General features: G+C 73.8%; 54 protein-coding genes and 1 riboswitch (2 of these 55 cut by a window edge). Of the genes, 39 read left to right on the top strand and 15 right to left on the bottom strand.

Features of this window, described 5'->3' with window-relative positions; translation table 11 throughout:
- From ACN265_RS12505 to ACN265_RS12525, 5 genes are all read left to right on the top strand, one after another.
- Positions 1-1,302 carry the 3' end of a helix-turn-helix transcriptional regulator gene (locus ACN265_RS12505; protein ID WP_420115910.1) on the top strand. The gene continues 1,692 nt to the left of window position 1, outside the view, so 1,302 of the gene's 2,994 nt are visible here — the last part of the coding sequence; the start codon falls outside the window, past its left edge; it ends in the stop codon at positions 1,300-1,302.
- A gap of 116 nt (positions 1,303-1,418) precedes the next feature.
- Complete coding sequence (locus ACN265_RS12510) at positions 1,419-2,189, top strand: DUF5995 family protein (protein WP_363653681.1); 771 nt, start codon at positions 1,419-1,421, stop codon at positions 2,187-2,189.
- 74 nt (positions 2,190-2,263) lie between these two features.
- Positions 2,264-3,013, top strand: a complete 750-nt coding sequence (locus ACN265_RS12515; protein WP_421407588.1) for a phosphotransferase — start codon at positions 2,264-2,266, stop codon at positions 3,011-3,013.
- Between the two features lie 64 nt (positions 3,014-3,077).
- Positions 3,078-3,488: a hypothetical protein gene (locus ACN265_RS12520; RefSeq protein ID WP_421407590.1), complete on the top strand. Its 411-nt coding sequence runs from the start codon at positions 3,078-3,080 to the stop codon at positions 3,486-3,488.
- Positions 3,489-3,587: 99 nt separating this feature from the next.
- Complete coding sequence (locus tag ACN265_RS12525) at positions 3,588-5,696, top strand: amino acid transporter (protein ID WP_421407593.1); 2,109 nt, start codon at positions 3,588-3,590, stop codon at positions 5,694-5,696.
- A 273-nt stretch (positions 5,697-5,969) separates the two neighbouring features.
- On the opposite strand, the gene ACN265_RS12530 is transcribed toward ACN265_RS12525, so the two are convergent.
- From ACN265_RS12530 to ACN265_RS12545, 4 genes are all read right to left on the bottom strand, one after another.
- Positions 5,970-6,176: a hypothetical protein gene (locus ACN265_RS12530; protein WP_145919792.1), complete on the bottom strand. Its 207-nt coding sequence runs from the start codon at positions 6,174-6,176 to the stop codon at positions 5,970-5,972.
- Positions 6,177-6,370: 194 nt separating this feature from the next.
- Entirely contained in the window at positions 6,371-7,498 is a 1,128-nt protein-coding gene (locus tag ACN265_RS12535; RefSeq protein WP_421407595.1) for a hypothetical protein, read from the bottom strand.
- Positions 7,499-7,697: 199 nt separating this feature from the next.
- Positions 7,698-8,045, bottom strand: coding sequence for a TcmI family type II polyketide cyclase (locus ACN265_RS12540; protein WP_357930162.1), 348 nt, complete (start codon positions 8,043-8,045; stop codon positions 7,698-7,700).
- Positions 8,042-8,926 (bottom strand): AfsR/SARP family transcriptional regulator, encoded by an 885-nt coding sequence (locus tag ACN265_RS12545; protein ID WP_420115906.1) that lies wholly within the window; start codon positions 8,924-8,926, stop codon positions 8,042-8,044. The genes ACN265_RS12540 and ACN265_RS12545 overlap by 4 nt, the downstream gene beginning before the upstream one ends.
- A gap of 356 nt (positions 8,927-9,282) precedes the next feature.
- On the opposite strand from ACN265_RS12545, the gene ACN265_RS12550 reads away from it, so the two are divergent.
- From ACN265_RS12550 to ACN265_RS12630, 17 genes are all read left to right on the top strand, one after another.
- The gene (locus tag ACN265_RS12550; RefSeq protein ID WP_420115905.1) at positions 9,283-9,990 is read left to right on the top strand and encodes an SRPBCC family protein; all 708 of its coding nucleotides are present in this window, start codon (positions 9,283-9,285) and stop codon (positions 9,988-9,990) included.
- Complete coding sequence (locus tag ACN265_RS12555) at positions 9,983-10,387, top strand: cupin domain-containing protein (protein ID WP_204922925.1); 405 nt, start codon at positions 9,983-9,985, stop codon at positions 10,385-10,387. The genes ACN265_RS12550 and ACN265_RS12555 overlap by 8 nt, the downstream gene beginning before the upstream one ends.
- Positions 10,384-11,652 carry a beta-ketoacyl-[acyl-carrier-protein] synthase family protein gene (locus tag ACN265_RS12560; RefSeq protein WP_420115904.1) on the top strand — a complete coding sequence of 423 codons (1,269 nt, stop codon included), beginning with the start codon at positions 10,384-10,386 and terminating at the stop codon, positions 11,650-11,652. Before ACN265_RS12555 ends, ACN265_RS12560 begins: the two co-directional genes overlap by 4 nt.
- Positions 11,653-11,690: 38 nt before the next feature.
- Entirely contained in the window at positions 11,691-12,956 is a 1,266-nt protein-coding gene (locus ACN265_RS12565) for a beta-ketoacyl synthase N-terminal-like domain-containing protein (RefSeq protein WP_421411465.1), read from the top strand.
- A gap of 392 nt (positions 12,957-13,348) precedes the next feature.
- Positions 13,349-14,740 carry a class I adenylate-forming enzyme family protein gene (locus ACN265_RS12570; RefSeq protein WP_421411467.1) on the top strand — a complete coding sequence of 464 codons (1,392 nt, stop codon included), beginning with the start codon at positions 13,349-13,351 and terminating at the stop codon, positions 14,738-14,740.
- A 161-nt stretch (positions 14,741-14,901) separates the two neighbouring features.
- Entirely contained in the window at positions 14,902-15,168 is a 267-nt protein-coding gene (locus tag ACN265_RS12575; protein ID WP_204922922.1) for an acyl carrier protein, read from the top strand.
- The gene (locus ACN265_RS12580; protein WP_421407599.1) at positions 15,168-15,413 is read left to right on the top strand and encodes an acyl carrier protein; all 246 of its coding nucleotides are present in this window, start codon (positions 15,168-15,170) and stop codon (positions 15,411-15,413) included. Before ACN265_RS12575 ends, ACN265_RS12580 begins: the two co-directional genes overlap by 1 nt.
- Entirely contained in the window at positions 15,406-16,602 is a 1,197-nt protein-coding gene (locus tag ACN265_RS12585; RefSeq protein WP_421407602.1) for a beta-ketoacyl-[acyl-carrier-protein] synthase family protein, read from the top strand. The genes ACN265_RS12580 and ACN265_RS12585 overlap by 8 nt, the downstream gene beginning before the upstream one ends.
- Before the next feature lie 26 nt (positions 16,603-16,628).
- Positions 16,629-17,156: a beta-ketoacyl synthase chain length factor gene (locus tag ACN265_RS12590; RefSeq protein WP_420119212.1), complete on the top strand. Its 528-nt coding sequence runs from the start codon at positions 16,629-16,631 to the stop codon at positions 17,154-17,156.
- The gene (locus tag ACN265_RS12595; protein ID WP_421407605.1) at positions 17,153-18,769 is read left to right on the top strand and encodes a class I adenylate-forming enzyme family protein; all 1,617 of its coding nucleotides are present in this window, start codon (positions 17,153-17,155) and stop codon (positions 18,767-18,769) included. Before ACN265_RS12590 ends, ACN265_RS12595 begins: the two co-directional genes overlap by 4 nt.
- On the top strand, positions 18,766-20,025 hold the full coding sequence (locus ACN265_RS12600) for a beta-ketoacyl-[acyl-carrier-protein] synthase family protein (protein WP_421407607.1): 1,260 nt from the start codon (positions 18,766-18,768) through the stop codon (positions 20,023-20,025). The genes ACN265_RS12595 and ACN265_RS12600 overlap by 4 nt, the downstream gene beginning before the upstream one ends.
- Before the next feature lie 70 nt (positions 20,026-20,095).
- Positions 20,096-21,190 (top strand): 4-hydroxyphenylpyruvate dioxygenase, encoded by a 1,095-nt coding sequence (hppD, locus tag ACN265_RS12605; protein ID WP_421407609.1) that lies wholly within the window; start codon positions 20,096-20,098, stop codon positions 21,188-21,190.
- A gap of 11 nt (positions 21,191-21,201) precedes the next feature.
- Positions 21,202-22,125: a phytanoyl-CoA dioxygenase family protein gene (locus tag ACN265_RS12610; RefSeq protein ID WP_204922917.1), complete on the top strand. Its 924-nt coding sequence runs from the start codon at positions 21,202-21,204 to the stop codon at positions 22,123-22,125.
- 2 nt (positions 22,126-22,127) lie between these two features.
- Entirely contained in the window at positions 22,128-22,925 is a 798-nt protein-coding gene (locus ACN265_RS12615) for a DUF3050 domain-containing protein (RefSeq protein WP_088647713.1), read from the top strand.
- The gene (locus ACN265_RS12620; RefSeq protein WP_421407611.1) at positions 22,922-23,890 is read left to right on the top strand and encodes a thiamine pyrophosphate-dependent dehydrogenase E1 component subunit alpha; all 969 of its coding nucleotides are present in this window, start codon (positions 22,922-22,924) and stop codon (positions 23,888-23,890) included. The genes ACN265_RS12615 and ACN265_RS12620 overlap by 4 nt, the downstream gene beginning before the upstream one ends.
- Position 23,891: 1 nt before the next feature.
- The gene (locus ACN265_RS12625) at positions 23,892-24,866 is read left to right on the top strand and encodes an alpha-ketoacid dehydrogenase subunit beta (protein WP_420118817.1); all 975 of its coding nucleotides are present in this window, start codon (positions 23,892-23,894) and stop codon (positions 24,864-24,866) included.
- Positions 24,863-26,221: a hypothetical protein gene (locus ACN265_RS12630; RefSeq protein WP_421407613.1), complete on the top strand. Its 1,359-nt coding sequence runs from the start codon at positions 24,863-24,865 to the stop codon at positions 26,219-26,221. The genes ACN265_RS12625 and ACN265_RS12630 overlap by 4 nt, the downstream gene beginning before the upstream one ends.
- A gap of 291 nt (positions 26,222-26,512) precedes the next feature.
- On the opposite strand, the gene ACN265_RS12635 is transcribed toward ACN265_RS12630, so the two are convergent.
- Positions 26,513-27,196 carry an SGNH/GDSL hydrolase family protein gene (locus tag ACN265_RS12635; protein WP_204922912.1) on the bottom strand — a complete coding sequence of 228 codons (684 nt, stop codon included), beginning with the start codon at positions 27,194-27,196 and terminating at the stop codon, positions 26,513-26,515.
- Positions 27,197-27,407: 211 nt separating this feature from the next.
- Positions 27,408-28,763: a BTAD domain-containing putative transcriptional regulator gene (locus tag ACN265_RS12640; protein ID WP_421407616.1), complete on the bottom strand. Its 1,356-nt coding sequence runs from the start codon at positions 28,761-28,763 to the stop codon at positions 27,408-27,410.
- Positions 28,764-29,089: 326 nt separating this feature from the next.
- Here ACN265_RS12640 and ACN265_RS12645 point away from each other — a divergent pair, with 326 nt between their 5' ends.
- Positions 29,090-29,614 carry a hypothetical protein gene (locus tag ACN265_RS12645; protein WP_357930276.1) on the top strand — a complete coding sequence of 175 codons (525 nt, stop codon included), beginning with the start codon at positions 29,090-29,092 and terminating at the stop codon, positions 29,612-29,614.
- Between the two features lie 39 nt (positions 29,615-29,653).
- Here ACN265_RS12645 and ACN265_RS12650 read toward each other — a convergent pair whose 3' ends face one another.
- Together ACN265_RS12650 and ACN265_RS12655 are read right to left on the bottom strand one after the other, a co-directional pair.
- On the bottom strand, positions 29,654-30,862 hold the full coding sequence (locus tag ACN265_RS12650) for an MFS transporter (protein ID WP_421411469.1): 1,209 nt from the start codon (positions 30,860-30,862) through the stop codon (positions 29,654-29,656).
- Between the two features lie 245 nt (positions 30,863-31,107).
- Positions 31,108-32,661, bottom strand: coding sequence for a class I adenylate-forming enzyme family protein (locus tag ACN265_RS12655; protein WP_421407618.1), 1,554 nt, complete (start codon positions 32,659-32,661; stop codon positions 31,108-31,110).
- A 357-nt stretch (positions 32,662-33,018) separates the two neighbouring features.
- On the opposite strand from ACN265_RS12655, the gene ACN265_RS12660 reads away from it, so the two are divergent.
- From ACN265_RS12660 to ACN265_RS12685, 6 genes are all read left to right on the top strand, one after another.
- Complete coding sequence (locus tag ACN265_RS12660; protein ID WP_420116259.1) at positions 33,019-34,305, top strand: SGNH/GDSL hydrolase family protein; 1,287 nt, start codon at positions 33,019-33,021, stop codon at positions 34,303-34,305.
- Positions 34,306-34,367: 62 nt separating this feature from the next.
- A complete protein-coding gene (locus tag ACN265_RS12665; protein WP_204923543.1) occupies positions 34,368-35,588 on the top strand; it encodes a cytochrome P450 in 1,221 nt (406 codons plus the stop codon).
- Positions 35,589-35,599: 11 nt separating this feature from the next.
- Positions 35,600-36,583, top strand: coding sequence for an alpha/beta hydrolase (locus ACN265_RS12670; RefSeq protein ID WP_421407620.1), 984 nt, complete (start codon positions 35,600-35,602; stop codon positions 36,581-36,583).
- 134 nt (positions 36,584-36,717) lie between these two features.
- Positions 36,718-37,785, top strand: a complete 1,068-nt coding sequence (locus ACN265_RS12675; RefSeq protein WP_421411472.1) for an alpha-hydroxy acid oxidase — start codon at positions 36,718-36,720, stop codon at positions 37,783-37,785.
- A gap of 4 nt (positions 37,786-37,789) precedes the next feature.
- Positions 37,790-39,109 (top strand): PLP-dependent aminotransferase family protein, encoded by a 1,320-nt coding sequence (locus ACN265_RS12680; RefSeq protein ID WP_421407621.1) that lies wholly within the window; start codon positions 37,790-37,792, stop codon positions 39,107-39,109.
- Positions 39,110-39,220: 111 nt separating this feature from the next.
- Positions 39,221-39,472: a hypothetical protein gene (locus ACN265_RS12685; protein WP_088646644.1), complete on the top strand. Its 252-nt coding sequence runs from the start codon at positions 39,221-39,223 to the stop codon at positions 39,470-39,472.
- Between the two features lie 77 nt (positions 39,473-39,549).
- Here ACN265_RS12685 and ACN265_RS12690 read toward each other — a convergent pair whose 3' ends face one another.
- Positions 39,550-40,986, bottom strand: coding sequence for a glycine hydroxymethyltransferase (locus tag ACN265_RS12690; protein WP_420116653.1), 1,437 nt, complete (start codon positions 40,984-40,986; stop codon positions 39,550-39,552).
- 18 nt (positions 40,987-41,004) lie between these two features.
- Positions 41,005-41,094: riboswitch (ZMP/ZTP riboswitch) on the bottom strand.
- Positions 41,095-41,332: 238 nt separating this feature from the next.
- Between ACN265_RS12690 and ACN265_RS12695 the strand changes: the two genes are divergently transcribed.
- A complete protein-coding gene (locus tag ACN265_RS12695) occupies positions 41,333-42,202 on the top strand; it encodes a metallophosphoesterase family protein (protein ID WP_421407622.1) in 870 nt (289 codons plus the stop codon).
- A gap of 9 nt (positions 42,203-42,211) precedes the next feature.
- On the opposite strand, the gene ACN265_RS12700 is transcribed toward ACN265_RS12695, so the two are convergent.
- A complete protein-coding gene (locus ACN265_RS12700) occupies positions 42,212-43,027 on the bottom strand; it encodes an SDR family NAD(P)-dependent oxidoreductase (protein ID WP_421407623.1) in 816 nt (271 codons plus the stop codon).
- A gap of 109 nt (positions 43,028-43,136) precedes the next feature.
- On the opposite strand from ACN265_RS12700, the gene ACN265_RS12705 reads away from it, so the two are divergent.
- Positions 43,137-43,562, top strand: coding sequence for a winged helix-turn-helix transcriptional regulator (locus tag ACN265_RS12705; RefSeq protein WP_421407626.1), 426 nt, complete (start codon positions 43,137-43,139; stop codon positions 43,560-43,562).
- 102 nt (positions 43,563-43,664) lie between these two features.
- On the opposite strand, the gene ACN265_RS12710 is transcribed toward ACN265_RS12705, so the two are convergent.
- The 3 genes from ACN265_RS12710 to ACN265_RS12720 all read right to left on the bottom strand — a co-directional run bounded on the left by ACN265_RS12710 (position 43,665) and on the right by ACN265_RS12720 (position 45,839).
- A complete protein-coding gene (locus ACN265_RS12710) occupies positions 43,665-44,165 on the bottom strand; it encodes a hemerythrin domain-containing protein (protein ID WP_204922903.1) in 501 nt (166 codons plus the stop codon).
- Between the two features lie 89 nt (positions 44,166-44,254).
- Positions 44,255-45,124: an NAD(P)H-hydrate dehydratase gene (locus ACN265_RS12715; protein WP_421407629.1), complete on the bottom strand. Its 870-nt coding sequence runs from the start codon at positions 45,122-45,124 to the stop codon at positions 44,255-44,257.
- Positions 45,108-45,839, bottom strand: coding sequence for a histidine phosphatase family protein (locus ACN265_RS12720; RefSeq protein WP_421407631.1), 732 nt, complete (start codon positions 45,837-45,839; stop codon positions 45,108-45,110). Before ACN265_RS12720 ends, ACN265_RS12715 begins: the two co-directional genes overlap by 17 nt.
- Before the next feature lie 327 nt (positions 45,840-46,166).
- Here ACN265_RS12720 and ACN265_RS12725 point away from each other — a divergent pair, with 327 nt between their 5' ends.
- Positions 46,167-46,712: a hypothetical protein gene (locus tag ACN265_RS12725; protein ID WP_377685970.1), complete on the top strand. Its 546-nt coding sequence runs from the start codon at positions 46,167-46,169 to the stop codon at positions 46,710-46,712.
- A gap of 10 nt (positions 46,713-46,722) precedes the next feature.
- On the opposite strand, the gene ACN265_RS12730 is transcribed toward ACN265_RS12725, so the two are convergent.
- Positions 46,723-47,343 (bottom strand): L-threonylcarbamoyladenylate synthase, encoded by a 621-nt coding sequence (locus tag ACN265_RS12730; protein ID WP_204922899.1) that lies wholly within the window; start codon positions 47,341-47,343, stop codon positions 46,723-46,725.
- Between the two features lie 395 nt (positions 47,344-47,738).
- Here ACN265_RS12730 and ACN265_RS12735 point away from each other — a divergent pair, with 395 nt between their 5' ends.
- Together ACN265_RS12735 and ACN265_RS12740 are read left to right on the top strand one after the other, a co-directional pair.
- Complete coding sequence (locus ACN265_RS12735; RefSeq protein WP_204922898.1) at positions 47,739-47,975, top strand: winged helix-turn-helix domain-containing protein; 237 nt, start codon at positions 47,739-47,741, stop codon at positions 47,973-47,975.
- A gap of 68 nt (positions 47,976-48,043) precedes the next feature.
- Positions 48,044-49,015 (top strand): DNA polymerase domain-containing protein, encoded by a 972-nt coding sequence (locus tag ACN265_RS12740; RefSeq protein WP_421407635.1) that lies wholly within the window; start codon positions 48,044-48,046, stop codon positions 49,013-49,015.
- A gap of 21 nt (positions 49,016-49,036) precedes the next feature.
- Here ACN265_RS12740 and ACN265_RS12745 read toward each other — a convergent pair whose 3' ends face one another.
- Positions 49,037-49,543, bottom strand: a complete 507-nt coding sequence (locus ACN265_RS12745; protein WP_219462394.1) for an Lrp/AsnC family transcriptional regulator — start codon at positions 49,541-49,543, stop codon at positions 49,037-49,039.
- Positions 49,544-49,615: 72 nt separating this feature from the next.
- Here ACN265_RS12745 and pdhA point away from each other — a divergent pair, with 72 nt between their 5' ends.
- The 5 genes from pdhA to ACN265_RS12770 all read left to right on the top strand — a co-directional run.
- A complete protein-coding gene (gene pdhA, locus ACN265_RS12750; protein WP_421411474.1) occupies positions 49,616-50,815 on the top strand; it encodes a pyruvate dehydrogenase (acetyl-transferring) E1 component subunit alpha in 1,200 nt (399 codons plus the stop codon).
- Positions 50,815-51,831 (top strand): alpha-ketoacid dehydrogenase subunit beta, encoded by a 1,017-nt coding sequence (locus ACN265_RS12755; protein ID WP_088647627.1) that lies wholly within the window; start codon positions 50,815-50,817, stop codon positions 51,829-51,831. The genes pdhA and ACN265_RS12755 overlap by 1 nt, the downstream gene beginning before the upstream one ends.
- Positions 51,828-53,312 carry a dihydrolipoamide acetyltransferase family protein gene (locus ACN265_RS12760; protein WP_421407637.1) on the top strand — a complete coding sequence of 495 codons (1,485 nt, stop codon included), beginning with the start codon at positions 51,828-51,830 and terminating at the stop codon, positions 53,310-53,312. Before ACN265_RS12755 ends, ACN265_RS12760 begins: the two co-directional genes overlap by 4 nt.
- Positions 53,313-53,546: 234 nt before the next feature.
- Complete coding sequence (locus ACN265_RS12765) at positions 53,547-55,226, top strand: right-handed parallel beta-helix repeat-containing protein (RefSeq protein ID WP_421407640.1); 1,680 nt, start codon at positions 53,547-53,549, stop codon at positions 55,224-55,226.
- 175 nt (positions 55,227-55,401) lie between these two features.
- Positions 55,402-55,793, top strand: the start of a protein-coding gene (locus tag ACN265_RS12770; protein ID WP_421407642.1) for an Ig-like domain-containing protein. 886 nt of this gene lie beyond the right edge of the window; 392 of the gene's 1,278 nt are visible here — the first part of the coding sequence; its start codon is at positions 55,402-55,404; its stop codon lies off the right edge, out of view.

Raw genomic sequence — 55,793 nt, forward strand, 5'->3', positions numbered from 1 at the left:
GGGCTGGCCGTGGTGCGCCGGGCCCTGGAGACCGCCGAACGCTCCGGCGGCCCGGAGGACGTGGCCTGCGCGTACCTGCACCTGGCGGAGCTGCTGACCGGGCCGCTGAACATCCTGGAGGAGGGAGTGGTGGTGGCCCGCCGGGGTGCCGAGCGGGTCGCCGAGCTGGGCCTGGGCCGCACCTACGAGACCCGGTTGTTGGCGATCGCCACCAACGGGCTGTTCCGGGTCGGCCAGTGGGCCGAGGCGGAGAAGGTGGTCGCGGCGGCGCTGCGGCACCGCCCGTCCGGCGCCGACGCGGTCGAGTTGCTGCTGGCCCGCTGCCGGCTCTCCGTCGGGTACGGCGACGTCGAGGCCTCCGACCGGGACCTGGAGGCGGTGGCGACGATGCTCGCCGGCGGTGGCGCGCCCCGGCACGTCCTGCCGATGCTGATCCTGCGGGCCGGGCTGGCGATGTGGCAGGGCCGGCACGACGTGGCCCGGCAGGCCGTGCAGCGGGGCCTGACCGAGAGCCGTTCCGACGACGTGGTGCTGTTGGGCGCGCTGGCCTGGCACGGGTTGCGCGCGGAGGCGGAGGCGCACGCGAGCCGTACCGTGGCGGTCGACGAGACGGCGGTCCGCCGGCTGCGCGACGCGGTCGACCGGGTGGCGGCCAAGAGCGCGACGGCCGCCGGGCCGGTGCGGGTCAACGCCGACGGTTTCCTGGCGTTGTGCACGGCCGAGCTGAGCCGCCTCGACGGCCGGGGCGACCCGGAGGCCTGGGCCCGGTCGGCGGCCGAGTGGGACAAGCGGAACCACCCCTACCCGGCGGCCTACTCCCGGCTGCGTCAGGCCGAGGCGTTGCTGGCCCGGCGCAGCCGCAGCAGCACGGCGACCACCCTGCTGCGGCAGGCGCACGAGATGGCGTCGAGCCTGGGTGCGGTGCCGCTGACCAGCGAGATCCGGACGCTGGCCGGCCGGGCACGGGTGGAGTTGACCGGTCGGGCCCAGCCCGGGGCGGGGCGGGTCCCGGCGGCCCGCAGGGGCGGTTCCCCGTCGTCGGGCACGGGTCGCGGCCGCGTCGTCGCGGCGGGGGAGACCGCGGCCGCCCCGCCGGGGGCCGACGAGCTGGCCCTGCTGACCGCACGGGAACGGGAGGTGCTCGCCGCGGTGGCCGAGGGGCTGACCAACAAGGAGATCGGTCAGCGGCTGTTCATCAGCGAACGCACCATCGGCGTGCACGTGTCGCACATCTTCGACAAGCTCCAGGTGCGGACCAGGGTCCAGGCCAGCGCCATCCACCTGCGTAACCGGGGCGAGTGAGCGTACGTCCGGCGCGGGCGAATACGTCGTTCTACTGATCCCCGCCGTGGCCGGCGCTGACAGGCTGTGCATCGGAAACGACGGCGCGGCGCTGCCCCGACCACTGTGGAGGAGACATGACGGAACCGGTCTGGGGGCCCGTCCACGCGGACATCGTCGATCTCCTCGCCGACCACCCGGAGGACGTCCCGGCGGTGGTCGACCACCTCACCAAGCTCCAGGACCTGCTGGTGCGGCTGCCGCCGCTGGAGCAGAGCTGCCCGCTCGCCGACTTCAACCGGCTCTACCTGACCATCACCAGCCGGGTGCTGGAGGGGCTCTACGACGACTACTTCGCCGATCCGGTGTTCCTGTCCCGGCTGGACGTGGAGTTCGCCGCCCGCTACTTCGACGCGATGCGGTTGTGGACCGAGTCCAGCCCGACCACCCCGCGCGCCTGGTCGTGCCTGTTCAAGCGGATGCGTGGCCCGGACGCCCGGCCGTTGCCGTCGGCGGCGGCGGGGGTGAACGCGCACATCAACTTCGACCTGCCGTTCGCCCTGGTGACCACGTTCGACCACCTGGAGTCCGAGCCGGTGGACGGCACCGAACAGCACCGCGACTACCTCAAGATCAACGACATCTTCGCCGACAAGATCCCGACGCTGCGGCGGGGTTACCTGGAGCGGTGGCAACTGCTCCTGGACATGCTCAACGGCGACATCGACGACTGGTACCAGGGCGAACTGGTCGAATACACCAGGGACGTGGCCTGGCGCAACGCGCAGAAGATCTGGCGTTGCCGGCACGACCCGCAGGCCCGAGACTGCGAGCGCACCCGGCTGGACGACAATGCCGCGGCGCTCGGCCGGCTGCTGCTGTCACCGCTGGGGGCGTTCCTGCAGTAGCAGCCGGGACGGGGGGTCCCCGCGCCCCGGGAAACCGGGGCGCGGGGACGCGTCCGTTGCACCAGGATGACCGGATGAGTCCGATCGAGGAGCCGCTGCCCGGCAACGTCACCACCGGCGTGGTGCGGGTCGGTGACACCGTCCGCCGTCCGGTCGGCCCGTGGACCGACGCCGTCGACGCCCTGCTGACCCACCTGCACGCCGTCGGCTTCGACGGTGCGCCCCGGCCGCTGGGCCGCGACGGGCAGGGCCGGCAGGTGCTGGAGTACGTGCCGGGGGAACTGGGCCACCCCTCGGGCCTGTACCCGACCGCGGAGCTTGCCTCGATCGGCCGGCTGCTGGCCGACCTGCACCGCGCCACCGCGGACTTCGTGCCACCCGAGGCGGCCCACTGGCAGGTGCCGATCCGCCCCGACGGCACGGACCTGCTCTGCCACCACGACGCGGCGCCGTGGAACCTGGTCCGCTCCCCGCGCGGCTGGGTGCTGATCGACTGGGACGGCGCGGGCCCCGGCACCCGCCGCTGGGAGCTGGCGTACGCCGCGCAGGCCATGGCCGGGATGCGCCCCGACCGGCCGGTGCCCGACTCGGCCCGCCGGCTGCGTGCCCTGGTCGACGGGTACGACCTGCCGGCGGCACACCGTCCCGCGCTCGCCGCGACCCTCGGCCCCCGGGCGCGGGCGATGTACGACCTGCTGCGCGACGGCGCCCGGCGCGGCATCCAGCCCTGGGCCCGGATCCACGCCGAGGACGGCCCCTACTGGCGGGCCGTCGCCGAGCACCTGTCGGCCCACGTCGACGACTGGACCCGGGCGCTGGCGTGACCCCGCGAACGGCGTGTGCCCGGCCGGCGGGTGTCGGACGGCCCTCCCGGGGTACCCGTCGGTCATGCCCGCACACCGGTTCGCGTTCCGGTTCGACCCGGCCTTCCGGGTGCCGTTGGCGCTGCTCGGCATCCGACCGCAGACCTGCGCCGTGCTGCTCGACGACGCGGAACTGGTGATCCGGTTCGGCCGGTGGCGGCTGCGGACCGGCCGGGCGAACGTGGTCGACGCCCAGCGCGGCGGCCCGTACCGCTGGTGGCGGGCCGTCGGGCCGCACCTGTCCCTGGCCGACCGGGGGGTCACCTTCGGCACCGGCACCACGGCCGGGGTGTGCCTGCGGTTCGGTACGCCGGTGCCGGGGCTGGCCCCCGGCCGGTGGCTGCGCCACCCGGCGGCCACCGTGACGGTGACCGACCCGGACGCCCTGCTGGCGGCCCTGCACCGCACCCCGGCCGACCAGCACCGTTCCGGCTGACGCCCGGCCTGCGCTGACGCCCGGCTTCCCCTGTTCCGGCCGGCCGGACCGCCTCCAGCGCCTACCGTCGGGGACAGGGGACACGAGGGCGGTCGGCGGATGGCGGACGGGCGGGACGGGACCCGGGGACGGCGGACCCGGGAACGACGGGGGAGCGCGCCGCCACCGGGGCACGGGCGGGCGTTGCGTGAGGCCCGGGACGCCGGCCAGGGTGAGCGCACCCGCCCCGGGCCGGTGGGCCTGCCGGAGTGCGTGAACAGCCACGCCCGTCCGGCCCGGCCCGGTGGCGCGCTGCGCCGGTGGCTGTTCGCGTACCGGGTGCAGCCGGTCGGCCCGGAGAGCGAGGAGGGCAGCCAGCGCCGGCACCCCTGGTGGCAGGTGATGTGCCTGACCGGGGTCGACTACTTCTCGACCCTGTCCTACCTGCCGGGCATCGCGGCGCTGGCCGCCGGGGCGCTCTCCCCGCTGGCCACCCTGCTGATCGTGGCGCTGACCCTGCTCGGGATGCTGCCGATGTACCGGCGGGTCGCCCGGGAGAGCCCGCACGGGCAGGGCTCGGTGGCGATGCTGGAGCGGCTGCTGCCGTTCTGGCGGGGCAAGATCTTCGTCCTGGTGCTGCTCGGTTTCGTCGCCACCTCGTGGATCATCACGATCACCCTGTCCGCCGCCGACGCCACGGTGCACCTGCTGGAGAACCCGTACCTGCCGTCGTCGGCGCCGCACGGCGACGGGCTGGCGGTGCTGGTGACGGTGGCGCTGCTGCTCGTCCTCGGCGGGGTGTTCCTGCTCGGGTTCAGCGAGGCGGTGCTGGTGGCCGTACCCCTGGTGGTGGTCTTCCTCGGCCTCAACGCGGTGATCGTGGCCGACGGCCTGGCCGGGATCGCCGCCGACCCGGGCGTCGTGCGGAACTGGACGGCGGCCCTGACCGCCGGGGGGGCCGGGGTGGGCGACCTGCTCGGCCCGGCGGTGCTGGCCTTCCCGCTGCTGGTCCTGGGCCTGTCCGGCTTCGAGACCGGGGTGAGCATGATGCCCCTGGTACGCGGGGCGGGCGAGGACCGCGCGCAGCGGCTGGCCGCGCGGATCCGCAACACCCGCCGGCTGCTCACCGCCGCCGCGCTGATCATGTCGGTGTACCTGCTGACCACCACGTTCGTCACCACCGTGCTGATCCCGCCCCGGGAGTTCCAGCCGGGCGGGGCGGCGAACGGCCGGGCGTTGGCCTGGCTGGCCCACGCCCGGCTGGGGGAGGGGTTCGGCACGCTCTACGACATCAGCAGCGTGCTGATCCTCTGGTTCGCCGGGGCGTCGGCGATGGCTGGTCTGATCAACATCGTGCCGCGCTACCTGCCGTCGTACGGGATGGCGCCGGAGTGGGGCCGGGCGGTCCGGCCGGTGGTGCTGGTCTACACCCTGATCAGCATCGTCATCACCGTCGCCTTCCGGGCCGACGTCAACGCCCAGGCCGGCGCGTACGCCACCGGCATCCTGGCGATGATGGTCTCCGGCGCGGTGGCGGTGACCATCGCGACCGTCCGGGCCCGGCACCGGTTCGCCGCGTCCGGCTTCGCGGTGCTCACCGCCGTGCTGCTGTACGCGCTCGTCGAGAACGTCATCGAGAAGCCCGACGGGCTCGCCATCTCCGGCATGTTCATCGCCGGCATCGTGGCGGTGTCGCTGGTCTCCCGGATCACCCGGACCACCGAGCTGCGCACCGAACGGATCGAGTTCGACGAGCCGGCCCGACGGTTCGTCACCGAGTCGCTGGCCCACGACGGCCGGCTGCACCTGATCGCCAACAAGCGCGACACCGGCGCGCTCAAGGAGTACCGGGTCAAGGAACGGGCGCAGCGGAGCATGAACCCGGTGCCGGGCGCGTCCGACGTGCTCTTCCTGGAGATCGACGTGGTGGACCCGTCGGAGTTCAGCCAGGTGCTGTGGGTGCACGGGGTCGAGGTGGGCGGCTTCCGGGTGCTGCGGGCCAGCAGCCCGGCGGTGCCGAACGCGATCGCCGCCATCCTGTTGGCGCTGCGCGACGGCACGGGGGTCCGCCCGCACGCCCACTTCGAGTGGTCCGAGGGCAACCCCATCGCCCACCTGCTGCGCTACCTGATCCTCGGCCGGGGCGACACCCCACCGGTGGTCCGCGAGATCATCCGCAAGAGCGAACCCGACCCCTCCCGCCGCCCCGGCATCCACGTAGGCGCCTAACCCACCCCCACCCCCGCCCTCCCGCCTCGCCCCCCACCCGCCCTCCCGCGTGATCAAGAGGTTTGCGTCATCGGAGCGCGCATTTCTGACCACAACTTCTTGATCACCGCACGACGACCGTCGATGGGTGGGCGGGGAGGGCTGCGGGGTGGGTTCCTAGGATGGTTGGCGGGTGTGGGGTGGTGGTCGCGTCGCGGAACGAGGCAGGTGATCTGGAGCGGACATGACGCGGCCCGCGCCCCGAGGGGTGGGCGCGAGCCGGGGAGGTGCGGCTTACTTGGACGGCTCGGGGAGCTTGCAGTCGATCTTCGGGTTGGCACCGATGTAGTTGAGCGGCCCGGCCACGATGGTCACCAGGATGGTGCCGGCCTCGGCACAGTTGGTGTCGTCATTCCCGTAGTAGCCGCGCTGACCAGCGGCGATGGCGCCGATGACCAGCCAGATGACGACGATGACTCCGAGGATCGACGAACCGCGCATGGGGGTGCCTCCCGGCTTGTGTGATGTTCGAGGTGACGCCCATGTACCCAACGGCCGGGACCGGGTAAACGGTATTCCGGAACGGTCAGCGCGATGATGGCCAATTCACCGACGGCGGGCCGCCGCGTACCCCGGACGACAGGGGCCGGCAGCCACGCCTCGCACGTGTCCACCGGCCCCGTCGGTTCTGCGGGTCAGTCCTGGCTGTCGCCGCCGGTCGGCGTCGGCAGCACCCGCTCGGCCTCGGCGCCCGCACCGGCCAGCACCTGCGCCTGCTGCGGCCAGGTGGCCAGGCTCGCGGTGGCACGCAGCCCGGCGGCACGGATCGTCTCCCGCAGGCTCGCCTCGTCCAGGGCGGCGAGCTGCCGGTAGCTGCGGATGCCGGCGGCCTGGAGCGCGGCGGCCATCTTCGGGCCGACCCCCTGGATACGCCGGAAATCGTCCGCCGGCTCGTCCTGCGCCGCCGCGACCTCCGTGCCCGGGGCACCCGCCGAACCCGGAGCACCATCCGCGACCGGAGCACTGTCCACGACCGGGGCACCGTCCACGGCCGGAGCACCGGCCGAAACCGGGGTGCTGTCCGCGATCGCGGGGCTGTCGGCCTCGGGGGTGCGCTGTGCCGGGATCACCGGCCCGGCGGCGACCGGGGCGTCGTCCACGTCGGCCGTACGCGGGGCGGTGTCCTCGGGCGTGCCGGCCGGCTCCGGGTCCGTCGGGGTCGGTTCCGGCAGGTCGGCCGCCGCGCTGTCCGGGGTGTCCTCGGCGGTGGCCCGGGGCGCGGGGACCGGCGCGGCGGTCTCGTCGGTGACGCTGTTCGCGGGCGCGTCGTCCGAGGCGGTACGGCCGGCCAGGTCGACGGTGGTGGGCTCGTCCGCGAGGTCCGGCAGCGGGACGGTCCGGTCGGCGGCGACCGTGCTGGAGGTGCCGTTGACGGCGACCTCCTCGACGGCGGAAGCGCCGGACCCGGAGGCGACCGAGGACTCGGAGAGGGCGGGGGACTCGGCGGAGGATTCGACCGAGCCGGCAGGGGCGGCCGAGCCGGTGGTGGCCGGGGTGAGGTGGTCGGGGTCCGGCGCGACGTGCGGGGCGGGTTCGTCGACGACGGCGGCGGGTGCCGGGGAGTCGTCGACCGTGGCGGCCGGACGCGGGGCGTCGATCGTGGCGGCGGCCTTCTCCTCGGGGGTGAGCCCGACGACCGGGTCACCCTCCACGATGGGCGCGGCGGCGGTCGGCTTCTGCCGTCCCCACAGCGCCCAGCCTCCGGCCAGGCCCACCAGCAGGGCCAGGATCACGACGAGCCACTGCCCGACAGTCGACGGCACGGCTACCTCCCTATTGCGTATGTCGTTGAAGTCGCGAGGAAAACGCGAAAACCCGCCGCAGCTTTGCACACGCGAATGTCGGACGACAGGGAGGACCACACCTCGTTGCGCAGGTGGAATGCCCGGTGTCGGGCGGTATCGACGTCACGACAGGGTGTCGTCGTCGGACGTCGGTGACGGTCCGCGCCGCAGCGGCGGTTCAGCGCAGCGGCTCCGGGCTGGGTGCGTCGGAGACGTCCCAGCTGTAGAAACAGCCGGCAGGCGCGTCCCGGGGCGACCGCCAGGTGGGCAGGTACGCCGACGTGTGGGCCGACAACCGTTCGTTGGTCCGCTGGTACAGCGGGTGCTGGCGGGCGGTGACCAGGGTGTCGACGTCCACCTCGGTGGTCTCCATCAGGTGTACGCACAGGTCGTGCAGGCGGTACAGGGAGCGGTGGCGCAGCCCGGTGAGTCCGGGTAGTTCGGTCGCGTCGGATTCGGCGAAGATCTGGGCGACCCGCCCCTCCGCGCCGGGAATGATCCTGCTGACGATCACCAGACGGCTCATCGGACCCCTCTCGCCGGTGGCGCGCCCCGATCGGTCCAGGGCTCACGGTGGGTTAACCCTGGCGGTGGGGATGTCACCTCGTCGTCACGCCGTCCGGCCGGCTCGTGACGGCGGGCGGCGGGGGTGCGGCGGGTGGCCCGCCGGATCGGGGCGAGGGTCTCGTCGACCAGGGCGCACATCGCGGGGGAGGGTTCCAGGCGCAGTTCCCGCATGAGCAGGTCCCGGTAGACGTAGAAGGCGTGCACCGCCTCGAACGCGTTGCCCTCGGCGAGGTGGATGCGTACCACCAGGCGGTGCGGGGTCTCCCGCAGCGGTTCGGCGGCCATCGCCTCCAGGGCGGCCTGCAACGCCTCGCCGTGCCGGCCGGCGTCGAGGTGGTCGACAGCGAGTTGTTCGAGCATGTGCAGCCGGAGTTGGCGCAGCCGTTCCCGGTCCAGCAGCACCCAGTCGTCGTACCAGCCGGGGAGCAGGTCGCGGCTGCCGGCGGCGAGCGCGTCGGCGGCGGCGCGCGGGTCGCCCCCGTCGCGGACCCGGGCGGCGGTGGCGACCAGGTCGTCCACGTCGAGCCGGACGGCCGGGTCGAGGCGGACGGTGTCCCCGCTGACCAGCAGCGGGCAGCAGGGGTCCTGGCGCAGCCGCCACAGGGCGGTCCGCAGGGACGACAACGCCCGTTCCTCGGGCACCTCGGGCCAGAGCAGGCCGGCGAGGTTGCTGCGGGTGGCGCCGGGGCGCAGTCCGATGAGGCCGATGACCCGTTGCAGCCCCCGGGGGACCACCACGGGGGTGTCGCCGTGCAGCAGCCGGAAGCCGCCGAGCAGGTGCAGGCGTACCGGCGGGTCGGCCGGGACGTCGCTGGTCGGCGTGCTGGCATGACCGGTCACGGGCGCACCCCCCTGCACGGAAACCTGGGTCCAGATCGTCCGGTGTCCCGACGCGGTCCCCCGCGACGCCGTGGCCGGTTCACTGTGCGGCCGAGCCCGGCCGGCCGGCACGAACACTACCAATATGATTACTCTCGGTCAACGAAAGTGTAGTCATGGTGACCGGGGTCGAATCGCCTCTGATCTGCGAACCTCCATCATGATGGACAGCTCGCGCATAGCCGGTACACAGTCTGCGTCAACGCAACGTCACCACGAAGCGGGGGCGTTGCGGGCTGCGGTGTGACGCCCGGGTGACGGGTCCGGCGGAGGGTGGCGGCTACCGGGGTGAGTCGCCCGGTGGAGGAGGACCCGAGATGACCGTCACCCACGGCCGACCGCTGACCAGCGAGATCACCGAGATCCTGGTGACCCGCTGCGGTCTCGACGCCGACGCCGCTGCCCGCGCGCCCGCCGCCAGCCTGGAGGAGCTGGGCATGGACTCGCTGGCGCTGCTGGAACTGTCCGCCGTGGTCGCCGACCGCTGGCGGGTACGCATCCCCGAACAGGCCGGGCAGCTCAGCATCGCCGGCGTCGCCGACCTGGTGGCCGACGCCGGCCCGGCCGGGCACACCGAGAACAGCATCCTCATCGCCGCCCCGCTGGCGCTGGTGTGGAAGATCACCAACGACGTGGCGCGCTGGACGGACCTGTTCACCGAGTACGCGGTGGTGGAGATCCTGCACCGGGAGGGGGACACGGTGCGGTTCCGGCTCACCATGCACCCCGACGAGAACGGCGTCTCCTGGAGCTGGGTCAGCGAACGTACCGCCGACCCGGCGACCTGGCAGGTGCGGGCCCGGCGGGTGGAGACCGGCCCGTTCGAGTACATGCGCATCCACTGGTACTACGACACCGAACCGGAGGGCACCCGGATGACCTGGGTGCAGGACTTCGCGATGAAGCCGACCGCCCCGGTGGACGACGTGGCGATGACCGAGCGGATCAACACCAACAGCCGGGTGCAACTGGCCGTGATCAAGGAGCGGATCGAGCGGGCGTACGCGGGAGGCGGCGATGAGTGAGGTCACCACCGGTCTGGTCGCCGCCCGGGACGTCCCGGCCGACCGACGGCGCGGCGGGGAGCTGCGGGTGCTGCTCGGCCCACGTACCGTCGGCAGCACCTCGGGGTTCATGGGGGTGGTGACGGTGGCCCCCGGTGACCGGGTGGCCGAGCACTACCACCCGTACAGTGAGGAGTTCCTCTATCTCGTGCGCGGCGCGATCACCGTCGACCTGGACGACGAGCCGGTGCCGCTGGCCGCCGGGGAGGCGCTGTTCGTGCCGCGCAACGTGCGGCACCGGCTGCGCAACACCGGCGACGTCGCCGCCGAGGTGGTCTTCCACCTCGGCCCGCTCGCCCCCCGCCCGGAACTCGGCCACGTGGACACCGAGCTGGTCGAGCAGCGGGGCCCGTCGTGACCGGCCGGCGGGTGGTGGTGACCGGTGTCGGGGTGGTCGCCCCGGGCGGGGTCACCCGGGACCGGTTCTGGAAGACCCTCACCGAGGGGCGGACGGCCACCCGGCGGATCAGCTTCTTCGACCCGTCGCCGTACCGGTCGCAGATCGCCGCCGAGTGCGACTTCGACCCGGACGCCGCCGGGCTCACCCCGGCACAGCGGCAACGCTCCGACCGGTACGTGCAGTTCGCGTTGGCCTGCGCGGCGGAGGCGCTGGCCGACAGCGGCCTGGAGCTGACCGACGCCGAGCGGGACGTCGCCGGGGTGGTGCTGGGCACCGCCGTCGGCGGCACGACCGCGCTGGAGCAGGAGTACGTCCGGGTCAGCGACTCCGGCCGGCACTGGCTGGTCGACCACGCCCTCGGTGGGCCGTACCTCTACCAGGCGCTGGTGCCGAGCAGTCTGGCCGCCGACGTGGCCTGCCGGCACGGGTTGCGCGGCCCGGCGCAGGTGGTCTCCACCGGCTGCACCTCCGGCATCGACGCCATCGGCTACGCCCACCAGCTCGTCGTCGACGGGGAGGCGGACGTCGTGCTGGCGGGCGCGGCCGACTCGCCGATCTCCCCGGTGACCGTGGCCTCGTTCGACGCGATCCGGGCGACCAGCCCGGACAACGACGACCCGGGGCACGCCAGCCGCCCGTTCGACGCGCACCGGCAGGGTTTCGTGCTCGCCGAGGGGGCGGCGGTACTGGTGCTGGAGGAGTGGGAGCACGCCCGGCGGCGCGGCGCGCACGTCTACTGCGAGGTCGCCGGCTACGCCGGCCGCAGCAACGGCTTCCACATGACCGGGCTGCGGCCCGACGGGGTGGAGATGGGCCTGGCCATCGCGGCGGCGCTGCGGCAGGCCCGGCTGGACCCGTCGGCGGTCTCCTACGTCAGCGCGCACGGCTCGGGCACCCGGCAGAACGACAGGCACGAGACGGCGGCGTTCAAGCGGTCGCTGGGCCCCACGGCGTACCGGGTGCCGGTGAGTTCGATCAAGTCGATGGTCGGGCACTCGTTGGGCGCGATCGGCGCCATCGAGATGGCCGCCTGCGCCCTGGCCATCGAGTACGGCGTGGTGCCGCCGACGGCCAACTGGACCACCCGGGACCCGGAGTGCGACCTGGACTACGTGCCGAACGTGGCCCGGGAGACCCCGGTGGACGTGGCGTTGTCGGTGGGCAGCGGGTTCGGCGGCTTCCAGTCCGCGATGCTGTTCCGCCGGCTGGCGGTGACGCGGTGACGCTCCCCGCCCCCGCCGTCACCGCCGCCCCCGCCGTCATCCCCGCCCCGGACGAGCGGGCGCGGGCGGTGGTGACCGGGATCGGGGTGGTCGCGCCCAGCGGCATCGGCGTCGACGCGCACTGGCGGACGGTGAGTGGGGGCATCCGGCGGACCGGGCCGATCACCCTGTTCGACCCGACCGGCTATCCCACCCGGGTCGGTGGCGAGGTTCCCGGCTTCCACCCGGCGGCCTACGTGGACACCCGGCAGCTCGTGCAGACCGACCGCTGGACCCAGCTCGGCTTCGCCGCGACCGCGTTGGCGCTCGCCGACGCCGGCCTGCCCGCCCGCGCCCCCGACCCGTACGCCTGGGCGGTCACCCTGGCCAGTTCGTCGGGGGGGAACCTGTTCGGGCAGCGGGAGCTGCAACGGCTCTGGGGTGGGCCGAGCCGCACCGTCGGGGCGTACCAGTCGATCGCCTGGTTCTACGCGGCGAGCGTCGGGCAGTTGTCCATCCACCACCAGTTCAAGGGGCCGTCGGGGGTGCTGGTCGCCGAGGCCGCCGGTGGGCTGGACAGCCTGGCGCACGCGGTGCGGACCATCCGGCGGGGCACGTCGGTGGTGATCGCCGGGGCGACCGAGTGCCCGCTGAGCCCGTACGCGCTGGCCTGTCAGCTCCGTTCCGGGCTGCTCAGCGCCGTCGACGAGCCGGCGGCGGCGTACCGGCCGTTCGACCGGGCGGCCGGCGGGTACGTGCCCGCCGAGGGTGGTGCGGTCTTCGTGGTGGAGGAACGGGAGCACGCAGTGGCCCGGGGTGCCCGGATCTACGGGGAGGTGACCGGTTGGGCGGCCACCCACGACGCGGTGCACACCGGCCCGGACACGGCCGGCGACCCGGCGACGTACGCGCGGGCGATGCGGCTGGCGTTGGCCCGCTCCGGCAGCACGCCCGACGAGGTGGACCTGGTCGTGCCCGACGCGCTCGGGGTGCCGCGGTACGACCGCAGCGAGGCGACGGCGCTGCGGACGGTCTTCGGTGACCGGCCGCCGCCGGTGAGCACCCACAAGTCGTTGACCGGCCGGGCCCACCAGGGTGGGTCGGCCCTGGACGTGGCGACCGCGCTGCTCGCCTTCCACCACGACACGCTGCCCGCCTCGGCCGGCCCGGTCGAGCCGGCCCCCGGCTGCGAGTTGGGTTTCCTGCGTGCCCCGCGCCGGCCCGAGCACCGGGTGGCGTTGGTCTGCGCGCGTGGCTTCGACGGCTTCAACAGTGCCCTGGTGCTCCGGGGTGCCGCCCCGACACCGAGGAACGCCACCGACTGATCACTGTGCGTAACGCCCGCGTGGTGTGCCCGGCCGGCAGGGAGCTGCCCGCCGGGCACACCCCTGTCCGTGTCCGGCGGGTCGTGACGACAGGCCGTCGACCGTCCACCATGACCGGTGCCGACCTGGGCGGAGGGCCCGCCGGGTCGCCCGCGTCCCCAGTGGAACGGCGGGCACGGCGAAGCCGCCGGTGGTGTCGCGGGCCGGCGTACGCGCCCGATCCTGCCCGGCCGATCGAGCGGCGGCAATCCGGCCGGCCGCCTTTTATGATCTAGCCATTCGCATCTAGTAATGGTCTTCCGGGCTGTCGTAGGGTGCCGTGAGCACGCCAAGAGACATCATTTATGGGCGCATTCGCCCGATTCTATGCTGGACGGTGGCCGGCGGTGACCATGTATCGCCCGACGGAAGATCCTGCGGCGCAAGACCCCGGTTGGGTGGACGACGTGTTGTTCGCCGGCCCTCCGACCGACGTTTGTCTCCGGCTGCCCGAGCCGGTGGACCGGGGCACCCTGCATCGCCTGGTCGTCGCGGCACAGGACCGGCTGCGCGAGGCGGGACTGCGTCCCGGCGGGGCCGTCGCGCTGCGCCTGCCGCCCTCGGTGTCCTATGTGGTCAACCTGCTGGCGACCTGGCGCAGCGGCGCTCAGGCGGTGCTGCTCGACCACCGGCTCACCGACCACGAGGTCGACCGGGCGCTGCGCCGGCTCACCCCGCAGGTGGTCGTCGCCCCGGCCCGTACCGGTGGTGGCGCGCTGAAGGTCTTCCTCGACGTCACCGAGAGCGTCACCGCGTACGCCGACCGGCCGGCGGTCAGCGGGCATGCCGTGATCCAGCTCAGCTCCGGCTCCACCGGACCGTCCAAGGTGATCGGACGCACCGCCGCCGACCTGGTCGCCGAGGTGCACCGCTACACCCGCATCGACGGGGTGGCGCTGCCCGGCGAGCGGATCATCCTGCTGCCGTCCATGGTGCACGTGCTCGGCCTCGTCGGTGGACTGCTCTACGGCCTGCACGCCCACGTCGAGCTGGTCCCGCCGGAGCGGCTCGGCGGCGACGCCGTGCTGGCCGCGATCGCCGCCCAGGACACCCCGGCCACCGTGCTCGGCGTCCCGTTCCACATCGGCCTGCTCGCCTTCACCCGCCCCGACCGGCCGCTGCCCCAGTTCAAGCGGATGACCACCGGCGGGGAACTGGTCCCGCCGGCCGTCGTGCAGGCGTTCACCGACCGGCACGGCGTGCCCCTGGGCAACATGTACGGGATGACCGAGGTCGGCGTCATCGGCACCGACCTGTACGGGCGGCACCGGCCCGCCATCACCCCCGCCCCCGGCATCGAGGTCCGCGAGTCCGACGGTGAGCTGCTGATCAGCTGCCCCGCCTCGCCGTACGTCGGGCTCAGCGACCCCACCCGCTGGGCCGACGGCTGGCTGCGCACCCGCGACGCCGGCACCGTCGACCCGGACACCGGCCTGGTCACCGTCCGGGGCCGGCTCGACTCGCAGGTCTCCGTGGGGGGCCTCAAGGTCGACCTCACCGAGGTCGAGGCCACCCTCACCGGCCTGCCCGGGGTGGCCGCCGCCGTGGTCGCCTACGACGACGGGATCACCGCCTACGTGCAGCCCGACGGCCCGCTGTCCGAGGAGGAACTGGACAAGCTCCTCGCGGAGCGGCTGGCCGGCTACAAGCGGCCCCGCACCCTGCACCTGGTGGCGCAGCTGCCGCGTACCACCACCGGCAAACTGGTCCGCTCGCTGGACGTGCTGCGGGCGGCGGTGCCATGACCGGTCCGCTCCACCCCGCCCCCCGGCCGGTCCCCGTCGACCGCCGCCGGGACGCCACCACCGCGTCACCACCGGCCGACCGTCGGCGGTACGCCCGAACCACTTCCGCACGGTGCCCCGACCGGGCACCGGCGGCCCGCCCATCGAGAGAGGTAACCGTCATGCGAGACGAGGTCCGCACCTTCGTCATCGACCAGCTCCAGGACATGAACTACGACGTCGACGGGATCGACGACGAGACCACCCTCGGCCCGTCCGGGGTGGACCTGGAGTCGCTCGCCCTGTCCGACCTGTCCGTCCGGGTGGAAGACCGCTACGGGCTGCGGTTCGCCGACGACGAGTCGGAGAAGCTGGCCCTGATGACGGTGGGGGAGTTCACCACCATGGTCGCCGACCGGGTCGCCGGGGCGACCACCGACAACCGCTGATGTCCGGTCAGCCCGACCTGGGGCGAGCTGACCTGGTGAGCATGCTCGCCGAACTGACCGGCAAACCCGTCGAGCAGGTCCCACACCGGGTCGGCTCGATGGAACTGGCCTGGCTGGTGCACCTCGTCGAACAGCGCTACGACACCCGGATGGACCTCACCGACGACCAGCTCGCCGGCATCCGCACCCTCGACGACGCCCTGGCCGTGTTCCACACCTGCCTCACCGCCTCCGCTGATGGTTGAGCGGAGCACCGTCACGATCTCCGGCACCTACGCCCTCAGCGCCTTCGGCAGGGGCGTGGACGCCCTGCTGGCCGGGGTCCTGTCCGGGGTGCCGGCGTTCCGACCGGTCCACCGGTTCGACACCACCGGCCGCCGGGTGACCGTCGCGGCCACCCGCCCCGACGTGGCGACCCTGCCGCAGGAGCTGGCCGACGCCGTCGACGCCGCCTGCCGGGCGGCCGGGCTGGACCCGGCGCAGCGCCGGGCGGCGGCACTGCTCCTGGCCACCCACGGCGGGCCGGCCACCCTGCCCGGCCCGTACACCGACGACCGCCCGACCGCCGACACCGCCGACCCGTGGTGGGCCGGTGGCGAACGGGACGACGCCGGCCCGGCCTGGCCGGAGCTGCCCGCCCTGGCCGACCGGCTGGCCCGGCGGTGCGGGCTCGGCGGACCGACCCGGGTCTACACCACCGCGTGCGTCTCGGCCAGCAACGCGGTCGCCGACGCCGCCGCCATGATCCGCCGGGGGGACACCGACCGGGTCGTCGTGGCCGCCGGCTACCTGGTGGAACCGGACCAGTACGCGCTCTTCGACGCCGGCCGGGCACTCGCCGCCGACGGGGCGGTCCGCCCGTTCAGCGCCGGACGGCAGGGCCTGCTGCTCGGCGACGGGGTGGCCGCGGTGGTGCTGGAGTCCGCCGCCGCGCTGCGCGGCCGCGGTGGTGAGCCGGTGGCGACGCTGGCCGGCTGGGGCCGGGCCGGCGACGCCCACCACCCGTGCCAACCCGATCCGCAGGGGGGCGGGCTGGCCCGCGCGATCGGCGCGGCGCTGGGCCGCGCCGGCCTGCCCGCCGGGGCGGTCGGCTACGTCAACGCCAACGCCACCGGCACCGGGTTCAGCGACGCCTCCGAGGCGGCGGCGCTGCGGGTGGCCCTGGGCGAGTGGGCCGGGCAGGTGCCGGTCAGCTCCACCAAGGCGCTGCACGGGCACGCGTTGGAGGCGTCCGGCCTGCTCGAACTGGTGGTCACCGTGGCGGCCCTGGGGCACGGCAAGCTGCCGGTCAACGCCGGCTGGCTCGGCCCCGACCCGGCCTGCCCGCTGGACGTGGTCACCGCCGCGCCCCGCCCGGTGACCAGCCGGTACGCCCTCAGCCTCAACGCCGCCTTCGGCGGCGCGAACACCGCCCTGCTGGTGGGTGCGCCGTGACCGGCACGCGCGGCCCGGGACCCGGGATCGTCCCGGGCCGTCCGGCCGGTCACGGCGCACCCCGGGTGCTGGCGCAGGCGCGCTGGCCGGAACCGGGCGACGGGCCACCACCGCCGCTGCCCGGGTTCCTGCACTCGCCGTTCGCGCCGCTGGTCGCGGCGGTGGCCGGGCGTTGCCTGGACCGCCGGCCCGGTGGCCCGCCGGCGGCCGGCAGCCGGTGTGCGGTGGTGCTGGTCAGCGCCGCCGGTGACCGGCCCAGCGCCACGCACGTCCGGTCGACCGTCGCCGCCGGGGGGCGGGTCGGTCCACTGTTCTTCTTCCAGTCGGTGCCCAACAGCGTCGCCGGGCAGGTCGCCGCCCGGTGGGGGCTGACCGGGCCGGTGGTGTGCCTGAGCCCGACGGGTGACCCCCGGGCCGACGCCATCGCCGAAGGGGAACTGCTGCTGTACGACGGCGACACCGACGAGGCGTTGCTGGTCATGATCGACGAGGCACCCGACGCGACGCCCACCGGTGCGGTCGCGGTGCTGCTGGGGGGAGGAGACAGTCAATGAGGACGAAGGGACTGCGGGGGGTGCTCGCCGCCGATCCGCAACTCGGCGCGGGAAACGTGCTGGCCCGGGTGCTGGCCCACGGCGCTGACCCACAGGGGCCGGGGCTGACCTTCGACACCCCGGTCGACGGGCACCCCGCCGGGCAGCCGCTCACCCTGGGGCAGCTCGACGAACGGGTCGCCGCACGGGCGGCCTGGCTGCACGCCCGGGGGGTGCAGCCCCGCGACCCGGTCGCCGTCTGGGCCACCGCCGCCGCCGACATGGTGCTGAGCTTCCTGGCGCTGACCCGACTCGGCGCGATCCCCGCGCTGATGAACGGCAAGCTGCGCCCCGAGATCGCCGCCGAGTACATCCGCCGGCTGCGGGGCGTCGGGGTGCTCGCCGACGCCGCGCACACCGAGCTGCTGGCCGGGCACGACCTGGGCGTACCCCTGCTCGGCACCCCGGCGGAGGCCGGCGCCGGCGACCCGGCCCGGTCGCCCGCCCACTACCGGCACCACCCCGACGACCCGATCGTCATCACCCACACCTCCGGCACCACCGGGGTGCCCAAGGCGGTGCTGCACTCGCACGCCAGCCTCTTCGCCGCCACCCGGCACCTGCTGTCCATGCCGCAGGCGCAGGGCACCCGCCGCATCCTCAACGCGCTGCCCGCCCCGCACACCGCGACGGTGCTGATGGTCAACCAGGCGCTGGGCAACCGGGCGGAGATGTTCCTGCTCTCCGAGCAGGGCGGCGAACGGGTCCTCGACGCCATCCAGCAGTGGCGGCCCGACGGGGTCTTCGGCTTCTCGATGACCTGGGCCGAGCTGGCCCGCTTCGACCTGAGCGGGTACGACCTGGACTCGGTGCGGTTGTGGTTCAACACCGGCGACTGCTCGCACGAGCCGCACGTCCGCCGGCTCGTCGCGGTCGGCTCACGGGACGTGGTCACCCGGCAGGGCGTCACCCGGGTCCCCGGGTCCGTCTTCATCGACGGCCTCGGCTCCAGCGAGATGGGGCACTCGATGTTCCACATCACGCACACCGCCGACACCGACCGGTACGGCCGCTGCGTGGGCCGGCCCTACCGGTTCGCCAGGGTGGCCGTCCTCGACGCCGAGGGCAACGAGCTGCCCCCCGGCCAGGTGGGCTTCCTCGGCATCGACTCGCCGTCGCTGTTCCGGGGCTACTGGAACGACTCGGTCACCAGCTACCGGTTCCGGCTGCGCGGCTGGTACCTCACCGGCGACCTGGTCCACGCCGACGCCGACGGCCGCTACTACCACCTGGACCGGGCCGTCGACTCGGTGACGCTGCCCGACGGGCGGCGCTACTTCACCGCGTTGTCCGAGGAACGCGTCCTCGCCGCCTGCCCCGACGTCACCGACTGCACCGTGCTGATCGTCGCCGACGGCGACACGGTCACCACCGACGTGCTGCTGGAACTGGCCGCCGGGGCCGATCCAGGCGTCGACCGGACCGCCACGATCCGGGCCGCGCTCGGCGCGGACGTGGGGGCGACCCTGCGCCGGGTGGTGCCGGTGAGCGCCGACGACATCCCGGTCACCGTCACCGGCAAGGTCCGCAAGGTGGCGCTGCGGGAACGCTACCTCGCCGAGTCGTCGTCATGACCGTCGTCATCACCGGCATGGGCCTGTTCAGCCCCGTCGGGCGAGGGGTGGCCGACACCTTCACCGCGTTGACCATCGGCCGGTCCGGGCTGAGTCGACCGCCCGAGGGGCACCCGGCCCGGGAGTCGCTGGAGGTCGCCGGGGTGCTCCCGCCGATCGACCCGCGGACGGTCGCCACCGGCCCGGAGACCAAGGTGCTCGACCGGGTCGTGCTGTTCGCCCTGCTCACCGCCGCCGACGCGCTCGCCGACGCCGGTATCACGGTGGGGCGGGACGTCGACCCGGCGCGGATCGGCGTCGTCGTCGGCGGGGTCGGTGGCATGTCCACCCTGGAGCAGCAGGTGATCGCCCGCACCGAGCGGGGCCGGGCCGCCGTCAGCCCGTACCTGCTGACCGGCATCCTGCCGAACATGGCCTCGGCGCGGATCGCCATCGCCCACGGCATCCGCGGCTACAGCTCCTCGGTCGGCACGGCCTGCGCCTCCGGGGCCCAGGCGGTCGCCGACGCGGCCCGGCTGATCCGGGCCGGCGAGGCCGACGTGGTGCTCTGCGGGGCCAGCGAGGCGCCGCTCTTCCCGACCTTCGCCGACACCTTCGGCAACGCCCGCGCGCTGGCCCGGGGCTGGGCGGACCCGACCGAGGCGAGCCGCCCCTTCGACCGGCGACGCAACGGGTTCGTGCTCGCCGAGGGGGCCGCCCTGCTGGTGCTGGAACGGGCGGAACACGCCGCCGCCCGGGGCGCCCGCACGTACGCGGAGGTGGCCGGCTACGGCAGCACCACCGACGCGCACCACCCGACGATGCCCCGGCCCGACGGGGAGGGGGCGGCCGACTGCATGCGCGCCGCCCTGGCCCGCGCCGACGTCCCGCCGGCCGAGGTCGGCTACGTCAACGCCCACGGCACCGGCACCAAACTCGGTGACATCGCCGAGAGCACCGCGCTGGGCAAGGTCTTCGGTGTCGGCGGGGTGCCGGTCAGCTCCACCAAGGCGCTCACCGGGCACCTGCTCGGCGCGTCCGGGGTGGTGGAGGCGGCGGCCTGCGCGCTGGCACTGAGTGCCGGCCTGCTGCCGCCGACGTACCACCTGGACGACCCCGACCCGGACTGCCCGGCGGACCACGTCCGCGACGTGCCCCGGGCGAGCCGGGCCGAATTCGCGCTCACCAACTCCTTCGGATTCGGCGGGCAGAACGTGAGCCTGCTGCTGCGGCGCACCACCGGGGCTGGCGCCCGGCCCGCCGAGCCGGGGAGGTGATCGACGCTGCGACCCGGGCCGCACGCGCCCGGACGGCAGTCACGGGGGGACATGGGGAAGGGCTGGAGAGATGGATATTCGTGGAATAGACCACATTGAACTGTACGTGGGGGACGCCCGGCAGGCGGCCTTCTATTTCGGTACCGCCGTCGGTTTCACCCTGCTCGGGCAGGGTGGGCCGGAGACCGGGCTGGTCGGGCAGCGTTCCCTGCTGCTGGGGCAGGCCGACATCCGGATGGTGCTGACCACCGGCCTCACCGCCGAGCACCCGGCCTCGGGGTACGTGGCCCGGCACGGTGACGGGATCGCGGTCGTGGCGGTGGAGGTCGGCGACGCCGCCGGGGCGTACGCGGAGCTGGTGGCCCGGGGTGCGACGCCGGTGACCCCGCCGCGTACCTGGACCGGCGCGGACGCCGAGGTGGTGACCGCCGAGGTGGGCGGCTTCGGTGACGTGCTGCACCGGCTGGTGGAACGCCGGGGCGACCGGGCCGACTTCCTGCCCGGTGCGATCGAGGCGACCCCGGCCGGCGGGACCGACGACCGGCTGCTCGCCGAGATCGACCACCTGGCGGTCTGCGTGCCGCCCGGCCAGCTCGACGACACCGTGACGCTCTACGAGCGGGTCTTCGGCTTCGCGCAGATCTTCGAGGAGCACATCGAGGTCGCCGGTCAGGCGATGAACTCCAAGGTGGTGCAGGACGCCTCCGGGCGGGTCACCCTGGTGCTGCTGGAACCGGACGCCGGGCGGCGTCCCGGCCAGATCGACAAGTTCCTCAGTGAGCACCACGGTGCCGGGGTGCAGCACCTGGGGCTGCGCACCGACGACATCGTCGGCGCGGTCGGCGCGCTCGGCGCCCGCGGGGTGCGCTTCGCCGGCACCCCGGCTGCCTACTACGACGACCTGGAGCAGCGGGTCGGCAAGATCGACGCGCCGTTGGAGCGGCTGCGGGACCTCAGCATCCTGGTCGACGCCGACCACGGCGGGCAGCTGTTGCAGATCTTCACCGAGTCGATGCACGTGCGGCGCACCCTCTTCCTCGAACTCATCGAGCGGCGCGGGGCACGCACCTTCGGCAGCGGCAACATCCGGGCCCTCTACGAGGCCAAGGAACGGGAGTTGGCCGTGGCGGGGGCGACCCCCGCCGTCGCGGCCGGCACGGCATGAGGAGCAGGTGCATGACCACGACACATCCGACGTTGACCGCCGAGGAGGAGGCGCTGCTCCCGTCCGACGAGGACGTGCGCCACTACGCCGAGCACGGCTGGTACCTGTCCAAGAAGCTGCTCACCGACGACGAGGTGGACGCCCTGACCGCGGCCACCGACCGCTACTACGACGGTGAGCGGGACCGCACCCTGCCGGTGCGCCCGCCGAAGCTGGCCTACTGGGACCCGTCGAAGGGGCCGGTGCAGCGGCACAACGACTACGTCCACCACGAGCACGACGGGATCGCCGCGATCCTGCGCAAGCCGCTGATCGGCGCGGTCGCCGCCCGGCTGGCCCGGGCCGACGAGATCCGGATCTTCCAGTCCACGCTGATCTACAAGCCACCGATCTCCGGTGAGCCGTCCAACATCGTGCCCTGGCACTTCGACAAGCACTACTGGTCGTCCTCGTCGTCGGAGCGGATGCTCACCGCGTTCATCCCGTTCCACGACTGCGGTGAGGAGATGGGCACCATCACCATGGTCGACGGCTCCCACCGGTGGTCGGAGACCGGCGCGGACGACACCGTCGTGCGGCACTTCGCCGAGCGCGACCGCGACCAGCTCGAGGAGATGCTGGCCGAGAACGCGGCGCACAACGGCGCGCAGATCCGCAAGATCCCCATGGTGATCCCCAAGGGACACATGAGTTTCCACCACTGCCGCACCTACCACGGCAGCGGCGCCAACGTCAGTGGACGCCCGCGCCGGGCGATCTCGCTGCACCTGCAGGACGGCGACAACGCCTACCGGGAGTTCCCGCTCTCCGACGGCAGCCTCGCCGCGTACAACCACGACGTGCTGGTCCGCCGCACCCACGACGGGCGGCCGGACTACGCGGACCCCGACTACTGCCCGGTCATCTGGCGCGATCGCGCCCAGCAGGGAGGCTGAACATGTCACGGTACGACTGGGGTAAGACGCACCCGGGCATCGAGCGGTTGGAGCAGGCGGTGACCGACCGCCGCGACGTGGTGGTCAAGCACCCGCTCTACGCCAACCTGGACACCCACGAGGCGTTGGTCACCTTCATGGAGCACCACGTCTTCGCGGTCTGGGACTTCATGTCCCTGCTGAAGTCGTTGCAGCGGCAGCTCACCTGCGTGACGGTGCCGTGGATCCCCACCGGGCCGACCGGCAGCCGGCGACTGATCAACGACATCGTCATGGTGGAGGAGAGCGACGAGCTCGGCGAGGGCTACATCAGCCACTTCGAGCTGTACGTGCGGGGGATGGGCGAGGCGGGCGCGGACACCACCGCCGTCGACCGGCTGGTCGACCTGCTGCGCGGCGGCACGTCGGTGACCGACGCGCTGGTCGAGGCGGGTGTGCCCGAGGCGTCGCGGGCGTTCGCCGCCACCACCTGGAAGATCATCGAGTCGACGCCGGTGCACTGCCAGGCCGCCGCGTTCGCCTTCGGCCGGGAGGACCTGATCCCCGACATGTTCACCCAGGTCGTCGCGGTCAACGAGCGCAGCAACCGGCTGCACACCTTCGTCGACTACCTGGAGCGGCACATCGAGGTCGACGGCGAGCAGCACACCCCGATGGCGATGCAGATGCTCGCCGACCTGTGCGGCGACGACGACGTCAAGTGGCAGGAGTGCGCCGACACGGTCAACCTGGCGCTGACCGCCCGTGCCCAGCTCTGGGACGACATCCTCGCCGCCGTCAAGGAGGGCCGCGACCGGTGACCGACGCCGACCCGGCCCGGCTCTACCGCACCGTACGGCTGATCCGCCGGTTCGAGGAGCGGGCCATCGCCCTGGTCCGCTCCGGGCACATCGTCGGCGGCATCCACCCCTACCTCGGTCAGGAGGGGATCGCCGCCGGCGTGTGCGCCGCGCTCGGCGCGGGGGACCTGGTCACCGGCACCCACCGGGGGCACGGCCACGTGCTCGCCAAGGGTGCCGACCCGGCCCGGATGATGGCCGAACTGTGCGGCCGGGAAACCGGACTGAACCGGGGCCGGGGCGGCTCGATGCACGCCGCGGACCTGTCCATCGGGGTGCTCGGCGCCAACGCCATCGTCGGGGCGTCCCCGGCGATCCTCACCGGCGCGGTGTGGGCGCACCGGCAGCGCGGCAACCCCGTGGTCGGGGCGAGCTTCTTCGGTGACGGCGCGGTCAACGAGGGGATGCTGCTGGAGGCGTTCAACCTGGCCGCGCTCTGGCGGGTGCCGGTGCTGCTGGTCTGCGAGAACAACGGCTACGCCACCACCATGCCGGTGGCCGGCGCGGTGGCCGGCACCATCACCGGACGGGCCGAGGCGTTCGGCATCCCGGCCGTCGTCGTCGACGGGCAGGACCCGGAGGCGGTCCGGCAGGTCACGGCCGCCGCCGTCGCGCGGATGCGCGACGGCGGCGGGCCGGAGCTGGTCGAGGCCCGCACCTACCGGTTCGACGCCCACCACACCTTCGAACACGCGGTACGCCTGGAGTACCGCACGCCGCAGGAGGTGGCCGACGGCCGGTCCCGGGACCCGGTGGAGATCCAGGGTGCCCGGCTGTCCCCGGCCGACCGGGAGGCCGTCGACGCCGAGGTGGAGGCGACCCTCGACGCGGCCGTCGCGTTCGCCCTGGCCGGCCCCGAACCGGACCCGGCCGGTGCGCTGGACCACCTGTACGCCAGTGGGCTGACCGCCCGGGGAGGCTCCTGAGATGCCACGGCTGTCGTACCGCAAGGCGCTGACCCGGGCGCTGACCGACGAGATGACCCGGGACGAGTCGGTGTTCCTGCTCGGCGAGGACATCCGGGTGGGCGCGTCCAACGTCACCCCGGGCCTGCTCAGGCGGTTCGGGCCGGACCGGGTGCTGGACACCCCGCTGTCGGAGCAGGCGTTCACCAGCTTCGCCACCGGGGCGGCGCTGGCCGGGCTGCGGCCGGTGGTGGAGTTCCAGATCCCGTCCCTGCTGTTCCTGGTCTTCGAGCAGATCGTCAACCACGCGCACAAGTTCCCGATGATGACCGGCGGGCAGTGCTCGGTGCCGGTCACCTACCTGGTGCCCGGCTCCGGTTCCCGCACCGGCTGGGCGGGGCAGCACTCCGACCACCCGTACTCGCTGTTCGCCCACGTCGGGATCGTCACCGTGGTGCCGGCCACCCCGGCCGACGCGTACGGGCTGCTGGCCTCGGCGATCCGGCACGACGACCCGGTGGTGGTCTTCGCCCCGGCCGCCGCGCTGGAGGTCCGAGACGACATCGACTTCGCCACCCTCGCCCCGGTGCCGCTGGGGCGCGGGGTGGTCCGCCGGGCCGGCGACGACGTCACCGTGGTCGCCGTCGGGCACCTGGTGCACGACGCGCTGGCCGTCGCCGAGGAGCTGGCCGACCAGGTGTCGGTGGAGGTGTTCGACCCGCGCACGATCTACCCGTTCGACCTCGACGGCCTGCTCGACTCGGTGTCCCGTACCGGCCGGCTGGTGGTCGTCGACGACTCCAACCGGTCCTGCGGCATCGCCGCCGAGATCATCACCTCGGTGCTGGAACGGGTGCCGCTGGTCGCGCCGCCGCGCCGGGTCACCCGACCGGACGGCGCGGTGCTGCCCTTCGCGCCGGTGCTCGACCGGGCCGTGCAGCCGGGCCGCGAGCAACTCACCGCCGCCATCCAACTGACCATGAAGGACAGATCATGACCGATCCGAACTACCCCTGGCCCGAGCCCGGCCAGGCATGGCGCGAGCTGCCGGAGACGACCCGTACGGCGATGGTGTCCAGCGGGGCCGCCGCCTGGCGGGAGATCTTCTACGGCTGTGCGACGTACAACAAGCAGTGGCGGCTGGCCCGGCCCCCGGTCATGCCGGCGGACGCGTTCCGCGAGCTGAACGAGGTCTGCGACCGGATCGCCCAGCTCATCCTGGACGCCTGCCGGCGGCGGGCCCGCACCGCCGGGGAGCTGCGCGAGCTGCTCGGGGTGCCCGCGGGGGCGACGCGGCTGCTCGACGAGTCCGAGGAGCTGTCCGAGGAGCTGCTCGCCGCCTACCGGCCCGACGTGCTGCTCTCCGGTGGGGTGCCGAGGATCGTCGAGTACAACATCGACAGCAGCCTGGGCGGCGGTTTCGACGCCGACACGGTGGTCCGCCGGTACGCGGCGCTCTACCAGGAGCGGGGCATCCTCGACGGGCTGCCGGTGCGGCCCGCCCCGTCCCTGCTGGACCAGCGGTTCGTGGCGATCCGGGACGGCCTGTCCCTGCCCGACGGGGCCCGGGTGGCGCTGCTGCTCGACTTCGACGCCGACTACCCCGGCCTGGAGACCCCGGACGACTTCATCAAGATCCTCTCTCCGCTTGTCGACCAGGCCCGCCGGTTCGGCATCGACCTGGTGATCGCCCCGGTCAGCACGGCGACCCTGGACGACGCGAAGCGGCTGGTCGTCGGGGGCGCACCGGTCGACGCGCTGTTCCGCCTCTTCGTGCCCAACCGGGTCAGCCCGAGCGCCGGCCTGGACGCGGTGGCCGGGGCGCTGCACGCCGGCACCCTGCCGATGTTCGTCAGCACCGCCGCCTGGCTGCTCGGCAACAAGATCAACTTCGCCTGGCTCTACGAGGACCTGGACCTGCTCTCCGCCGACGACCAGGCCCTGATCCACCTGTACGTGCCGCACACCGTGGCGTTCACCGCCGCCGAGCTGGACCGGGCCCTGGCCGACCGGGAGAACCTGGTGGTCAAGCCGGCCGACGGCTCGGCCGGCCACGGGGTGCTCATCGGCCGGGAGATGGGCGACGCGGAGTGGGCCGAGGGCCTGCGCGCCGCCCTCGACCGGGGCGGCGACATCCTGCAGCGGTACTGGCCCGCCGACCGGGTGGAGATGGACTTCGTCCAGATCGAGACCGGCGAGACGGTCAACGCCGAGGTCCCCTACAGCATCGCCCCGTACCTGTTCGGGCGGACCGGCTCCGGGGCGCTGGCCCGGGTCGGCTTCCCCGGCTGCGACGAGGTCCTCAACCTGGCCCGGGGCGTCCTGCTCACCGGCATCCTCCTCACCGACTGACCCAACTCCCCCCATCCCTCACCCCACCCACCCACCCTCCCCGCCCCCGCCCTGCCCCCGCGACTGCCCCGCCCCGGTGATCAAGAGGTTCGCGTCACCATTCCGCTGGCGGATGACGCAAACCTCTTGATCACCCGGCTCCGGCCGGGCTGGGGTGCGGTGATCAAGAGGTTTGGGGCGGGGCCGGCCGTTCCGGATGACGCAAACCTCTTGATCGACCCCGCCGGGGCCGGTCGGTGGAGCGGGCGGGGGCCCCGCCGGGGACCGGTGGGAAGGGTGGTGGGGTGGGGGTCAGGGGTGGTTGCCGAGGTGGGCGCCGAGGCGGCGGATGGTCTCGGCGGCGGCGATGGCGTCGCTGCGGGCGCTGCCGTGCCGGCCGTCGCTGCTGTACATCGACGGATCGGTGCCGGCCGGATGGTCGCTCAGGTGCACGTGCAACGCCCCCAACCGGTCGGCCAGCCGGCCGGTACGCGAGGAGAGCAGCCGCATCCGGGCGCCCAATCCGGGCCGCAGGGCCGCCGGGACCGCCGGGCTGTGCGACACGTCGAACATGCCCACCGTGATCACGTCGGCCCCGGCGTCGCGCAGCGCCCCGACGATCGCGATCAACTCGGTGTCCACCGCGTCCGGGTCGAACGCCGTCCGGAAGGCGTCGTTGCCGCCGCAGACCACCAGCGCCAGGTCGGGGGAGAAGGCCAACGCCCGGTCGAGCTGCCCGGCCCGGACCTGTTGCGCCCGCAGCCCGCGCCGGCCCAGGTTCAGGTACGCCAACCCGGGCCGTACCGCCGACAGTTCGGCGGCGATCCGGTCGGCCCACTGCACGTCCGGGTACCCCTCGACCGGCTCGCACATGCCCTCGGCGACGCTGTCGCCGAGCACCACGAACCGGTGCCACGGATGGTCGCGCAGCAGTGCGGCGCTCTCTCCCTCGCGCAGGCAGTACGGATCGGTGGCCTCGGTCAACATCGATGACATGGCCGGGAATGTAGCCGACCGTGCGGGTGCCGTCGATCACACCGACCCCTCGGATCGCCTGGTGGTCGTCCAGGTGCGCCGACCAGCGCCGGCGCCGCCTCCGTCGGCCCTGCCTCCGTCAGGATCCCCGCCGTCGGTCCGCGCTGGTCGAGACCCGGGGGCTCGGCAACGGAGTGGCGATGCGGCGCCACCGGCGTCGACCCGAGGCGTCTCAGGTGCCCCGGCAGGGCGCCTCGGTGGCCGGCCGGCCACAGGTGGCCAGGCTGCACCAGCGTCGCATTCCGCTGTCGTCGAGAAAGAGCCATCCGCAGCGCGGGTCCGGGCAGACCCGGACGGTGAGCCGGCGCGGATCGCCGAGCAGCTGCGCGGCGCTCCACGCCGCCGCGTGCACCGGCAGTCGCAACCCGGTCGCCGGATCGGGCCACCACCGTCCCCGCCCGTCGGCCTCCCGACGGAACACCAGCGTCCGGGCGGCCTGCTCGGCGTACCGGGCCACCGCGTCGAAGGCCGGTCCGTCGGCCGGGTCGGTGAGGCAGGCGTACAGCCGGGCCCGTAGCGCACGCACCTCGTCCAGGACCACCGCTGCACCGGCCGGATCACGGCGGCCCAGCTCGATCAACCGGCCCACGGTCGGGTCGTCGACCAGGCCGGCGTGCCCGGTCCACACCGCGAGCGTGCGGTAGCCGCGCAGCCACTCGGCCCCCGGCACCGGCGGTTCGTGTCGCCAACCGGCGAACGTGTTGCAGAACTCCAGCGCCGGGTGCCCGCCGACGCCCCACGGCAACGCCTCGCCGCGCACCCGGACCTCGTAGACCGGCCGGTCCGCCCGGTCCAGCCGGTGGTCGGCCCGGAGTATTCCCCGGTGCACCTCCCGCAGCCGGGCCCCCGGTTCGACCCCGATCTCCTCGACCAGGGTGCGTCGGGTGCGGCGGTACAGCACCAACGCGTCGGTCTGTCGGCCACCGCGGTACAGCGCGGTCATCAACGTCGCCACCAGTTCCTCTCGGCCCGGGTGCCGGGCCACCAGCGGGGTCAGCTCGATGACCACCCGGGTGTGCTGGCCGAGCGCGAGCCGGGCGGCCGCCCGCAGTTCGACGCCGGTCAGCCGCAGGTCCTCGATCGGACCGGCCAGCCGGTCGCGTAGCTCGTCGTCGGCGGTGTCGGCGAGCAACGGCCCGCGCGGCAGGGCCAGCGCCCGGTCGAGCAGTCGCACCCGCTCGGCCGGGTCGGCGCTGCCACCTGCCCGGTGCACCAGCCGGGCGAGTTCGGCCACGTCCACGGTGTGCCCGTCGTCGTGCACCAGGTAGCCGTCGCCGCCGGTGGCGATCCGCACCCGGTACGGCCCCAGCGCGGCCCGCAACCGTCCGATGTAGGTGTGCACCGCGCTGCGGGCCGAGGCCGGCGGCCGGTCCGGCCAGAGCAGGTCGATGAGCCGGTCGGTGCCGACCAGGTGTCCCACGTCGAGCAGGAGCAGCCCGAGGAGGCACCGCTCCTGGCGGCGGACCCCGAGATCGACGACGACGCCCCCCTGGCGGGCCTGGAACGGGCCGAGCAGAAGGAACTCCATTCCACTGAGACCACCTGGCGGACCCGATCGGTTGCCGCCGCCGTGGTCACCGACGCCCCGGGTGGAACCGGGACGGCCACCGGTCGAGGATCGTCCCCGGCATCCCACCCTCGGCGTCGGCAGGGTCGCCCGCCCCCGCGCACCGGGGGCTCGGTGATCGTCCGGGTCGTCGGGCGCGAACCGGGGACGGGTCCGGTGAGCCGGTGGTCAGCGGCCCGGCAGCGGGGGATCGTGCTCCGCCGCGAAGACCCTGTCGGGCGGTCAGCCGGTGGTGAGGACGGCCGGTGACCCTGGACCGGACGACGACGAGGAGAACGGGAGTGCCCATGCGCTGGACGACGAGACTCGGTGCCGCCCTGACCGCGGTGACGCTGGCGGGGACCGTGCCGACCGCCCCGGCGGCGGCCGCCGGTCGCCCCACCGGAGGCTGGGTGCCGGCCCCGCAGGAGGAGTTCACCCTGCCGGCCGGGGCCCGCTGCGCGTTCGGCATCCGGGTGGCGGCCGAGGTCGACGAGGTCCGCAAGCTGGTGCTGACGACCGACCCGGACGGTTCGCCACGCCGGGAGCTGTACACCGGCGCGCTGATCGAGACGGTGACCAACACCGACACCGGGGCCGTCACCCGGGTGGACGCCAGCGGCACCTCCCTGGTCAGCTACGCCGCCGACGGCACGATGACCTGGTACGTGACCGGCCCGGTGCTGCTCGGCTTCCGGGACGACGCCGGCTCGTTGCCGAAGGGGTTGTGGCTGATCGACGGTCAGTTCGTCGTCCGGTTCACCGCCGACTACGACAAGACCGTCACCATGCTGCACGGCACCACCCACAACGTCTGCGACGACCTGGACTGACGGTGGGGCGCGCCTGACCGGGCCGTGGCGACCTGACCGTCAGACCGGGTCGACGGCCGTCGGTGGGGGTGCCGGCCGGCCCATCCGCAGCGGCCCGGCGACCAGCGGCGTCACGGTCAGCACCGCGCACACCACCGCCATCACCAGCAGGGCCGGTCGCAGCCCGAGGGCCGCCACCGACCAGCCGCCGACCAACGCCCCCACCGGCAGCCCGACGAACGCCAGCGAACCGGAGATCCCCAGCACCCGGGTCTGCAACGCGTCCGGCACCCGTTCGTAGAGGGCCGCGCCGAGCAGCGGGTTGACCGCCGCGATGCCGATCCCGGACAGGAACGTCACCACCAGCACCACCACCAGATGGTCGGTCAGCGCCAGCACCAGCAGCCGGGGCGCACCGCTCAGCGCCGCCCCGGCCGCGAAGATCAGGGTCCGGGGCAGCCGGGGGCCGAGCATCGTGAAGACCACGTTGCCGAGCAGCGCGCCACCGCCGAACACCCCGAGCACCAGCCCGAACCCGGCCGGGTCGCCGAACTCGTCGCGGACCCACAGCGGCACCCAGACGGCGGTGTTGGCGGCGGCGAACATGTTCAACGCGGAGACCACCATCAGCATGGTCAGCAGCACCCGGTCGGTGCGCAGGTAGCCGAAGCCGGTGCGCAACGCCTGGAAGTAGCCTTCCCGGGGCGCGGCGGGCGCGTCGCTTGCGGGCGGGCGCACCAGCACCCCGACCAGCAGCGCGCAGACCGCGAAGGTGCCCGCATCGATCCAGATCGCCCGGGTCACCCCGACCCAGTCGATGAGCAGACCGCCGATGACCGTGCCGAACAGCGCCACCCCGCGCGCCAGCCCGTCGTAGGCGGAGGTGAGCCGGATCAGCTCCACCCCGGCGCGCTGCGCGGCCGGCCGGAACATGACGTGCTTGACCCGGTCGCCGATGCCGCGCAGTCCGCCGGCCACCGCGACGAGGGCGACGAGCGCCCCGAAACCGAGCCACGGGGCCAGCGCCACCACCGCGATCACGGCCGCGCTCGCCGCGTCCACCGTGATCGAGGTACGCCGTACCCCGAACCGGTCCGCCCACGGCGTCGCCAACGAACTCGACAGCATGTACGGCAGGAACTCGGCCGCCGCGACGATGCCCATCTTGGCCGGGCTGCCGGTGGTGGTGAGCACCAGCCAGGGGATCGCGATCACCGAGATCCGGCTGCCCAGGTTGGAGATCAGGTCGGCGGCGACCAGGGTGACCAGTTCCCGCCGGGCGGCCCGCCGCTCGGGACCCGGCGGCGCGGCGAGCGACCCGGCGTCGCCCGCCCCGGCCTTACCCGCCCGGGCACCACCCGCTCCGGTGCCGTCCCTGCCGCTGGTCGGTCCGGGGCCGGCCGGGCCGGCTGCCGCCCGCAGGCCCGAAGCCTCGCCGGGAGCCCCGGCGGCGTCGCCGTCGGCCGGCCAGCCGTCGTCGGTGGCTGTCCGGGGGCCGGTGTCGGCGTCGGCGGTCACGACGGGCTGCCGACCGGATCGGCGGGCGCGCCGGCGGCGTACCGTTCGCGCAGCGCCCGCTTGTCCACCTTCGCCGACCGGTTCAGTGGCAGCGCGTCGACGAACTCCACCGCACCCGGCGCCCAGGTGTCGCTCAGTTCGGCGGTGACCAGGTCGATCAGCTCCGCCCCGGTCACCGTCGCTCCCGGCGTCGGCACCACGTACGCGTACGGCAGCTCCCCGGCGACCGGGTCGGGCACCCCGATCACCGCCGCCGCGCGGACCTGCGGATGCCCGGCGAGGACGTCCTCGATCGGCCGGGAGTAGATCGGCCAGCTGCGCTGCCGGGTGAGGATGCGGTCCTGCAACCGGTCGACCAGGTAGAGGAACCCGTCGTCGTCGAGGTGGCCGATGTCGCGGGTGCGTACCCAGTCGTCGACGAGCGTGTCGGCGGTCAGCTCGGGCTGGCCGTGGTAGCCGTGGAAACTGAGTTTGGTCCGCACCCACACCTCGCCGTCGGTGCCGGCCGGCAGCACCCGCCCGTCGGCGTCGCGGATCTCCACCGTGACGTCCCCGTACGGTCGGCCGCAGGAACCCAGCCGCTCCGGGTGCGCCGGGTCCTCGGTCAGGCCGGGCTGGGCGCAGATCACCACCGCCTCGCTGAGGCCGTACACGATGCGCAGGCACGGGCCGAACCGGGCGATGGCCTGGCGCAGCCGGGCGGGCGCGGCCGGTCCCGCGCCCACGTTGAACATGAACATGGCGGAGAAGTCCGCGCCGTCCAGGGCCGGATGGTCGAGCACCTCGTAGAGCATCGGCGGGGTGACGAACGTGGAGGTGAGCCGTTCGGCGTCGACGGTGGCGATGAACGCGGCCGGGTCCCACTGCTGGCGCAGGAAGAGCACCCCGCCGGTGAACAGGTTGAACAGGGTGGTGATCTGGCCGCTGGCCAGCCACATCGGCGAGTGCGACAGGTGCCGCAGCAGCGGGAACCCGGCGGCGCGGAAATCCGCCGCCAGGGCCAGCACCTGCCGGTAGAAGCTCTCCCGGTGGTGCACCAGCTTGGGGGTGCCGGTGGTGCCGCTGGTCTGCAGGAACGACTCCGGCGTGGGCACCCGCGCGGGCAGCTCGACAGGTGGGGCGTCGGCGGTCAGCTCGACGCCCAGCCGCAGCACCGGCACCCCGGGCAGCGAGGCGGCGATCCGGTCGCCCAGCCCGTCGGGGGCGTACGCGTGGTGCACGAACACGTCGGGGCGGGCCAGCCGGACGAACTCGTCGATCTCGCGCCGGGAGGTGACCGGGGCGATCCACATGCTCCGGCAGCCGAGCAGGTGCAGGGCGAGCTGGAGCAGTGGGCCCTCCACCGCGTTGCCGAGCATCACCAGCACCGCCGCGCCGGGGCGTACCCCGTGGCCGGTCAGGGCGTACGCCAGCCCGCGTACCTCGGCGGCGACCTGCGGATAGGTCAGCCGGCGACCGTCGCCGACCAGCGCCTCCCGGTCGCCGAACCCGGCGAACAGCGTCAGCGCGTCGTGCACGTAGGTGGTGGATCGGTCGGCCCCGTCGGTCATCGCACAGCCCCCAGCTCGATGCGGCGGGTCGCCGGCGGCCCGGTGGGACCCGCCGTGGCGACCGGCCGGGTTGGCGTCCGAGCAGGTCACAGCCCGGCCCGCGACGGGGGTGCGCGCCATGGGCGACCGCACCGCCGCCGCTAGCGAGCCTAGGCCGGCGGCCTCGCCCGGGGACAGAGCCGAACGGCGAGGGGCCGCCCACCATGGACATTTGATCATGTCTATCGGGTTGATTGACGCCTGTCAGACGTCGCGGCTAGGTTTCTGGACCATCGTCCGGGCGGTGCCGTCAATGGGCGCCGGCCCTGGGCGGCCCAACATGGAGGTTCAATGTCGACCCCGAAGAGATGGCAGGTCATAGCGTCCGCGGCCGTGTTGCTGGTCGTGGGCGCCCCGGCGGTGGTGGCCAGCGCCGGTCCGTCCGACTCCGACAGTGGCGGGGCAGCCGCCCGGGCGCAGTGGGCGGGTACGTGGGCCGCGGCGGTCACCCGCGGCAACACCGTCGGGCTGACGAACACCGGCCTGAACAACCAGAGCATCCGGATGACCGTGCGCACCACCGTGGGTGGGGAGCGGCTGCGGGTCCGGCTGAGCAACCTCTACGGTGAGCAGGCGGTGCAGGTGGGACACGCCACCGTCGCCCGCCCCAACACCGCCACCCTGACCGACCGGTCGGACATCCTGCCCGGCAGCGTGCGGGAGCTGAAGTTCGGCGGCTCCACCTCGGCGACCATGAACAAGGGTGCCGAACTGCTCAGCGACCCGTTGACCTACGCGGTCGGCGAGCAGGAGGACCTGGTCGTCACCCTGCACTTCCCGGTGCTCACCGGGCCGGTCACGTTCCACGGCCAGTCCAAGGTCACCACCTTCATCGGGGCGAACGACCTGACCACCGCCGCCGACGGCGCCGGCTTCACCATCCGCCCGGACTGCTGCTGGATGTTCCTGTCCGGCATCGACGTGCTGCGCCCGGCGAGCCCCGGCGCGGTGGTGGTGCTCAGCGACTCGATCGGGGATGCCAACGGCAGCACCGTCAACGCCAACAAGCGCTGGCCGGAACTGCTCGCCGGGCGGCTGGTCGCCGCCCGTCCCGAGGTGCGTACCCCGGGGGTGCTGAACCTGAGCCTGGCCGGCAACCGGCTCAACCACGAGGGCACCGAGCCCGGCGCGGGCGGTTTCCCCGGCTACTACGAGCTGGGTCCGAACGCGCTGGCCCGGCTCAACGAGGACGTCTTCCCGCAGACCGGCGTGAAGACCCTGGTGACGCACCTCGGCATCAACGACATCTGGATGTCCGACGACTCCGCCGACCGGATCATCGCCTCGCTGCGGCAGATCAACAAGCAGGCCAAGGCGCGCGGCCTGCGCAGCCTCGCGGTCACCCTCACCCCGTACGAGGGGCACGGCAACCCGGGGGTGTGGACGCCCGAGAAGGAGACCACCCGCCAGGCGGTGAACACCTGGCTGCGGGGCCCGGGGGCGGCCGAGTTCGACGGGCTGCTCGACTTCGACGCGGTGCTGCGCGACCCGGCCCAGCCGAGCCGGCTGCTGCCCGCGTACGACGCCGGTGACCACATCCACCCGAACGACGCCGGCAACCAGGCGTTGGCGGACGCCGTACCACTTCGACTGCTCGGTCTGTGACACCGGTGGGGCGGCGGGGGTGACCCCGTCGCCCCCCGGTCATTTCCTGGGGAGGAAGCACCATCGTGGACGTCGACGAGATCCTGTCCGGTCTCTACAGCGAGGCCGGCCGGCAGGACCCCTATCCGTGGTACGCGGCCCTGCACGAACACGGGCCGATCAGCGTCATCCCGAACCGTCCGGAGCACAGCACGGTCAGCGCCGTGGCCGTCGGCTACGACCTGGTCGACCAGGTGCTGCGTGACCCGCAGTGGTACAAGCAACCCCCGCCGGGCTGGGAGGAGCAGGAGATCCTGCGGACCTTCCAGTCGTCGATGATGTTCGTCAACCCGCCCGACCACGGCCGGATGCGGGGCGTGTTCTCCCGTACCTTCACCCCGCGCCGGCTCGGCGCGCTGGAACCGGTGATCGTCCGGGTGGTCGACACCCTGCTGGACAGGATGGCCGACACCGGGGCCGACGGCTCCGAGATCGACTTCGTCGCGGACTTCGCCTACCCGGTGCCGGCGCTGGTGATGGCCGAGTTCATCGGCCTGCCCGAGAGCGAGCTGGCCTGGTACCGGCAACGGGTCGACTGGATCGACGAGTTTCTCGACGTGGCCGGCAAGACCCCGCAGCGGCTGGCGCTGGCGAACCAGGCCGCCGAGGAGCTGCGGGCGCTCTACCGGGACCTGATCGGGCACCGCCGCCGCCAGCCGGGTGAGGACCTGATCTCCGGGCTGGTCGAGGCGCTGGACTCCGGCGAGGTCGACCTGACCGAGGAGGAGTTGATCAGCAACCTGATCGTGCTGTTCAACGCCAGCTTCGTCACCACCGTCTACATGTTCAGCAACGGCCTGCCGGTGCTGCTGGGCCACCCCGACACGGTGGCCGCGCTGCCCGGCGACGAGACCCTGGCGCAGGGCTGCGTCGACGAGGTGCTGCGGCTGCAGAGCCCGGTGCACTTCCTGGCCCGCGCCGCGCCCCGGGACACCGTGCTGGACGGAGTGCCGGTCGCCCGGGACGAGAACGTCCTGCTGATCATCGCCGGGGCCAACCGGGACCCGCGCCGGTTCCCCGGGCCGGACCGTTTCGACCCGCGCCGCGACGGCCCCCCGTCGCTGGCCTTCGGCGTCGGCCCGCACTTCTGCCTCGGCGCGGCCGTGTCCCGCCTGGAGGGTCGGATCGGCCTGCCCCGGCTCTTCGCGCGGTTCCCCCGGCTCGCGGTCAGCCAACCGGCCGACTACAGCGGGAGTCTGTTCCTGCGCGGCATCGACAAGCTCTTCGTCACCACCGGCGGATAGGAGCCGATCCCATGTCCCTCGACCCCCAGGTGGTGGCCTACCGGGCCGCACGGGCCGCCGCCGGCACCCCACCGCTGTACACCCAGACCCTCGCCGAGGCCCGCGCCGCCGACCTCGCCGCGATCCGGGCCGGTGGCGGTGACGTCGAGCCGGTCCACGAGGTACGCGACACGACCGTCCCCGGTCCCGACGGGGACCTGCGGGTCCGGGTGCACCGGCCGGCCGGCGACGGCCCGCTGCCCACCCTGGTCTACTTCTTCGGCGGCGGTTGGACGCTGGGCAGCGTGGAGACCGCCGACGGGATCTGCCGCCGGCTCGCCAACGCCACCGGATGCCAGGTGGTGACGGTCGGCTACCGGCTCGCCCCGGAGCACCCGTTCCCGGCGGCCGTGCTGGACTGCCACGCCGCCACCCGGTGGCTGGCCGAGCACGCCGCCGAGCTGCGCGTGGACCCGGACCGGCTGGCGGTGGGCGGGGACAGCGCGGGGGGCAACCTGGCGGCGGCGGTGACCCTGCTGGCCCGCGCCGAGGGCGGCCCCCGGCTGGCCGGGCAGCTGCTGGTCTACCCGAACACCGACCAGCGGGCCGCCCTGCGTCCCGCCGACGACCAGGATCCGTTGCTGTTCAACAGGCACTCCGTGGACTGGTACCGGGGTCACTACCTGGCCGACCCGGCGGACGCGGCCGACCCGCTGGCCTCGCCGCTGCTCGCCGGCGACCTGTCCGGCCTGCCGCCGGCCCTGGTGGTCACCGCCGAGCACGACCCGCTGCGCGACGAGGGACAGCGGTACGCGCAGCGGTTGCGGGACGCCGGCGTGCCGGTGCGGGCCACTTGCTATCCCGGCATGATCCACGGGTTCTTCGCCATGCCCGGGGTCTTCGACGCCGGCCGGCGCGCCCAGGACGAGGCCGCCGCCTTCCTGCGGGAGGTCTTCGGGCTGCCCACCCCGCCGGCCGACACCCCCGTCACCGCCACGGTGGGGGACGAGCGGTGACCGTGCTCCCCCCTCCCGCCGGCCCGCCGGCCACCGTCCGGCCGGACAGCGCACCGCCGGCCACCGTCCGGGCTGGCACCGGGCCGCCGGCCACCGTCGCGGCGGGCGGGGACGGCGACCGCCCGCCGGTCAGCCTGGCCGACTTCGCCGAGCTGGCCCGGCGGGCACTCCCGCCCGGGGTCTGGGACTTCGTCGGCGGGGGCAGCGGGGTGGAGACCACGCTGGCCGCCAACCGGGCCGCCCTCGACCGGGTCGCCGTGCTGCCCCGGGTGCTGACCGGGGTGGAACGTCCGCGTACCCACGCGCCGCTGCTCGGCCGCGAGCAGGCGATGCCGGTGGCGGTCGCGCCGATGGCGTACCAGCGGTTGCTGCACCCGGACGGGGAGCCGGCGCTGGCGGCGGCGGCCGGCGCGGCCGGGGTGCCCTACGTGCTGAGCACGTTGAGCAGCACCCCGGTCGAGGAGGTCACCGCCGCCACCGCCGGGCCGGTCTGGTTCCAGCTCTACTGGCTGCGTGACCGGGGGCTGGTCGCCGACCTGCTCGACCGGGCGCACGCCGCCGGCTGTGCGGCGTTGATGGTCACCGTCGACGTGCCGGTGCTCGGCCGGCGGCTGCGCGACGTGCGCAACGGCTTCGCGTTGCCGCCGGAGGTGACCGCCGCCAACCTGCCCGCCGGCCGGGACGACCTCGCCCATGCCGGCACCCCCGGCGTGTCGGCCATCGCCGCGCACACCGAGGCCGCCTTCGCTCCCGCCCTGACCTGGGCGGATCTGGCCTGGCTGCGAGAGCGCACCCGGTTGCCGCTGCTGGTCAAGGGGGTCCTCGACCCGCGTGACGCGGTCCGCGCCGCCGACGTCGGGGTGGATGCCGTGGTGGTCTCCAACCACGGCGGCCGGCAGCTCGACGGGGCGCCGGCCACCGCCACCATGCTGCCCGAGGTGGTCGCGGCGGTCGGCGAGCGGATCGAGGTGCTGCTGGACAGCGGGGTACGGTCCGGCACGGACGTGCTGCGCGCGCTCGCCCTCGGCGCGTCCGGGGTGCTGCTGGGCCGCCCGATGCTGTGGGCGCTGGCGGCCGGTGGGCGGGTCGGCGCGCAGGCCGCCCTCGACCTGCTCGCCGTGGAGCTGCGCGACGCGTTGACCCTGACCGGCTGTGCCGACCCGACGCAGGCCCGGCGGCTGCGTACCCTGACCGGAGACTGACCCGTTGGAGCATCTGGTGGACCTGGACCTGGCGACCCTGCACCCGGCGGTCGACGACCCGGCGCTGAACTCGATGAACTTCCTCAACGAGGTGTCCCAGCACTGGCCCGACGCGGTGTCGCTGGCGGCCGGGCGGCCCTACGAGGAGTTCTTCGACGACGACGCGCCGGGGCGCTGGCTGGACCGGTTCCGCCGGCACCTCGCCGACGACCTCGGGCAGACGCCCGAGCAGGTCCGCCGCACCCTGTTCCAGTACGGCCGGACCAAGGGGATCATCCACCACCTGATCGCCCGCAACCTCGCCGTCGACGAGGACGTCCACGTCGACGACGAGGCGGTGGTGGTGACCGTCGGTTGCCAGGAGGCGATGCTGCTGGTGCTGCGGGCGTTGCGGGCCGGCCCGGCCGACGTGCTGCTCGCCGTCGCCCCGACGTACGTGGGGTTGACCGGGGCGGCCCGGCTGGTGGACCTGCCGGTGCGGCCGGTGGCCGGTGGCCCGGCCGGGGTGGACCTGGCCGACCTGCGGGCGCAGGCGCACCGGGCCCGGGACGAGGGGTTACGGCCCCGGGCCTGTTACGTGATGCCCGACTTCGCCAACCCCTCCGGCACCAGCATCGGCCTGGCCGACCGGCAACGGCTGCTCGACCTGGCCGCCGAGGAGGACCTGCTGCTCATCGAGGACAACCCGTACGGCCTGTTCCCGGCCGGGGACGTCGACCGGGTGCCGACGCTCAAGGCGTTGGACACCCGACGGCGGGTGGTCTATCTCGGCTCGTTCGCCAAGACGGTGCTGCCCGGGGCGCGGATCGGCTATGTGGTGGCCGACCAGCGGGTCGGCGGGGTCGACGGTGCGGTGGGGTTGTTCGCCGACCAGCTCGCCAAGATCAAGAGCATGGTCTCGGTGAACACGTCGCCGCTGGCCCAGGCCGTGATCGGCGGGGCGCTGCTGGAGCACGGCTGCTCGCTGGTCGCCGCGAACCGGCGGGAACGGGCGGCGTACACCCGCAACCGGGACCATCTCCTCGCCGGCCTGCGGCGGCGTTTCCCGGCCGGGTCGCCGGTGCGCTGGAACACCCCGGCCGGGGGGTTCTTCGTCGTGGTCACCGTCCCCTTCCCGGTGGACGACGCGCTGCTGCGCCGCTCCGCCGAGCGGTACGGGGTGCTCTGGACCCCGATGGCGCACTTCTACGACGACGGCCGCCCGGTCGAGGCGTTGCGGCTGTCGGTCAGCGCCGTCACCCCGGCGCAGATCGACCTCGGCCTGGACCGGCTGGCCGCGCTGATCACCGACGAGTTGACCCGTACCGCGGTCGCGGCCGGCTGACCGCCGCCTCCGCGGGCGGTGTCGACCCGTCGGCGGAGACCCCCACCCGGTGTCGCCGAACCGCCACCCCCCGTGCTGTGCGGCGGCCGGGGCGGTGGCCATAATGGACGCATGGTCGCTTGGGAGTACGCCCTGTTGGTCCGCCGCTACCAGGGACAGGGACGCCAGTTCCACGTCTCGTTCGTCTGGTACGGCCCGGACGGCTCACGCACCGACGTCACGGCGTACGGCGACACCGCGATCGCCCACCTCAACCGGGTCGGTCGGGAGGGCTGGGAGCTGGTCTCCGCCGCCGAGGACGTCAACAACATCCAGGGCAGCACCGAGGTGCACCGCTACCACCTCAAGCGTCCCCTCACCTGATCCCGGCTCCCGCCGGCTCCCCGTCGGTCGGGAGGTTCCGCCACCGGAACCTCCCGACCGGACGTGGGGCGGGCCGGTCAGCCCAGGTCGACGGTGGGGTAGAGGGGGAAACCGGCGAGCAGGTCGGTGGCCTGCTTGCCGACCGAGTCGGCGACCGCCGGGTCGAGCACGTACTTGGCCTTCGACGGGGTGCCGTCGGCGTTGGCACCCGGCGTGGTCTGGCTGAGCACGGTGTGGATCAGCTCGGCGGTGGCGTCCATCTCGGCGGTGCCGAGACCCCGGGTGGTCAGCGCCGGGGTGCCGATCCGGATGCCGGAGGTGTACCAGGCGCCGTTGCGGTCCTGCGGGACGGCGTTGCGGTTGGTGACGATGCCCGAGTCGAGCAGCGCCTGCTCGGCCTGCCGGCCGGTCAGGCCGTAGCCGGAGACGTCGAGCAGCACCAGGTGGTTGTCGGTGCCCCCGGTGACCAGGGTGGTGCCCCGGCGCAGCAACCCCTCGGCGAGGGCCTGCGCGTTGTCGACGATCCGCTGCGCGTAGTCGGCGAAGTCGGGTCGCCGCGCCTCGGCCAGCGCGACCGCCTTGGCCGCCATCACGTGCGGCAGCGGACCGCCGAGCACCATCGGGCAGCCCCGGTCGACCTGGTCTGCCAGCTCCGGGCCGCAGAGCACCATGCCGCCGCGCGGGCCGCGCAGCGACTTGTGGGTGGTGGTGGTGACGATGTGCGCGTGCGGCACCGGGTCGAAGTCGCCGGTGAAGACCTTCCCGGCGACCAGGCCGGCGAAGTGCGCCATGTCGACCATGAAGGTCGCGCCGACCGAGTCGGCGATCTCCCGCATGATCCGGAAGTTCACCTTCCGGGGGTACGCCGAGTAGCCGGCGACCAGGATCAGCGGCTTGAACTCCCGGGCGGCCTCGGCGACCCGGTCGTAGTCGATCAGACCGGTGGCCGGGTCGGTGCCGTAGCTGCGCTGGTCGAACATCTTGCCGGAGATGTTCGGCCGGAAACCGTGGGTGAGGTGGCCGCCGGCGTCCAGCGACATGCCCAGCATCCGCTGGTTACCCAGCTCGCGACGCAGCGCGAACCAGTCCGCCTCGGTCAGGTCGTTGACCTGGCGCACCTGGGCCTTCCGCAGCGCGGGGGACTCGACCCGATCGGCCAGGATCGCCCAGAAGGCGACCAGGTTCGCGTCGATGCCCGAGTGCGGCTGCACGTAGGCGTGGCTGGCCCCGAACAGTTCCTTGGCGTGCTCGGCGGCGAGCGCCTCGACCGTGTCGACGTTCTGGCAGCCGGCGTAGAAACGACGGCCGACGGTGCCCTCGGCGTACTTGTCGCTGAACCAGTTGCCCATGGTCAGCAGGGTCGCCGGGGAGGCGTAGTTCTCGCTGGCGATCAGCTTCAGCGACTCACGCTGGTCGGTCAGCTCCGCGCCGATGGCGTCGGCCACCCGGGGTTCGACCGCCCGGATCACCTCGAGTGCGCTGCGGAAGGCGGTGGACTCGGCGTTGGGCGACATGCGACCTCCAGGTGACGTGCGGAAGGCCCAGGCGCTCGGCGTGCGTCCTCATGACGGGGCCGCTTCCCGATGGTGCTCCATCCCCACGCGCCAGTCACGGCCCGCCGACGATCCTACCGGGTGGCCGGCGGGGGCGTCCGGAGCACCTCCGGCGGGCCGGGTCGGCCGGCCCGATCCGGGGCGATGCGGGCAGCGAAGAACAAGGTCGAGGCGGCGGCCCGCCTCACGCCGGACCGGATCGAGGCCGAGCAGCACCGTCGGACGGCCGACCCCGGCTCCGCCGACTGACGACGACGGTGCTCCCCGCGCGCACCGCGCCGGGTGACCTTCTGCGTACGATCGGCGGATGCTGGGGGAGGACACCGAGGGCAGTCTGGTCGCGATCAGCGACCTGCACGTCGGGTACAAGGAGAATCGTGCCCTGGTCGAGGCGCTACGGCCCGCCTCGCCACGGGACTGGCTGATCGTCGCCGGTGACGTGGCGGACACCGTCGCCGACATCGAGTGGGCGCTCGGCACGCTCGCCGGGCGCTTCGACACCGTCATCTGGGCGCCGGGCAACCACGAACTGTGGACCCCGCCGGCCGACCCGGTGACCCTGCGCGGGGTGGACCGCTACGAGCTGCTGGTGCGGCGGTGCCGGGACCTGGGCGTGGTCACCCCCGAGGACGACTACCGGGTGTGGCGGGGGTCGGGCGGCCCGGCGCTGGTGGCACCCCTGTTCCTGCTCTACGACTACAGCTGGCGACCGCCGGGCTTCGACACCCGGGAGGCGGCGCTGGCCGAGGCATACCGGACCGGGATCGTTTGCACCGACGAGTTCATGCTGCACCCCGACCCGTACCCGAGCCGGCAGGAGTGGTGTGCGGCCCGGCTGACGGAGACCGCCCGCCGCCTGGACGCCCGCGACCCGCAGCTGCCCACCGTGCTGGTCAACCACTGGCCGCTGGACCGCCACCCGACCGAGGTGCTGCGCTATCCGATCTTCGCGCAGTGGTGCGGGACGGAGGCGACCGCCGACTGGCACCGCCGGTTCGCCGCCACCACCGTGGTCTACGGGCACCTGCACATCCCCCGTACCACCTGGAAGGACGGGGTGCGGTTCGAGGAGGTCTCGGTGGGCTACCCCCGGGAGTGGCGTCAGCGCAGCGTGCCCCCCGGGCGGGTACGGCAGATCCTGCCCGCGCCCACCGGCGCGCCGGCGCCCCTCTGGTGAGCCACCGGCTCAGCCGGCGTGCAGGCGGGTGAGCAGCGCGTCGGTCACCGTGCCGAGGCGGCGGGCGGCGGCCGGGTCGAGCGTCGTGGCCGACAGCGGGACGGGTCTGCCCCGGTCGCTGGCGGTCAGGGCGTCCGCCGGTGGATCGTCGATCCATTCCACGACGGGACGGATCGACTTCTCGACCGGCCTGGCGACGACCGACGCCGCCCGGATCACCCCACGGACCACCGGCGGCATGGTGGACAGGTCGCCACTGCGGGTGAAGCCGGGGTGGTAGAGCACGTACCGCGCCCGGGAGCCGGACCGCTGCGCGAAGTCCACCCCGAGCAGGTCGTTCGCCCGGCCGGCCTGTAACTGTGCGTCGACCATGCCGTACTTCCGGGTGAGCTGGAGGTCGTCCCAGTGGATCGACCCCCTGGTGGTGCCGACGCCCGCCACGTTGACGATGACGGGCCGCTCGGCGGCGTCGAGCTGGTCGCGCAGACCGTGGCTGAGCAGGTAGCGGCTCAGGTAGTACAGCGCGAAGGTCTGCTCCAGGCCCTCGTCGGTGAGCACCCGTCGGGGCGACTGCCGGTTGGCGAACAGGGCCAGTGCGTCCACCCTCGGCCACCGACCCCTGATGGTGTCGATGACCCGGCGGGTCTGCGCCACCGAGCGCAGATCCGCCCGGAGGAAGTGCACCCGGCCGGAGAGCGCCCGCACGGCCCGCCCCTTCGCCGGGTTGCTGCCGATGGCGACGACCTCGTCGCCACGGCGGATCCGGGCTTCCAGCGTCGCCCGGCCCATGCCGTCGGTGCCGCCGCTGATGACGATGACCCGCATGCCACCCCTTTCCCGCCCGGTGGCCCCCGTTCGGCACCGGACGTCGACCGTGGACCACGACCGGCACAATCCTCGGCGGAGGCCGGCGACAGCGGAAGAAGGCAGTGTCATGTCCGTACCGAACACGGATGTTCGTTCCCTGGTGGCGGCGGTCCTGCCGACGCCCGTCCCGGCCGACGAGTACGACGGCTGTCCGGTCACCGGGCTGCTGCGGCTGCTCAGTGACAAGTGGTCGATGCTGGTGCTGGTCCTGTTGGGCCGTCAGCCGTACCGGTTCAACGAGCTGCACCGGGCCATCGGCGGGATCAGCCAACGCATGCTGACCCGCACCCTGCGCGGTCTGGAGGGGGCCGGCCTGGTCCTGCGCGAGGTCCATCCCACCGTCCCGCCCAGCGTTGAGTACCGGCTCACCCCGCTCGGGCTGAGCCTGCTCGGCCCGTTGTCCGGCCTCGCCGACTGGGCGGTCCGCCACGGGCCCGAGCTTGCCGCCGCCCGACACCCGGTCGCCGCCGCGACGTCGTCCGGGCCGCGCTGACCTGCCTCACGCGGGGCGCAACCGCAGCAATCCTCGCGCGCATCCGAGGGGCCCGACCGGACGGTCGGGCCCCTCGGACGCGGTGCGGGTCGAACGGGCGGGTCAGGCGGTGGTGGCGTGCCGGGCGCTCTTGATCGCCTTCGGGTCGCTGGGGGAGCGGGGGGCGTCCGGGCGCAGCGCGATCATCCGCTCACCGATCTCCTGGAGCGGGTTGCGGCCGAGCGCCTCCCGCACCTTCGGGAACCACTCCTGCTCCTCCTCCTCGATGTGGTGCTCGACGTTCTCGATCAGCACCGTGGTCTTGGCGACGAAGTGGTCGTCGGAGGCGTCCATCGCGGACAGTTCGGCGCAGAGCACGTCGGCGACGTGGTGCTCCTCGTACGACTCCAGGATGTCGTCCTCCAGGTCCGGCAGGAGCTTGCGGACCTCCGGGTACATCACCTCGTTCTCGAGGTAGGTGTGGGTGGTGAGGGCGGCCACGATCTCGTCGACCAGCGTGCGGCGGCGGCTGACCGGCCCCTCCTGCGCCTTCTCGAACTCGCGGAAGAGACGGCGCATCTCCTTGTGGTCCTCTTTGAGCAGGACGATGGCGTCGGTGGACACCGGCAGACCTCCTTGATCGGCTGACGACAATCCCGGTACCCCCGGACGAACTGCGCAAACGGATCGCGGCCGGCGAACGTCCGACACGCTCAGACGGTGGCGATGGTGTGCGGGATCTCGTCGAGCAGTTCCCGGGCCAGGAATCCGATCCGGCCGAACCGGGGCACCAGCCGCTGCCCGCTCACCGCGTGCACCCACGCCGCCCAGCAGGCCGCCTGGGCGGGTTCCGCGCCCCGGGAGAGCAGCCCGGCGAGCAGCCCCGCCCGCACGTCACCGCTGCCCGAGGTGCCCAGCCCGGCGTCGCCGCTCTCCTCCCGCCAGCACTGGCCGTCGGGGGTGGCGATGTGGCCGTACAGGGAGACCACCGCCTCGTACCGGCGGGCCAGTTCGCGGGACTCGGCGTCCAGGTCGTCGCCGGGGTCGCGGCCGAGCAGGTGCCGGGCCTCGGTGAGGTTCGGGGTCAGCACCACCTTCCGGTCCGCGCCGACCAGCAGGTCCGGTTCGTGGCTGAGCGCGCCCAGCGCGTACGCGTCGAAGACCAGTGCGGTGTGCGGCCCGGCCGCCGACAGCACCAGGTGCAGCAGCGCGCGGGTCTGGTCGATGTCGTTGAGGCCCGGCCCGACGGTGACCACGTCGGCCTGCTCGACCAGCTCTCCGAGCCGGTCGCCCGGGTCCCCGGCGACCGCGCCGTCGGCGGTCTCCGGCAGGCCGACCACCATCGCCTCGGGCACCTGGATGCTCAACGCGGCGGCGGTGGACTCGGCGGCGGCCAGTTGCAGCACCCCGGCCCCGGCGCGTAGCGCGGCCACCCCGGCCAGCAGCACCGCGCCCGGGGTGAACCGGGAACCGCCGACGACCAGGACGGTGCCCCGGTTATCCTTGCCGCCGGTCGGCACCGGCAGTGCCCAGTCGCGCAGCAGTCCCGGGGTGATGACCCGGGTGTCAGACCGGTTCGGCATGGATCTCGTCCTCCGTGGTGGGTGGTGCACCGTGTGCGTGCAGGTGGGTGACGTCGTTGAAGGTCTGCGGGACGAGCCGGCCGGTGGCGTCGGCCGACCAGCCGGTCACCGAGCAGTTGGCGATCACGTGCTCCCGGGTCAACCCCATCAGCTCCGCCTCGGAAAGCCCCTCCACCAGGTAGCGCAGCAGGAACACCAGGGCGTCGTGCCCGAACAGCAGCACCCGCCGCCCCTGGTGGTCGCGGCGCAGGTCACCGAGGAGGGTACGCAGCCGCAACGCCACGTCGGTCCAGGATTCGCCGCCCGGCGGCCGGTAGTAGAACTTGCCGAGCCGGTGCCGCCGGGCCGCCTCGTCGGGGAACCGGCGGGCCACCCCGTGCCCGGTCAACCCGTCGAGGATGCCCAGTTCCCGGTCGCGCAACCGCTCGTCGACGCTGGCCGGGATCCCGGTGCCGGCCAGCGCCAGTTCCGCCGTCCGCACCGCCCGCAGGTACGGCGAGACGACCGCCACGTCGGGACGCTGCCCCTCCGGCAGACCGGCCAGCCATCGGGCGGTCGCCCGCGCCTGCTCCTCACCGGTGTCCGACAGTGGCACGTCGGCGTCGCGGTGGGTCAGGTCGATCAGTTCGGCGCCGGCCGCCTCGGCCGTCGACGCGGCGACGTTCGCGGTGCTCTCCCCGTGTCGGACGATCCACAGCGCCCCCAGTTCCGCCATGTCCCCATGCCTACCCCCACCCCACCCCCGGTAACCCCGCCGCCGGCCCGGCCGCCCTCAGTCACCGCACCAGCGGTATCCACACCCCGGGATACCGCTGGTGCGGCGACATGGAGTCGATCATGCCGCCCCCGGCCCGGGCCCTCGCCGCCGTGGTCGGCCGGTCGGCCCGGGTGCGGGGCTGGTGGGTGGGGTGCTTCGCGATGTCGCCGACGTTGCGGTATCCGGGCGGGTGGATGCCGCTGTATCGACGACGTGGAGTCGATCATGTGGGGTGATCGTCGGTCCGGGGAGGGACCGTCGCCGGGGGATGGGTACCCTGCCCGCGTGGACGGTGGGGCGGACGGCGAACGGTTGGCGGCATCGCTCACCGCATGGCTGGACCGGCTCGAATTCGTCGACCTGGGCGCCGACGAGGTGACCGCACGGATCATCGACGCCGTGCTGGCCTGGGCCGCCGAGCAGGGCTGGCGGTCCTACCGTCGGGCGGCGAGCGTGCTCCCGCTGCCCCCGCCGATGACCGACCGCCACTCGGTGCTGGACGTCGCGTGTGCCCGTCGCGACGGGCCGCCCGTGGTGATCGAGGTCGACCACACCGACCGGCGGCGTACCTGGGAGAAGCTCGCGGCGGAGGCGGCCGCCGGCCGGGTCGCCCTCTGGGTGCGCTGGGGTCCGGGGCGGTTCGCCGTGCCACCGGCCCCGATCCACCTGGTCACCTGCGAGGTGTCCCGGCACGCAGGGCCGCCGGGTGCGGGTCGCCGGCACAGCCGGGCGACGGGCCCGGCCCGGCCGGCACCCGTCCACTCCGCCCGTGACGTCGACCCGGTCGTGGAGCCGCTGCCGCTTCCGCCGACGGGCCCCGGTACGCCCTGACCGGACGGGACTACTCGAAGCGGGCCGGGTCGCCCGCGCCGTAGCGGACGATCTCCGGCTCGTCGGTGGAGAAGTCGATCACGGTGGTGGGCAGGGTGCCGCACTCGCCGGAGTCGATCACCGCGTCGATCGCGTGGTCGAGCCGTTCCTTGATCTCCCAGCCCTGGGTCATCGGTTCGGTCTCCCCGGGCAGCAGCAGGGTGCTGGACACCAACGGCTCGCCCAGCGCCGCCAGCAGCGCCTGCGCGACCGGGTGGTCGGGGATGCGTACCCCGACGGTCTTCTTCCTGGGGTGCAGCAGCCGGCGCGGCACCTCCTTGGTGGCGGGCAGGATGAAGGTGTAGCTGCCCGGGGTGGCCGCCTTCAGCGACCGGAACACCGCGTTGTTGATGTGCACGAACTGGCCGAGCTGGGCGAAGTCCCGGCACACCAGGGTGAAGTGGTGCTTGCTGTCCAGGTGTCGGATCTCTCGGATCCGGTCGAGACCGTCCCGGTTGCCGAGTTGGCAGCCGAGCGCGAAGCACGAGTCGGTCGGGTAGGCGACCAGGCCGTCGCCGCGCAGCAGGTCGACCACCCGGCTGATCGTCCGGGGCTGCGGGTTCTCCGGGTGTACGTCGAGATAGATCGCCATGGCGGCGAGCCTAGTGGGGGAGCGGCGGCGGTCGCCGGTGAGCCCGGAGCACGTCGCGCGCCCAGGTCAACATGTGGCATCCGCCCTCGCTGCACTGGAAGCACCGGCGCGGGGGTGGTGGCCTGTCCGGCGTCTCGTGGTGCTGTGCCACCACCCGCTGCGCGGTCCAGATGACCAGGGCGGGCGTGACCGGTCCGTCGTCCATCGGCATGGGGGACCCCTCCCGGGTACGGGCAGATCCAGGCACCGATCCCCGATCAGGTACCCGGACCGCTACCGGCAGCCCAGATGACTGATCGTCACGAGCTGCCACTTACGGTAATGGTGTACAAGCATGAACGTCTAGGGACGTATCTAAAGAACCTGCCTCGTCTTGGCTCGATTAGTTTCTTGCCATGATCGATCCAGACGGCCCCGTGCCGGTCTACCGCCAGGTGGCGAACATCTTGGCTGGTCGGATCAGCAACGGTGACCTCGCGGCGCATCGGCCGATTCCGAGCGAAGCGGCGATCGTGCAGGAGTTCGGGGTGGCCCGGGGGACCGCCCGGCGTGCCGTCGCGGAGCTTCGCGAGCGTGGGCTGGTCTACACCGTGCCGCAGCGCGGCACCTACGTCGGGCAACCCGAGGCGTAGTCCTCCGCGAATCGCTCCGATCGGGTGAGCCGGCTCCGGGTGTCGGGGGTGGCCGTTACCGTGTGAGCGTGGCGACGGCGGCCGAGGAGATCCAGGTGGGGGAGCGGCTGGTCCGCGTCTCCAGCCCCGACAAGCCCTACTTTCCGGAGCGCGGGCTGACCAAGCGGGACGTGGTCGGCTACTTCCTCGCCGTCGGCGACGGCATCCTGCGCGCCCTGCGGGACCGCCCGACGATGCTGGAGCGCTGGCCGCGCGGCGTGTTCGAGGGGGCGAAGATCGGCACCCGGCAGGACAACCGGGGTGACGCCTTCTACCAGAAGCGGCTCCCGGCCGGCGCTCCCGACTGGGTGCGCACCGCACACCTCACGTTCCCCAGTGGCCGTACCGCCGACGAGGTCGCGCCGGGCGAGCTGGCGGTGGTGATCTGGGCGGCCAATCTCGGCACCCTGCGGTTCCATCCGTGGCCGGTGACGGCGGCCGACGTGGAGCGCCCCGACCAGCTCCGGATCGACCTGGACCCGATGCCGGGGGTCGGCTTCGAGCAGGTGGTGCCGGTGGCGCACGAGGTCCGGGCCTTCCTCGCCGAGCTGGGCATGGTCGGCTACCCCAAGACCACCGGCGGGCGTGGCCTGCACGTCTACCTGTCCATCGAGCCCCGGTGGAGCTTCGGGGAGTGCCGGCGCGCGGTGCTCGCCCTCGGTCACGAGTTGGGGCGTCGGCTGCCCGACCTGGTCACCACCACCTGGTGGCGGGAGCAGCGCGACCGGCCGGTCTTCATCGACTACAACCAGATGGCCCGCGACCACACGGTGACGTCGGCGTACTCGATCCGGCCCACCCCGGCGGCGCTGGTGTCGGCCCCGCTGGACTGGGCGGAGCTGGACGACGTCCGCCCGGAGGACTTCGACGTGCTGAGCATGCCGGCCCGGTTCGCCGAGCGTGGCGACCCGCACGCCGGCCTGGACGGCGACCGCTTCTCGCTGGAGCCGCTGCTGGCGCTGGCCGACCGCGCCGGCCTGGCCGCCCCACCGGAGCGCTGACCGACCACGCCGGGCCGTCACTCAGGCCCAGGGGCTGCCGGCCCCGTCGAACTCGTCGAAGACCAGCCAGGTGCGGGTGGACAGCACCCCGGCTATGCCCTGCACCCGGCTGAGCACCACGTCGCGCAGGGTGGCGTTGTCGGGTGCGCGGACCAACGCCAACACGTCGTGTTCCCCGCTGAGCAGCGCCACGTGCTCGATGTAGCGCACCCGGGCCAGCTCCGCCGACACCTCCCGCCAGGTGTTCTGCTGGATGGTCAACGAGATGTACGCCGAGGTGCCCAGCCCGGCGGGCTCCGGTGCCACCCGGGCCCGGAACCCGGTGATCACCCCGTCGCGCAGCAACCGCTCCACCCGGGCGTACGCGTTGGTGCGCGACACGTGCACCCGCTCGGCGAGGGTACGCATGGACAGCCGGCCGTCCCGGGTCAGCTCGTCGAGGACCCGTCGGTCCACCTCGTCCAGCGGCGTGACCGAACGTCCCGTTGCGCCCGGTGGGCCCGGTGGCGGGGTGGTCTGCTGGCTCATCAGATACTCCTCGGTAGGCCAATCGTCCCGCGTTCACCGGGAATGTTGAGTCAATCATCCAACGGCTGGAGCATAGGGCCACCACACGTCCAGGAGGTCCCCGCCGTGACGACCACACCCCAGGCGGTCCGCAGGGCATCCCCGCGTACCCGTCGACCGGCCACCCCGGTCGCCCCCGACCCCACCGCCGGCCTGCTCCCGCAGACCGAGCCGGTCCGGCTGCTCGCCCCCGACGGCACGCCGCTGCCACCCCGCGCCGACCTGCCCGAACCGCCGGTCGAGACGCTGCGCGAGATGTACCGGCGGATGGTCGTCGGCCGGCGCTTCGACGCGCAGTCCACCGCCCTGACCAAGCAGGGCCGGCTCGCCGTCTACCCGTCCTCGCGCGGCCAGGAGGCGTGCCAGGTCGGCGCGGTGCTCGCGCTGCGCGACGACGACTGGGTGTTCCCCACCTACCGGGAGTCGATGGCGCTGACCGCCCGGGGCATCGACCCGGTCGAGGTGCTCACCCTGCTGCGCGGCGACTGGCACTGCGGGTACGACCCGACGGTGGTCCGCACCGCGCCGCAGTGCACCCCGCTGGCGACCCAGTGCGTGCACGCCGCCGGCCTGGCCTACGGCGAGTCCTACCAGGGGCGGGACACCGTCGCGCTGGCCTTCATCGGCGACGGCGCGACCAGCGAGGGCGACTTCCACGAGGGGCTCAACTTCGCCGCCGTGTTCAAGGCCCCCGTCGTCTACTTCGTGCAGAACAACAAGTACGCGATCAGCGTCCCGCTGTCCCGGCAGACGGCCGCGCCGAGCCTGGCCTACAAGGGCGTCGGCTACGGGGTGCCCAGCGAGCAGGTCGACGGCAACGACCCGGTGGCCGTCCTGGCGGTGCTCACCCGGGCGGTGGCGCACGCCCGCGCCGGGCACGGGCCGTACCTGGTGGAGGCGCACACCTACCGGATGGAGGCGCACACCAACGCCGACGACGCCACCCGCTACCGGGACCCCGACGAGGTCGAGGCGTGGCGGGACCGCGACCCGGTGGCCCGGCTGGAGGCGTACCTGCGCAGCCGGGGCGAGCTGGACGACGCGGCGGTCACGCAGATCGCCGCCGAGGCCGAGGCGTACGCCGCCGACCTGCGGGAGCGGATGCACGCCCAGCCGACCGTCGACCCGCTGAGCCTGTTCGAGCACGTCTACGCCGAGCCGACCCCGCAACTGGTCGAGCAGCGGGAGATGGTCCGGGCCGAGCTGGCCGCCGACGCGGAGGGGGACGCCTGATGGCCACCATGACCATGGCGAAGGCGCTCAACGCGGCACTCGCCGACGCGATGCTCGACGACGAGCGGGTGCTCGTCTTCGGCGAGGACGTCGGGCAGCTCGGCGGGGTCTTCCGGATCACCGACGGGTTGCAGGCCCGGTTCGGTGACAAGCGCTGCTTCGACACCCCGCTCGCCGAGGCCGGCATCGTCGGCTTCGCCGTCGGCCTGGCCATGTCCGGGCTGCGGCCGGTGGTCGAGATGCAGTTCGACGCGTTCGCCTACCCGGCGTTCGAGCAGATCGCCTCGCACGTGGCGAAGCTGCGCAACCGCACCCGGGGCGCGCTGAGCGTGCCGATGGTCATCCGGGTGCCGTACGCGGGCGGCATCGGCGGGGTCGAGCACCACTGCGACTCGTCGGAGGCGTACTACGCGCACACCCCCGGGCTGAAGGTGGTCACCCCGGCGACGGTCGAGGACGCGTACTCGCTGCTGCGGGAGGCCATCGCCGACCCGGACCCGGTGGTGTTCCTGGAGCCGAAGAAGCTCTACTTCGCCAGCGGCGAGGCCGCGCTGCCGGCCCGGACCGCCCCGTTCGGCCGGGCCGTGGTGCGCCGGCCCGGCACCGACGCCACCCTGGTCGCGTACGGCCCGGCGGTGCCGGTGGCGCTGGAGGCCGCCGAGGCCGCCCGGGAGGACGGCTGGGACCTGGAGGTCGTCGACGTACGCACCATCGTGCCGTTCGACGACGCCACCGTCACCGCCTCGGTGCGCCGTACCGGCAGGTGCGTGGTGATCACCGAGGCGCAGGGCTTCGCCGGGGTCGGCGCGGAGATCGCCGCCCGGGTGCAGGAGCGCTGCTTCCACGCCCTGCACGCCCCGGTGCTGCGGGTCGCCGGGCTGGACATCCCCTACCCGGCGCCGATGCTGGAGCACACCCACCTGCCCGGGGTGGACCGGGTGCTCGACACCGTGGCCCGCCTGCAGTGGGACGACCGGCCCGATCCGCGCTGGCTGGTGCAGGGGAGCGCGGCGTGAGCGCCCGCACCGCCACCGGCACCCGGGTGTTCCTCCTGCCCGACCTCGGTGAGGGGCTGAGCGAGGCCGAGATCGTCGAGTGGAAGGTCGCCGTCGGTGACGTGGTCACCGTGGACCAGAGCGTGGTGGAGGTGGAGACCGCCAAGGCCGTGGTCGACGTGCCCTGCCCGTACGCCGGGCGGGTGGTCGCCCTGCACGGCGCGGCCGGTGAGACGCGCCCGGTCGGCCAGCCGCTGATCACCGTCGCGCCGGCCGACGGCGGCGACGAACCCGCCGGGCACGCCACCTACCGCGAGGAGGAGCGGGCCGGCTCCGGCAACGTCCTGATCGGGTACGGCACCGGCCACGGCGGCACCCGGCGGCGGCGACGCCCCCGGCTGACCGTGGCCCCCGAGCCGGCCGCCGCGCCCGTCGCGGAGCCGGCCGTCGGGTCCGTCCCCGTTGGCACCGTCGGCCCGTCGTCCGCGCCGAGGGTCCCGGCCGGCGCGGGGACGGACGCCCCGGCCACCGGGGTGTCCACCGACGGCGTCGTCCCGCCGGCCGGCGGCGGCACCGTGCCGGCCGGCGGGACGGCCCCCCTGGTCATCTCGCCGATCGTGCGCCGGCTCGCCCGCGAGCACGGGGTCGACCTGGCCGGGCTGCGGGGCACCGGCCCCGGCGGCGTGATCCGCCGCAGCGACGTGGAGGCCGCCCTGACCACCGCGCCGCGGCGGCACACCGACGAACCGGGCCGGCCCGTCGCGGACCCGGCCCCGGCGGCGCACGGCGGGCCGGTCCCCGCCGACGCGTCCGACGTGGTCATCCCGCTGACCGGCATCCGCCGGGTGATCGCCGACAAGCTCTCCCGCAGCCGTCGGGAGATCCCCGAGGTCACCATCTGGGTGGACGCGGACGCCACCGCGTTGCTGGCCACCCGGGCGGCGATCAACGCGGCCACCCCGGACGCCCCGGTCAGCGTGCTGGCCCTGCTGGCCCGGATCTGCCTCAGCGGCCTGCGCCGGTTCCCGCAGCTCAACGCGCACGTCGACACCGAGGGGCAGCGCATCGTCCAGTCGGCCGGGGTGCACCTGGGCATCGCCGCGCAGACCGACCGGGGCCTGCTCGTGCCGGTGCTGCGCGACGCCCAGCGGCTGACCACCCGGGAGTTGGCCGCCGCCCTGGCGCAGACCACCGCCGAGGCCCGTGCCGGCACCCTGCCGCCGGCCCGGCTCACCGGCGGCACCTTCACCCTCAACAACTACGGCGTGTTCGGGGTGGACGGTTCCACCCCGATCATCAACCACCCGGAGGCGGCGCTGCTCGGGGTGGGGCGGATCGTGGACAAGCCGTGGGTGGTCGACGGGCAGTTGGCGGTCCGCAAGGTGACCCAGCTCAGCCTCACCTTCGACCATCGGGTCTGCGACGGCGGGGTGGCCGGCGGGTTCCTGCGGCACGTCGCCGACTGCGTCGAACAGCCGGCGCTGCTGGTGGCGAACGTCTGAGCGGTACGCCCGGAGCCGGTCACCCTGGGCGGGGTGGCCGGCTCCGTCGCGCTGGCGGGTGTTCGTCCGGTTCGGGTGGGACGACCGGTCGGCGGGTGTTTTCCGGTCGGCGGGCCGGGAATCCGGCGCGGGTCACGGACGCGCCGTACCTCCGGTGGGCGCGCACCGCACTGCGTACGCCCGGTCGCGGCCCTGCCGTGTCGGTCGTGGACGCACCGCCGAGAGGAGCCACCCGTGCCGTACCAGGGTCTGCCCGTCGCCGTGCGGGACCGCCGTCCCCCCGTCGCCGGGGCGCCGCTGTGGTGCAACGCCCACGACTACGGGTTGACCGGCGACGGGGTGACCAACGACCAACCCGCGCTGGCGGCCCTGGTGGACCGGCTCGGTGACGGCTACGCGGCCGACGGCCGGGCCCGGGTGATCTGGTGCCCGCCGGGCATCTACTCCATCCGCGACGCCGGCACGGTGTGGCGCAGCGGGGTGTCGCTGATCGGCGCCGGCCCGGCCGCCACCCGGTTCCTGCTCAGCAACGAGGGCAACCGCAGCGACCCGACGCCGTTGGCGTTCTGGACGGTGCTGCAGCACGGCGCGGACCGGGACCGGCACATCGCCGACTGCACCTTCGCCGACTTCGAGATCGACGGCTCCGGGGTGGCCATGGCCGAGTACAACTACCTGGCCAAGGGCCTCGGGTTGCAGTACGTCGTGCGCGGGGTGTTCCGCAACCTCTACATCCACCACACGGCGGCCAGCGGCCTGGGCTGCGACTTCCTCCAGGACACCCTGGTCGACGGGGTGGTGGTGGTCGGCTGCGGCCGGCTGGACAACGGCGAGCAGATGGGCGGCGCGGGCATCGGCATCGGCATCGGCGGCTGGGGCGACATGGAACGGCTCACCATCGCCAACTGCACCGCCCTGGCCAACGGCACCAACGGCATCTTCCTGGAACTCCAGAAGGACTACTGGACGCCGCCGCGCGGCTACCGGATCGTCGGCTGCCACAGTCAGGGCAACCGGTTCGGCATCTCGGACTGGGGCGCCGACGGGCTGATCGTCACCGGCTGCACGATGACCGGCAACCTGGAGGCCGGCTACGACGTGTCGGGCAACGGCACCTCGGGCGTCGCCGGCCGGGGTGGGCTGCTCACCGACTGCGTCATCGACGGCAACGTGGGCGACGGGATCAGCATGGGTAACACCCCGGGCCCGTACACGGTGCGGGGCAACCGGATCAGCGGCAACGGCGGTTACGGCTACCACCAGCACGACCTGGGTCGCGGCTACCCGCATCCGGCGCAGGACGTGGTGGTGGAGAGCAACGAGTTCTGGGGCAACGGCCTGGACGCGATCCGGGTGGACCGCCCGATGACCGACGCGATGCTGCTCGACAACCGCATCCGCAACAACGGCCGGCGGTGCGCCGAGGCGTCCCACGGCGGCGGCGAGTCGGTCCGGTACACCGAGCGGTCCCTGGTCGACCGCTCGGCGACCTGGGCGCAGGACAGCCACCGGGGCAAGGTGCTGCGGGTCGGCCGGCGGGTCGCCGTGGTCGCCACCAACACCGCCACCGAACTGCACCTCGCCCCGGTACGTCCCGACGCCTACAGCGGGTGGAGCGGGGACACCCCGCTGCCGGGCACCGCGTACGAGTTGCCGGCCGCGCCGTCGACCCGGGCCGGCATCGCGATCAACGCGGCGTTCGACTCGGCGACGGTGCGCGGCAACCGGATCTGGGACAACCACGACGAGCGCACCCAGACCCACGGCATGTGGATCACGGCCCGGGGCAGTTGCGTCGGCTGCCGGGTCGAGGACAACGACCTGGCCGGCAACGCGGTGGCGGCCCTGCGGCTGGACACCCCGCCGGTCGGTGGGCGGTGGCACCGTAACCACGGTGACCAGGACTGGGACTGACCGCCCGGGGCGTCCCGGCACGGCCGATCCCGGACATCGGCGGCACCGTGGCCGCCTGCCGCCCGCCGGGGTCGATAAGCCCGGCCCCGCCCGCCCGGTTCCCCGGAAAGCCCGACCCGCCCCGAGAAACGCTGTACAGAATGTGGCCAAGGGGACTGGAAACGGGGGATGGAATATGGACGTGAGGCGGCGATTGACGCTAATGGCGGTGACCATCGCAGCCACACCGTTGGTCCTCGGCGGGTGCACCGCCGAGCGGAAGCCGGCGGCCGGGGCGGCCCCCGGTGCGGCGGCGGCCCCCACGGTGACGGTGACCCCCGCTGACCGGGCGAAGGACGTCCCGGTCAGCGCGGAGGTCGGCGCCACCGTGAGCAACGGCCGGGTGACCAGCGTCAAGCTCACCGACGACAAGGGCGGGGCCGTCGCCGGGGAGCCGCGGGAGGACGGGTCGAGCTGGGTGCCGGCGGCCCCGCTGGGCAGCGGCCGGACCTACACCGCCGAGGTCACCGCGACCGGCGACGCGGGCCGGACCACCGTCGGGCGCACCACGTTCACCACGGCCCCGAC

The organism is Micromonospora sp. WMMD730, assembly GCF_049178955.1.
Taxonomy (GTDB): domain Bacteria; phylum Actinomycetota; class Actinomycetes; order Mycobacteriales; family Micromonosporaceae; genus Micromonospora; species Micromonospora wenchangensis.

Excerpts from the sequence above, each read along its gene's own strand:
- ACN265_RS12510 (WP_363653681.1), top strand. The coding sequence starts at position 1,419 with ATGACGGAACCGGTCTGGGGGCCCGTCCACGCGGACATCGTCGATCTC.
- ACN265_RS12515 (WP_421407588.1), top strand. The coding sequence starts at position 2,264 with ATGAGTCCGATCGAGGAGCCGCTGCCCGGCAACGTCACCACCGGCGTG.
- ACN265_RS12520 (WP_421407590.1), top strand. The coding sequence starts at position 3,078 with ATGCCCGCACACCGGTTCGCGTTCCGGTTCGACCCGGCCTTCCGGGTG.
- ACN265_RS12525 (WP_421407593.1), top strand. The coding sequence starts at position 3,588 with ATGGCGGACGGGCGGGACGGGACCCGGGGACGGCGGACCCGGGAACGA.
- ACN265_RS12530 (WP_145919792.1), bottom strand. The coding sequence starts at position 6,176 with ATGCGCGGTTCGTCGATCCTCGGAGTCATCGTCGTCATCTGGCTGGTC.
- ACN265_RS12540 (WP_357930162.1), bottom strand. The coding sequence starts at position 8,045 with ATGAGCCGTCTGGTGATCGTCAGCAGGATCATTCCCGGCGCGGAGGGG.
- ACN265_RS12550 (WP_420115905.1), top strand. The coding sequence starts at position 9,283 with ATGACCGTCACCCACGGCCGACCGCTGACCAGCGAGATCACCGAGATC.
- ACN265_RS12555 (WP_204922925.1), top strand. The coding sequence starts at position 9,983 with ATGAGTGAGGTCACCACCGGTCTGGTCGCCGCCCGGGACGTCCCGGCC.
- ACN265_RS12570 (WP_421411467.1), top strand. The coding sequence starts at position 13,349 with ATGTATCGCCCGACGGAAGATCCTGCGGCGCAAGACCCCGGTTGGGTG.
- ACN265_RS12575 (WP_204922922.1), top strand. The coding sequence starts at position 14,902 with ATGCGAGACGAGGTCCGCACCTTCGTCATCGACCAGCTCCAGGACATG.
- ACN265_RS12580 (WP_421407599.1), top strand. The coding sequence starts at position 15,168 with ATGTCCGGTCAGCCCGACCTGGGGCGAGCTGACCTGGTGAGCATGCTC.
- ACN265_RS12585 (WP_421407602.1), top strand. The coding sequence starts at position 15,406 with ATGGTTGAGCGGAGCACCGTCACGATCTCCGGCACCTACGCCCTCAGC.
- ACN265_RS12595 (WP_421407605.1), top strand. The coding sequence starts at position 17,153 with ATGAGGACGAAGGGACTGCGGGGGGTGCTCGCCGCCGATCCGCAACTC.
- ACN265_RS12600 (WP_421407607.1), top strand. The coding sequence starts at position 18,766 with ATGACCGTCGTCATCACCGGCATGGGCCTGTTCAGCCCCGTCGGGCGA.
- hppD (WP_421407609.1), top strand. The coding sequence starts at position 20,096 with ATGGATATTCGTGGAATAGACCACATTGAACTGTACGTGGGGGACGCC.
- ACN265_RS12610 (WP_204922917.1), top strand. The coding sequence starts at position 21,202 with ATGACCACGACACATCCGACGTTGACCGCCGAGGAGGAGGCGCTGCTC.
- ACN265_RS12615 (WP_088647713.1), top strand. The coding sequence starts at position 22,128 with ATGTCACGGTACGACTGGGGTAAGACGCACCCGGGCATCGAGCGGTTG.
- ACN265_RS12625 (WP_420118817.1), top strand. The coding sequence starts at position 23,892 with ATGCCACGGCTGTCGTACCGCAAGGCGCTGACCCGGGCGCTGACCGAC.
- ACN265_RS12630 (WP_421407613.1), top strand. The coding sequence starts at position 24,863 with ATGACCGATCCGAACTACCCCTGGCCCGAGCCCGGCCAGGCATGGCGC.
- ACN265_RS12635 (WP_204922912.1), bottom strand. The coding sequence starts at position 27,196 with ATGTCATCGATGTTGACCGAGGCCACCGATCCGTACTGCCTGCGCGAG.
- ACN265_RS12640 (WP_421407616.1), bottom strand. The coding sequence starts at position 28,763 with ATGGAGTTCCTTCTGCTCGGCCCGTTCCAGGCCCGCCAGGGGGGCGTC.
- ACN265_RS12645 (WP_357930276.1), top strand. The coding sequence starts at position 29,090 with ATGCGCTGGACGACGAGACTCGGTGCCGCCCTGACCGCGGTGACGCTG.
- ACN265_RS12655 (WP_421407618.1), bottom strand. The coding sequence starts at position 32,661 with ATGACCGACGGGGCCGACCGATCCACCACCTACGTGCACGACGCGCTG.
- ACN265_RS12670 (WP_421407620.1), top strand. The coding sequence starts at position 35,600 with ATGTCCCTCGACCCCCAGGTGGTGGCCTACCGGGCCGCACGGGCCGCC.
- ACN265_RS12685 (WP_088646644.1), top strand. The coding sequence starts at position 39,221 with ATGGTCGCTTGGGAGTACGCCCTGTTGGTCCGCCGCTACCAGGGACAG.
- ACN265_RS12690 (WP_420116653.1), bottom strand. The coding sequence starts at position 40,986 with ATGTCGCCCAACGCCGAGTCCACCGCCTTCCGCAGCGCACTCGAGGTG.
- ACN265_RS12695 (WP_421407622.1), top strand. The coding sequence starts at position 41,333 with ATGCTGGGGGAGGACACCGAGGGCAGTCTGGTCGCGATCAGCGACCTG.
- ACN265_RS12700 (WP_421407623.1), bottom strand. The coding sequence starts at position 43,027 with ATGCGGGTCATCGTCATCAGCGGCGGCACCGACGGCATGGGCCGGGCG.
- ACN265_RS12705 (WP_421407626.1), top strand. The coding sequence starts at position 43,137 with ATGTCCGTACCGAACACGGATGTTCGTTCCCTGGTGGCGGCGGTCCTG.
- ACN265_RS12715 (WP_421407629.1), bottom strand. The coding sequence starts at position 45,124 with ATGCCGAACCGGTCTGACACCCGGGTCATCACCCCGGGACTGCTGCGC.
- ACN265_RS12720 (WP_421407631.1), bottom strand. The coding sequence starts at position 45,839 with ATGGCGGAACTGGGGGCGCTGTGGATCGTCCGACACGGGGAGAGCACC.
- ACN265_RS12730 (WP_204922899.1), bottom strand. The coding sequence starts at position 47,343 with ATGGCGATCTATCTCGACGTACACCCGGAGAACCCGCAGCCCCGGACG.
- ACN265_RS12735 (WP_204922898.1), top strand. The coding sequence starts at position 47,739 with ATGATCGATCCAGACGGCCCCGTGCCGGTCTACCGCCAGGTGGCGAAC.
- ACN265_RS12745 (WP_219462394.1), bottom strand. The coding sequence starts at position 49,543 with ATGAGCCAGCAGACCACCCCGCCACCGGGCCCACCGGGCGCAACGGGA.
- ACN265_RS12755 (WP_088647627.1), top strand. The coding sequence starts at position 50,815 with ATGGCCACCATGACCATGGCGAAGGCGCTCAACGCGGCACTCGCCGAC.